We start from the raw sequence: 57,671 nt of genomic DNA, 5'->3' as shown, positions 1-57,671 counted from the left end.
AAAGAGTATGAGATGTATCTTGCAAAGCAATTCGAAGAGAGCCAAGACGGCGAGTTTGAAATCAACGATGATGAAAGCAAGAAGTGGGATTATCTAAAAAAAGACCACCAAAGCCTCGAAATCATAGAAGAAGAAAATGAGCCTAACTCAAACCTATAGCCCAAAAGTTATAGGTTATTAACAGATGTAAAGGATAAAAAATGGCTGATTTTACAAAGTATATCAAGTCAGAACAACAAGAAAATGCTACTCAACAAGAGAGAAAAAGCTGGAACCAGATGGATAACGCTGAAAAGAAAGAGAGCTTTGATAAATACATGAAATATAAGCTCTTTGAAGCCCACAAGACAGCAAAAGCAGACTGGCAAAAAGATATGAGTAAAGAAGAAGTCGATAGGACAATTCCATACAACGCAAAGACTGGAGCCACATACTCGAGAGAGACTAGTATGCTATTAAGAGCCGAAATGGATATAAAAGGTTATGACAAGCCTCAATTTGTGACAATGGAGCAAGGTAACGCAATGGGCGGAATACTAAAGCTAAAACACGATGAGAAAACAGGCGAAATCCTAACCACAAAAAATGGCTTACAAGCTAGAGTCGATGGTGTTAAAATGCTCTATATTGCAGACCATGAGATAAGACCAAAACTAGACAGAGATGGTAAAGAAATCATGGCTGTTGTAAAAGACAAAGACGGCAATATAAAGTATGACAAAGAGACAGGGGAAGCAATGACATATGTTGTAAAGGAAAAAATCCCAATTAATCCACGCCTAGAAACAAAAACTCTATATCATGTAAGTCAGTTTGATGGACTAGACGAGAGCAAGATCAAAGAAAGAGATCTAACAGCAATCCAGCACTATAGAGAGCAAGCAAAAAATCAAGATTTTGAAGTAAAAATAGATTACAACAAGACCTTGGGAATAAGCGGAAATTTAGAGAAACAACTAAACAACCTAACGCTAGCTCAAATTAAAGGTGTAGATTATTTTAACCCAGCTAAAAAGATCGACATGACCAAAGAAAAAGCTCAAACCAAAGAGCAAAACAAGGGCATAGAGAGATAAATAGGTCATAAACGAAACTTAGGACAAATAGGGAGCAAAGCTCCCTATTGTTTGTAAAAAGGGAAAAAGATGTTAAGCGATTTTATAAATTTTTTAGGGCTGAGCGACAAAAAGAACAATAGCAAAATTCAAACAAATGTGGGCAACCCTACCACAAAAGAAAATACGGAAAATTTTATCATAGAAATGCAAAGTCCATACTTTGAAGAAGAAATCGCAACAGAAACAATTATAAAAAATAATAAAAAAATAGAAATAAAAAAAATAAAGACTAAAAATCCATTAGGTAATGGGAGAGCACTAATATCAATAAAAACATATATGAAAGAAATAACAAAGGCGTAAAATGGCACAAACAGAAGTAGCAAAAGATATATTAACCGATAGTAATTGGATTAATAAAGTACAAGCCGTTATGCAAGAAAACGTAATGAGCTTATTTGAAAAATTTTATAATGGATCGCATGATTTAGTATATTCAACTGCATCGGAAACTATAATAATTCTTATAGTGGTGTTTTGGCTATTAGGTAGAGTGAAAAATGGCTACCCAACAAGAGATGAGATCTTCGGAGCCATAAAATATTTAATATTGCTATGCTTCATATTTGCAACTCTTAGCTCCTTTAACGCCTATATGGGCGTTTTATACATTCTGACAATCCCAGAGAACGCGATAACCGCAATAGTTAGCTCAATTTTTGAAAATAAAGACTTTGGATCGATTGTGACAGAGTCGGCAAACAGGATCGATAATCTAAGAGAAATGATGTGGAGCTACGGAACAAAAGAGTATTTACAATCGCAAGAGTGGTCATTTCTAGGCATTAGCTTTAATGGTGTGATGGATTATTTATCGGCAGGCGTAATAACAGCAATTCGCATGATACCTTTTTGGATTTTTTATTTAGCATTTTTTATACTTTTAATAGGAATTACAATAGTGATTTTCTTTAGTAAATTTATGGCATTTTTAATACTTAGCACCTTGCCTTTAGTCATACCATTTTTAATAATGCCAAAATTTTTACCATATTTATGGAGCTGGTATAAGCTCTATTTATCATACGCAATTATTGCACCATTAGCGTTTATAGCCCTAAATTTAGCAATGAACCCAATTTTAGAACTAGAGAAGTACCAAGATTATATAGGCGAACTATTTACTAAACAATTCGAATACCTAATTACAGGATCGATAACCTGCATAACAGCATTGTTTTTATTAAGGAAAATTCCAAGTTGGATCAACGCAGTGCTTGGTACACAGATGGAAAATGGAAGTGGCGGTGTAACTGGTGGAATAGTGGCTGGTGCAGTAGCAGGCAAGACCATATTAAGCGGATTAGCTAGAAAAGCTGGTGGCGGAAGTTTTATAGGCGGAGCAGTAAGTGGATTTGGATCAGCTACAGGAGCTGGAGTAGCAGGACAAATAGCTAGTGCAAGTATAGGAGCAGGTGCAAATTTGATAAAAGATATCGGCGCAGGCTCAAAAGCAATAGGGCAAGGTGTAGGAAAAGCATATGAAAAGTATAAAACATTTCGTGGCGGATATGTAGCCCCATAAAAAGGAGTAAAACATGCAAAATACAATAATCATAATTGAAAGTCCAAACAAGGTCAATAAGATAGAGCAAATAACTGGAGCAAAAGTTTATGCTACAAAAGGGCATTTTAAAGAGCTTACAAATCAAATAGTAGTTGATTTTAAGAACTATGAGCCAATATTTGATTTCAAAGAAGATGCCAAAAACAGAATAAATGCAATATTTAATGATTGCAAAGGAAAAGATGTCGTAATTGCGACAGACCCTGATAGAGAGGGATACGGAATAGGCTATATGGTTTATCAAACTATTAAAAATATAGCAAAAAGCGTTAAACGTGCAGAATTTCACGAGATCACAGAGAGTGGAATAAAAAAGGGGCTAGATAGTGCTGTGCCATTTGCAAACTCAAATTTAAAAGAATTTGATAGCTTCAAGGCAAGAGCGGTTGGCGATAAGCTAGTGGGCTTTATCATGTCGCCAACATATATCAACAAGCTAAATGATAAAAACAATAGCGTAGGTAGGGTGCAAACCCCAGCTCTTGCTCTAATTGTAAAGCGAGAATTGGAAATAAAAGAATTTCTAGAAAATAAGGCAAACGCAAAGATCGATTATAAAATAAAAGTAAAGCTTAAAACAAAAGACGGCATAGAATTTAATGCGGTAAATGACAATATATTTACAGACAAAGATGAAGCAAACGCCAAAATATCTGAATTAGCTGATAGCCTAGCAAAAGTATATAAAATTGATGTTAAGCAGGCACAACAAAAGCCTAAAGCACCTTTTAGAACATCGCAACTACAAGAGTACGCAAATAAAAGATTGGGCTTTAGCCCTGACAAGACGATGAGCCTTGCTCAAAAATTATTTGAGAAAGGCTTAATTACTTATCATAGAACCGATAGTAACAGCTTATCAAACGAATTTATAGATGAAGTAGGCGTTAAATTTGGCAATGAAGAATGGTATGAGAAAAAAGAATATAAAGCAGGAAGTCAAAGCCAAGCAGAAGCACATGAAGCAATACGTATCTCACACATACATGATTTTAACCAAATAGAAGAAATAGCAAAAAAAGAAAGCCTAACGGATGACGAAAAAAGCCTTTATGAGCTTATCTTTTTAAATTCGGTTCAAAGTCAAGCCAAAAATGCGATTAACGAAAATACTATATATGATATAGATATAAAGACGCTAAGCTTCAAGGCAAAAACGAGCAAATGTATCTATAAAGGATTTAAAAATGCTATCGTAGCCACAACTGAAGATGAAGACGACAAAGATAAAGAAATTCAAGAGATAACATTAAATCTAGCTCAAGGAGATGAGCTCCAAATATTAGAATTTAATCTACAGGAAGTAAAAAAGCAAGCGCCACAGCACTATAAAGAAAGTAATTTTATATCTCTTTTGGAAAAAGAAGGTATCGGACGTCCAAGCACGTATGCAACATTTCTACCAACACTTATTAAAAGAGAGTATGTAAGCATCGAAACAAAAGGCAAAAATAGCAATATCATAGCAACGCCAAAGGGTATAAATTTTATTGAAACTATAAAAACAAACAACGATGAGTGGATCACACAAAGCGAATTTACGAAACAAATGGAAAGTGTGCTAGATGAAATTAGCAATGGAAAGGTTGACTATTTAGACTTTATAAGACCACTCCATGAGAAAATGGGCTTCAAAGAGCTAAACGATAGCATACAAAAGCCACCAAGCGAGAAACAACTCGAGTGGGCTAAAAATATAGCACATAGTTTAAATATGCAATTGCCAGACGGCATCGAAAAAGACTGGAAGATTTGCTCTAATTTTATTGATAAAAATAAAGACAAAGTCATAGTACCACCAAGCGAGAAACAAATAGAATTGGCTAAAAAGCTATCTAAAGACAAAGGAATGGCACTGCCAAAAGATTACGAAAAAAATCTACAAATTTGTAAAGATTTTATAAACAAAGCAATAAAGAAAAAATAATAAAACAATAAAAAGGAGAAAACATGCATACATATGTGTCAGTAATAGGAAATTTAACAAGGGATGTTGAGCTCAGATACACACCATCAGGGCTAGCCATAGGCAACACGGCTATCGCATCAACATACAAGTACACTATTAACAATGAGAAAAAAGAAGAAATCTGCTTTATAGATATCACTTTTATGGGTAAGACCGCAGAGATCGCAAATCAATATCTCAAAAAGGGGTCAAAAGTTTTCGTAGATGGTAGATTGAAATTCGACCAATGGACAGACAATAATGGACAAAATAGGAGCAAACATAGCATTGTCGTTGATAAAATGGTAATGCTTGATGGCAAAAAGCAGGAAATTAACGAAAAGGAAACGCCAAACGAGCGAGAAGAACAAGCTGAAAAAACCGAGTATGTGCAAGGGGAATGAGCAGTAAAATGCAAAATTTAACCCAAAGCGAAAGAGCTCAAAGCTGGTTATCAGATAAAGATAAAAGAGCCAATATCTACTTCATGAGTGCAAAATATGACGTAGATGATGAGTTTTATACGAGTTTCGATGAGATAAGAGCCGAAATACAAGATTATAGAACACATTTTAAAGGCAAAGTAGTAGTATGCCCTTGCAACGACGGCAAGAAAAGCGACTTTTATAGATACTTTGCCTTAAATTTTAAATCCCTAGAGCTAAAAAAGCTAATTACAACGACGTACAATATTAAAGACCCAAAATCAAAGGGGATGAAAATAGAGATCAGCGAGAGCGGAATAAATGAGACGATGTTGCAAGGGGACGGTGATTTTAGAAGCGAAGAAGTAAGAAATATTATGGCAAGTGGCGATATAATAGTTACAAATCCACCTTTCTCCCTTTTTCGCGACCTAATAGAAATTGTAGAAGAACAGAACAAGAAATTTTTAATAGTTGGCGGAACCTACTCAATTACGTATAAAAAGATATTTGAGCTATACAAAAAGGGTAAAATTTGGCTAGGCAATCACCAAGTAAATATCTTCACACGACCAGACGGCAGTAAGAAGCGTTTTAGCAACATATCATGGTTTACAAATTTAAAAAGTATAAAACACCAAAATGGTATAAGATTAACCCAAAAGTATAAGGGCAATGAAAATAAATACCCAGAGTACGATAATTACAAGATCATAGAAGTCAAAAATTGCAAGGACATACCAATTGACTATGACGGAGTAATTGGTATACCGCTAACATTTTTTTTAAGGCACAACCCAGCACAATTTAAAATTTTAGGCTGTGACTTTGAAATTAAAGACAAATACCCTGAGCTAGTTAAGCATACCTACAAAGAAAACAACACAAAATCAGCGGTTCTAAAAGGGCAAGAACTTTTTACAAGGATCATCATACAAAGAAAAGGCGGATTAAAGCCTAGAGCAAGAATATTTAATCAATTTTAGGTAGCAAAAGGACAAAAGTGCATGAAGAAGAAAAACAAGCTACAGCTTTTCAATACCCCAGCAAAGCGGTTTATGTGGGTTTTTGCATTTATAAATTTATTTGGGATCGGCATAAATACTATTTTATATCTTTTAAAAAAACCAAATAAAATAGAGACCCTACTCAATGCAGATGCCTTTTTTATAGCTCTCGCTATTATGTGCTATATAATTTTTAACGTAATGCTATATTTTATTATCAAGATAAATTTTATTATTTCAGAAAGAAAAGAATAATTTTTATAAAATACTATTGTTTTATTTATAAAAAAATATTCAATATATAATTTTTATTCTTTAGATATTTATTTAAAATACTATTTAATAATTTAATATTTTATTATTTATTAAGTTTAAAAGTATATAATCATTTAAAAATCTAAGGCAAAGGAATAAAAATGATTGTTTCTATATGTAATGAAAAAGGCGGAAGCGGTAAAAGCACCCTAGCTACTAATATAGCGATAAACCAAGGTATTGTAAAAGGCGAACCACTATTATTGGTCGATACAGACCCACAGAAGTCAATAGCCACATTTTTAAATATACGAAACGAAGAAAATCACCCAAAAGCATTTGACTTTGCATATAAATACGGCGAAGAACTAAAAGTATTCCTGCAGGACAACAAAACAAAAAGGGATATAGTAATCGATACAGGCGGACGAGATAGTCGAGAAATGAGAATAGCGATAGCACTAAGCGATATTGTTATAATTCCGACAATTCCAAGCCAGTTTGACGTAAGCGTCCTTGATAAAATGGTAAACATAATCAAGATGGCAAAGGAGCAAAACACTAATCTGCAAACATATATTGTGATCAATAGAGCGTCCACAAATCCATTTTTAGCCAAAAAAGTAGAAAGTCTCAAGAATTTTATAAAAGAAATTCAAGAAGACTATATAAAACTAGCAGAAACAATTATATTTGAAAGAGAGCGATATAAAATTGCGACCCAGCTAGGACTGAGCGTAGTTGAAATGAACGACGGCAACAAAACTGAACAAGAAATCAAAAATTTATGCAGTGAGATATTTTAAAGAAATGAAGATAATAGTAGCATCGCCAAAAGCGATGTGTAAATTTAAAAAGGGGAAAGAAGAAAAGCATTTTTTATATTTTACTTATAATTTTCACTGAAAAAAATATTTTTTATATTATTTAAATTTTATATATTTTTTAATCATTTATTAGTTTATTTTTGCTTATTTTATTATTTTTTAAGCAAATTTTCACTATAATAAACTAAATTCAATAAGGAAAGGATACAAAATGGAAAAAAACACAAGAGATGAACTAATAAAAGTTGGTGCTTACATAGAGTCAAAGAATGGCGTAGAGTTTAGTGTAAGAATTAGTAAGATAGAAGGCTCAAATGTAACCGTTAGTTGGAGAAATGATTACTACGAAGAAAACTCTCAGGTAATTCCTAAGTCTATCATTAAAGTAGATGGCGATGGCGAATTAAGTGTTCCAAATTGGACAATAAGAAGGTAGTCAGCGGATTGTTAAAATATAGCAAGAAGCAGATATGCGAAGAGATATTTTAAAAAGATAGTAAAGGTAGCGACTATGCGCCGATCGGTGAACCAAAATGTAAAAAAGATAGCGACCGACAGGAGATAAAATGACGATAGAGACGATAAAAGAAATTTTGGGCTGGCTTGATCAACACAGCTGGTATATAATATCCATATTTATACCGATAGGCTTATTTTGTATATTTTATAGCTCCAAGCAAATAGAAAAGGCGAATAAAGAACTTATAGAAAATTTAAAGAAGCTACTTAATGACGAAGAGTTTAATTTTTTGATCGACGATAAAAACAGGACAAAGTACTTACGCAAATTTAACGACATAATCAAAACAGAGATGTCGATAACAGAAGATAAATATATAGCTATTTTGGCAGATTTTCGCGATACGATAAAGGTCGATTTTCAAGAAAAGCTAAGGCTTGACGAGATAAGGAAGCAAATATTATGAAGCCTTTAAGAGAATATAAAAATTTATAATTTTTATCGCTTTTTTGGTATAAATTTAGGAAATTTATTATTTTTAGTTTTGTGAAAAATTAAAAATAATGCTATCTTAATTTTTAATATTTTATTTTTTATTAAGATTAAGAGATTAGAATTTTAAAAAAATAAAAGGGAAAAAGAGATGGATTTTAAAAGAATAAGCAATTCTACTGACAAATTAGATGAATTTATAGCTGGAGCAGATAGTCAAAAGGAGCAATCTACAAAAAAAGGCAAGGTATCGGTTGGAACTAAATTTTCTAAAGAACTAGGCATAAAAATACGCAAGAAATATCCAACATATACGCTAGCAAAATTTATAGAATTAGCATTAACAACACCTATACCATATATAAAAGATGAAGTGCTTGTAACGATCTATGACCAAGCAAAATGGCACAATACGAGCATGAGCGAATTTGTAAGATTTAAAATGGGATTAATAGAAGCCCCACAGCCAAATGACGCAAAAGAGAAAGAGCACCAGCAAAACTATATAGTATTTGTAAGTGAAGCAAAGAAAGAAAAGATAAGACAAATCGCAGAAAGCCTAGAAATAAGTATTTTAACCTATTCAGACATTAAAATTCTAGCAACATACGAGCTAAAAGATATTTTCACATTTGATGAACTAATGCAATTTAAGGCGGAAGCGAACAACTTTGACCTAGATCTGGAAGAGTACATAGCCATGAGAATAAGAGGTTGATAAGCCAAGAAACAAAAATGACTAAAAAAATTAAAAATAACCTTATAAAAATCCATAAAATTTTAGTAAGAATGTTTAAAAATAAAAATAACGATAGCGATAGTAAAAGGCAAAATTTACCTACCCCAAAAGCTGAGCAAATAAATTTTGACGTTCAAAAGCTAGAGCTAGATTATTAGGATAAGTAAGAGTGATCGTAGCTCTAAGCAAAATCAAGCATCCTCATTTAACATAAACCTAAAAGAGTAGCCGATAACGTTCTTTTTAGAGCCTTCAGCAATTTTCTTCTCGAGAACAATCTTTTTAAAGTAGTTTTCGTTTAACTCTTCTATGGCAGGATTTATTACACGGCGATCCAAATCTCTCGTTTCGTATTTTTCAGGAACGCTCATAAATCTTTCGAAATCAGGTCTATTAAAATTTACACACTTAAAGCCATCTTTATCGGATCTGATATTTTGATATTGTAGTAAGAGGCGATAAAGAGACTTTGCAAATTTACTTCGAATTGAAATAAAATCGTGTAAATTTATTCTCATAAATTTTAGAGTACCAAATAAAATATCGAGAGCTTCTGTATTTAATTTAAATTTTAAAATTTGCGTATTTCTAAAAGCTTTAATAGAAATGAAAAAAACTCCAGCCGTCATAATTTCATCATTATTTGTAATCTCTAAACTTTTGTAGATTGCCGATCCGTTTTCGCCTAAAACCTTTTTACAAAACTCAAGCACCTCGTTATTAAAACGAGTTTTATTTAGACCTTCAGCAAAGAATTGTGATATCTTAGAATACGGCATTTCAATATAATTTCTGCTATCCGAATACCCCAATTGCTTTGCATACCAGCAAATAGTAAAGAAAATATCATAATCCCTAGATGTAAAATTTACTGGAAACAATATAGAATTCATTTTATTACGGAAAACGAGCGTTCCATTGCTTTCTATATGAGCGACTCTTGTGGTTTTAAGCACGAAATTACCTTTCTCAAAATAGAAAGACATTTCACACATTTTTTTTACCTCAAAGTTCAATTTTAGAATCTCGATAGTAAAATACGTTCAATTTATTACAGCTTAAAATTTATAAGGTAGAAATTAATGTATGACAACGAAGCTAAATTCTCTCTTTGGTGTGATTTTATAGAGAGAAATTTTTTACAAAGCGAATTTAACTCTTTATTGGAAAATAATGTTATAAACGGTGCTACAAGCAACCCAGCTATTTTTAAAACAGCATTTGCTTCACCTGCTTATAAAAAGATAATAGAAACTAGCAATAAACGCCACCCAAAAGATCTTTATGAAATTTTGGCTACTCAAGATATAAAAATTGCCGCATGTAAAATGTTAAGAAATTATGCAAATGGCAATGATGGCTTTGTAAGTATTGAGGTTGATCCAAATTTAAGTGACGATACAGCCGCAACGATAGAAGAAGGTATCAGGCTTCATAATCTAATATCAATGCCAAATGTTATGATAAAAATTCCAGCTACAAAAGATGGTTATGAGGCGATGAGCGCGCTTATGGCAAGGGGAATTAGTGTAAATGCTACGCTTATATTCTCGCCAGATCAGGCTAAAAACTGCCTTGAAGCTTTTAAAGAAGGTAGTAAGGCTTATACAAGTCGCTTTATAGATACTACTATACCAAAAGGTGTGATAAGCGTTTTCGTAAGTAGATTTGATAGAAAGCTTGATGAAGTTATGGCTGCAAAGAGCTTGCCAACTGGACAAATCGGCATAATGAATGCTGCAAATATATACCACCTGATCGAAGATTTTGGACTAGAAAATGTAAGAACACTTTTTGCAAGTACAGGTGTAAAAGGTGGCGGTTTAAGAGGGGATTATTATGTTAGAGAGCTAATGTATAAAAATTCTATAAATACAGCACCTATCGAAACGATCAAAGAATTTATAAAAGAAAAAGCAGAGGTAAAAAATGTACCTAGTAAAGAAAATATCTCAAGCTTTTTCCAGATTATAAAAAATAATGAGATAGATATAAATGTCGTTTATAAAGATTTATTAAGCGATGGCTTAAAGCAGTTTGTATCAGCATTTGATGATATTATGAAATCACTTTAGACAAAGAAGCCCAAGCTAATACATAAACAGCAAAAGTGGTCATTCTTAAATAAGCTTTATGTGAAATTTATAAAGCATTGGATAAAATCAGCACCTATTTTTTATGAAAGGAAAACGATGTTAGAAGGAATCGTTAGAGAGAGTATCGGTAAGAAGTCTGCAAAGGCTTTGAGAAGAGATGGTTATCTAATCGCCAACATTTATGGCAAGGGATTAGAGAATGTTGCAGCTGCTTTTAAAGTAAATGACTTTATTAAAGAAGCACGCAAAAAAGAGAGTCTTGCTTTTGATGTAAAAGTAGGCGGAAAAGTTTATAATGTCGTTATTGTTGATTACCAAAGAGATGTTGTTACAAGCGATCTTAAACACGTAGATCTAAAAGTAGCACTTCCAGGCGTTTTATCAAAATATATGATCCCAGTTAAGCCAGTTGGAACACCTATTGGTCTTAAAAATAAGGGCGTTTTGATCCAATCAAAAAGACGTCTTTGCGTAAAATGCACAGCTGAAAATTTACCAAATTCATTTGACGTTGATGTAAGCAAACTTGACATCGACGATACTATTTTGGTTCGTGACATCACAGCTCCTAAAGGCGTTACTATTGTAGACGCTGACCGTGTTGCGGTACTTGGGGTTATTAAAGCTAAATAAAAAGGGCTTTTGTGACACTAATAGCGGGGCTGGGAAATCCTGGCTCCAAATATGAAAACACTAGACATAATATAGGCTTTATGCTTATAGATCTCCTAAAAGACTCAAATTACAAAGATGTTAGCTCAGCCAAATTCCAAGGCGAGGTTTTTAAATTTAACGACATTATCTTGCTAAAACCAACAACCTTTATGAACCTCTCAGGACAAAGTGTAAAAGCGGTAAAAGACTTTTATAAACCAGATAGAATAATCGTAATACACGATGACCTTGATCTTAGTTTTGGTGCAGTTAAATTTAAAAAAGGCGGCAGTAGTGGCGGGCATAACGGCATAAAATCAATCGATGGATTAATAGGCAACGACTACGAAAGGGTGCGTATTGGCATTGGACACCTTGGTGATGCTAAAAATTTTGTCCTTGGAGAGTTTAGTGATGAAGAAAAAAAGGCTTTAGATGAAATTTTGGCCTACACAAAAAATGCAGTTTGCGAGCTACTAAAGAGCGACATCAACGAAATCTCGCAAAAATTTACGATAAAAAAAGGTCTTATCAAATGAAACTATACGCCAGATACGTTGGCTGGGTCTATATAAAATCTTTTCTTATCGTATTTTTAGCGCTTGAACTATTTTATGTTGGTATCGATCTACTTACAAATTTAAAAGATCTGCCTCCATCTGCAAACCTTCAGCTACTCTACGTTGGCCTTACTGCATTAAGTGCTATTGGCTACGTTTTGCCACTTTCGCTCATTTTTGCACTCATTATTTTACATGTAAATATGGTCAGATCAAATGAGCTAATCAGCTTTTATGCGCTTGGTATTAGTAAAAATAACTTAATTTTTCCACCATTTTTTATTGCACTTTTTGTAACTATTCTTTATGTTGGTTTAAATTTTACTCCATTTGCCTATGCGCACGACTATCAAAAAAGCATCGCTAAAAATACGGCTTTCTCAAAAAGCACGACTGATTCATTTTTAAAATTTGAAGGCAAATTTATCTACATAAAGGAGCTAAATTCTGTTAATCAAATATCAAATGATGTTAGAATTTTTGAGATAAATGGCACAAATTTACTCTCAACTACATTTGCAAATCATGCCAATTTTAAAGACAATGAGTGGATTTTAAAAGATGTTAATCAAACCCTTTTGCCGCAAATTTTAGAGCTTGGTGAAGCTGGTTTTAATAAAATACAAAGCGATAGCTTAGATGCACTAAAGGGCTTTAAACCAAAGAGTATTGAAAGCGCTGCTAGTGTTGAAAACTCAAAATTTAATATCCCAGATGCGATAAATTTTATAAAGACATTTAAAAATGAAGGTATTGGCCTTGATAGCGCAAAAACAGCTTTTTACAACCTTGCTATCGCACCATTTTTTGCACCATTTTTGTTGCTCATTTTTTACTACCATTTGCCTGTAACTGGTAGATTTTTTAATCTTGCACTTTCGACTTTTATCTTTGTTGTGATAACTCTTGTCGTTTGGGGGTTGCTCTTTATTCTTGCAAAATTTGCACAAACTTCTGTGATCTTGCCAGAGATTGGTATAGTTTTGCCAGTCATTTTACTTTTTGTATACGCCATTTATCTCATAAAATCGCATCGTTAAGCCAAATTTTGGCAAGCTTTTTGTAAAATCAAGCCATTTTAATAAAGGCTATTTTATGGATTTTAAAGAGCTTGCAAATAGATACAAAACCCCACTTTACATTTATGATTTTAACTACATTAAAGAGCGCTACGAGGCGCTAAAAAACGCATTTTACGCTAGAAAATCTCTCATTTGCTATGCGGTGAAAGCAAACTCAAATCTAAGTGTTTTAAAATTTCTAGCTGATCTTGGAGCTGGATTTGATTGTGTTAGCATCGGCGAGGTCAGAAGAGTACTTTTAGCAGGTGCAAAGAGATATCAGATCATTTTTAGTGGCGTTGGTAAGAGCGATGAAGAGTTAAAAGAGGCTTTAAAAAATGAAATTTTGCTCATAAATGTCGAGAGTTTTGCTGAACTTTTAAGACTTGAAAAGATCGCAAAAGAGCTAAACTTAAAGGCAAGAATTAGCATTAGGGTAAATCCAGGTGTCGATGCAAAAACTCACCCTTACATTTCGACAGGACTAAATGAAAATAAATTTGGCGTTGATGCCGAAACAGCCAAAAAAATGTACATTCATGCTAAAGCTTCAGACTCTCTTGAGCCAACTGGTATACATTTTCACATCGGATCTCAGCTAACATCACTTAGCCCGATAATCGATGCTGCAAATATCGTTAGTGAGCTTTTAAGAGAGCTAAGAGCACTTGAAATTGATATCAAATTTTTCGATGTTGGTGGCGGACTTGGCATCATTTATAACGATGAAAAAGAGATAAATTTATACGACTATGCTCAAGGAATTTTAGCTGCACTAAAAGGCCAAGACGTGACTATAGTATGCGAGCCAGGGCGCTTTATCGTAGGTAATGCCGGCTACTTTGTCGCAAGCGTTTTATATGAGAAATTTAACGGCAAAAAGAGATTTGTCATCACTGATGGCGCGATGAATGATCTTATTAGACCAAGCCTTTATGGTGCTCATCATGAAATTTTTGTTTGTGGGAAGGATAAAAATTTAGGCCCATGCGATGTGGTCGGTCCAGTTTGTGAAAGCGGCGACTTTTTGGCAAAAGATATAGAGCTACCAGAGTGTGAAAGTGGCGATGTTATCGTGGTTAAAGGGGCTGGAGCTTATGGTTTTAGCATGAGTTCAAACTACAATACAAGAAACAGAGCCGCTGAAGTTTGCGTGCTTGATGGCAAAGATAGACTCATAAGAAGACGTGAGAGCTTTGAAGATGTCGTGGCACTTGAGAGAGAATTTTTGGAGAGCGCTGATGCAAGAGCTAAATGAGCTTAGAAAAGAGATCGATGCGATCGATGATCTCATCTTAAATAAACTAAATGAAAGGATGATTTTAGTTGAACAAATCGGCAAGCTAAAACAAACTAGTGGGACGCCTATATATCGTCCTGAGCGCGAGCGAGCTATCATAAACCGCTTAACTAGTCTTAGCAAAGACAAAGCCTTAAATAAAGCTGCGATCGAGGCCATTTATCTTGAAATTTTTGCTGTAAGTAGAAATTTAGAGATGCCTCAAAAGATCGTATATCTAGGGCCTGAAGGCACTTACACGCATCAGGCGGCTCAGAGTAGATTTGGTGCGATGAGTTCATATTTGCCACTTGCGACCATCGAGGCGGTTTTTACAAAACTAGCTCAAAAAGAGGCAAAATACGGCGTTGTGCCTATTGAAAATAATACCGAAGGCGCTGTTGGCGCTACGCTTGATTGTTTGAGTAAATTCAGTGATATAAAAATAGTTGCTGAGCTTTATGTGGATATCCATCACAGCTTTGTTAGCATAAATGAAAATTTAAAAGAGATAAAGCGAATTTATTCACATCCGCAAGGGTATAATCAATGCCGTAAATTTTTAGAAGATCATATGCTAAACGAAATTGAATTTGTTCCAGCAAAATCAACCGCAGCAGCTGCATATATGGCATCAATGGATAGAAACTCAGCTGCCATTTGCTCAAAGATCGCAGCAAAAATTTATAACGTACCGATCGTTTATGAGACAATTGAAGACAATATGGCAAATAGAACGAGATTTTTGATTTTAAGCGATTTTAAAAATGCAAGAGTTGAAAACTCAAAAACTTCGATCCTTGCAAAGACTGATCATAGTCCAGGACGTCTTGCTGATCTGCTTTCTATCTTTAAAAATGAAAATATCAATATCACAAAACTTGAGTCACGCCCTATTAAGCAACGCGAGTTTAAATCGATGTTTTATCTTGATTTTGAAGGGCATATCGACGATGAGAAGGTGCAAAATGCCTTTGAGCTCGCAAAAGAGAGTGGCGCTGAGATAACATGGCTTGGAAGCTATTTAAACGGAGATGAGTAATGAAGTTTAATGATTTTTTAGATGATTTAGTTAATTACGAGGCTGGAAAGCCGATCGAGCTTGTGGTTAGAGAGTTTGGCATCGAGGCAAAAGATGTGATAAAGCTAGCTAGTAACGAAAACCCTTTTGGCACGAGCAAACGCGTAGAGGAGGCGCTAAAAGAGGTCGCTAAAAAAGCGCATCTCTATCCAGACGATAGCTACTTTGAGTTAAAAGAGGGGCTGGCTAAGAAATTTGGCGTAACTAGCAAAAATTTAATCATCGGCTCTGGAAGTGATCAGATCATAGAGTATGCACTCCACGCAAAGGCAAATAAGCAAAGTGGCGTTTTGATGGCTGGCGTGACATTTGCGATGTATGAAATTTATGCAAAACAAACTGGGGCTAAAATTTACCGCACAAAGAGTGTGGAGCATAATTTGAACGAGTTTTTAGAAATTTATAATGCACATAAAGATGAAATTTCTGTCATCTTTCTTTGCTTGCCAAATAATCCACTTGGTGAGTGTTTGGACGCAGATGAGGTCTTTAAATTTATAAAAAGTGTTGATGAAAACACGCTTATTGTGCTTGATTGTGCTTACAATGAATTTGCAAAATTTAAAGATAGCAAAAAAGAGATAAAACCAAGCGAGGTGGTAAAATTTAAAAATGCCATCTATCTTGGAACATTTTCTAAAGCTTATGCACTTGGTGGTATGCGCGTGGGATACGGCATGGCAAATGAAGAGATCATAAGCGCTCTCTCAAAACTAAGAGCTCCGTTTAACATCACAACCCCAAGCTTAAGAGCTGCGATCGTGGCACTTGGTGATGATGAGTTTGTGCAAAAAACTATGCAAAATAACTTTGAGCAAATGAAGAGATATGAGGAGTTTGCAAAGCAAAATGGCATCGAATTTATCCCAAGCTACACAAATTTCATAACTTTTAAATTTAACGAGCCAAAATCAAGCCAGATATGCGAAAAGATGCTAAAAAAAGGTATAATTTTACGAGATTTAAAAAGCTACGCCTTAAATGCGGTGAGAATCACCATCGGTCAGGCATGGCAAAACGATAGGGTTTTTGAAGAGTTAAAGCAAATTTTAAAGTAGGGATATGGATTTTAAGGCATTACTTCATCAAATAAGTCAAATTTATCAAAAGCTTTCATTAAAGCAAAAAATCGTTGCAGCTAGCTCGATCGTCTTGGTTGTGGCATTTTTGGTATTTTTAACACTTTATAAAAGCAAAAATGAAAATTTTGCAGGCTATAGCGTCCTCTTTGAAAACATCAGCCCAAGCGACTCAGCCTTAATAGTCGATCAGCTAAACAAAGATGGCATTAAATATAAATTGGCAAACGAAGGCACTATTCTTGTGCCAACGAGTGATGTTTATAAAGAGCGCATCGCTGTTGCAACGCTTGGAATACCAAAAGAGAGTAAAATTGGCTTTGAAATTTTTGATAAGCAAGAATTTGGTGCGACTGATGCTGAGCAGAGAGTAAAATTTCAAAGAGCTCTTGAGGGCGAACTAGCCAGAACGATCGAGAGCCTCTCATCTATCCAAAAAGCAACCGTAAGAATAGCCATACCAAAAGAGAGCGTTTTTACTGAGCGTCAAGCACTTCCAACAGCGTCTATCGTTGTTGAGCTAAAGCCAGGCGTTAGCCTAAATGCGAAGCAAATTTTTGGTATTAAAAACCTTGTCGCTGCCTCTGTTACAAACTTAAGCATAGAAAATGTAAAAATCGTAAATCAAGATGGAGTCGCACTTGGCGATGAAGATGGTGAGTTTGATAGTGACGCTATAGCCCAGCAGATACGCTATAAACGTGAGTTTGAAAATAACTATGAGCAAAAGATCGTAAATGTACTAGCTCCTATCGTGGGCGGAGTAGATAAGGTCGTAGCAAAGGTAAATATTGACTTTGACTTTGACAAAAAAGATACAAAAAGCGAAGTTTATGACCCAAATAACGTCGTAAGAAGTGAAAGCAATATCGAAGAAAAGCGCCAAGGCTCAGCACCAAATGAAGTAGGTGGCGTCCCAGGTGCGGTTAGTAACATTGGCCCTGTTCAAGGGCTAGATGACAGCACTTTAAAAGAGCAGTACAACAAAAGCTCGCAGCAGACAAACTACGAAATTTCAAAGAAAGTAACAAATGTCAAAGGGCAGTTTGCTAGCATAAATAGAGTGAGTGCAGCTGTCGTTATAGACGGACTTTATCAGAGTAAAAAAGATAGCGACGGCAAGCCAACTGGCGAGCTTGAATTTGCCCCACTTACCAAAGAGCAAAGAGAGTCAATCACAAATTTAATCAAACAATCAATCGGCTATAACCAAAATAGGGGCGATGAAGTAAGCTTAGATAACTTTGAGTTTAAAACTGGCAAAGATATAAGCACTAGCGAGAAGATGGATGGCTTTGTGAATAACTATGTAGTGCCATTTATGCCGCTACTAAAATATATTTTTGCAGCATTGTTGCTCTACATCTTCTACAAAAAAGTCATTGTGCCATTTATGCAAAAGATGCTTGAAGAGACAAAAGAAGAAGAGGAGCAAGTTCAAGATGGCCTTGAAGATATTGAGGTAGATGCTGAAGATACGCTTGAGAAATTTAAAGCTGCTCGCAAAAAGGTCGAAGAGCAACTAGGACTTAGTGGCGAGTTTAATGAAGATGAATTAAAATACGATGTTTTACTTGAGAAAATGAGAGCGGTCATCACAGAAAGAAATGAAGAGATAGCAATGCTGCTTCAAGATATGGTAAAAAATGACAGCGACTTTAATATGCGTAAGGAAATTTGATGTCAATAAAGCTAAATGACAAGCAAAAAATGATTTATGATGATCTATCGATGCCTGAAAAGATTGCCATTTTGCTGATTCAGCTTGGCGAAGAGGCAACCGCTCTTATATTTTCTCACATGGATGTTGATGTCATCACTGAAATTTCAGGCTATATCGCAACAGCAAAAAACATTGACAAGCAAGTCGCAAGTGCCGTACTAGAAGAATTTTACGCATTAATGCAGTCAAATCAATATATGAGAAGTGGTGGTTTGGAGTACGCAAAAGAAATTCTTTACCGCACATTTGGTCCAGAGGCAGCTCAGAAAATTTTAGACAAGCTTGCAAAAAGCATGGAAAACTCAAAAAGCTTTGGCTATCTTGATAAGATAAAACCACAACAGCTTGCAGACTTTATCATAAAAGAGCACCCTCAAACCATAGCGCTAATACTAGCTCACATGGACTCAACAAGTGCTGCTGAAACGCTTGGCTTTTTCTCAGATGAGTTAAGAAGCGAAGTTGTCATTAGAATGGCAAATCTTGGTGATATTAGCCCATCGGTAATTAAACGTGTTTCAACCGTGCTTGAGGGCAAGCTTGAAAGTCTTACATCATATAAAGTCGAAGTTGGTGGTCCAAGAGCTGTGGCAGAAGTGCTTAATAGGCTTGGGCAAAAAGCCAGCAAAAGCACGATCGAACGCATTGAACAAAGTGATGATAAACTTGCAACAACGATTAAAGAGCTTATGTTTACCTTTGAAGATATTATCAACCTTAATGCAACTGCGATTAGAGAAATTCTTAAAAATGTCGATAAAAAAGACCTTATGGTTGCATTCAAAGGCTCAAGCGATGGCATAAAGGATAAATTTTTATCAAATATGTCTCAGCGTGCAGCAGAAGCCTTTAAAGAGGAGATGCAATATCTTGGTGCGGTGCGTGTAAAAGATGTTGAAGAGGCTCAAAGACGTATAGTAGAGACAGTGCAAACTCTAGCTGATCAAGGTGTATTCCAAGTCGGCGAAGCAGATGAGATGATAGAATGAAAAGCAGCGTAATAACCAGTGAGACTTCTCCGGCTCACTTTATAGAAAATTACAGATTTAAAGTACTTGGAGTCGGAGAGCGAGCCACAGATAGTGCTCCTGTATTGATAGAAGAAAATAATCTTAGTGAAGAGCTAAGCGAGCAAAATTTTGGGCAAAAGGGTGAAAATTTTATTCCTCAAGCTAGCCACCAAATGCAAGTAAACTCACAAAACCACTTTGCTTCTCAGGCTCAAAGTCCACAAATACAGCAAGGAGGCGAGTCGAGCTTTGTTGAAGAGTTACTTAAAAAAACAGATGAGCTAAGTAGCAACATCATCAAACTTCAAATGCAAATAGAAAATCAAGAGAGCGAATTTGCTAAACGCCTTGAGTCTGAAATTTCTCGTGCAAAAGAGGATGGCAAAAATGAGGGTATCGCCCAAGCAAATGCGGCAAATGAAGCAAGGATAAATGAGTTAGAGGCTAGATTTAGCACTTCAGCTGCAAAACTTGAAGAGCAATATATTAAATTTGATGAGTTTTTAAAGAAGATCGAAGAAGAGCTTGGGCAAACTGCTATAAAAATCGCAAAAGAAGTAATTGATAAAGAAATTTCAACCTCTTCAAATCAGATCGCTCATCATCTAGCAAGCTCTCTTATAAAAGAGCTAAGTAATGTTAAAAATATAGAAATTCGCGTAAACCCAGAAGATAGCGAATATATAAAAGAGCAATTTAGCAAGAATGAACACGTCAAAATAAGTGCTGATGATGCTATAAGCAAAGGCGGTGTGGTTATTATAAGTGATGGTGGCAATATTGATGCGACTATGCAAACAAGGCTAGAAAAACTAAAAATGCTGGTAAATAATGAATAAAGACGTTAAAAGTTTAGATATTGATGAACTAAACGCACTTTGTCATGACATCAGGGATAAAATTTTAGCTACTGTTAGCAAAAATGGCGGTCACCTTAGCTCAAACATCGGTGCAGTTGAGATCATTGTGGCGATGCATAAAATTTTTGATGTGACAAAAGATCCATTTATTTACGATGTAAGCCACCAAAGCTACGCACACAAGCTACTAACTGGACGCTGGGAGAGCTTTGATACGCTTAGGAAATTTAATGGTATCAGTGGTTATACAAAGCCAAGTGAGAGTAAATTTGACTACTTTGTAGCAGGGCATAGCTCGACATCCATTTCGCTTGCAGTTGGTGCTGCAAAGGCGATAAAACTTAAAAACGAAGATCGTATCCCAGTGGCTGTCATAGGGGATGGCTCACTAAGTGGCGGAATGGCGTACGAGGCGCTAAATGAGCTAGGGGATAGAAAATATCCTTGCGTCATCATCCTAAACGACAACGAGATGAGTATAAGCAAGCCTATAGGCGCGCTTAGCAAGTATCTCAGCCAGATGATGGCAGGGCAGTTTTATCAAAAATTTAAGGGTAGGGTTGAGAAATTTCTAAGTTATATGCCAGATTCGGCCGCCTATATGGCTAGACGTATTGAAGAGGGCATTAGACTCATTACTCCTGGTATGTTTTTTGAAGAGCTTGGACTTGAGTATATAGGTCCTGTCGATGGACACGACTTAGCCGCGCTTCTTAGTACATTCGAAACTGCCAAAAATATGAAAAAACCAGTCATAGTGCATGTACAGACGCTAAAGGGCAAAGGATATGAATTTGCTGAGGGGTGCTATGAGAATTGGCACGGAGTTGGGCCATTTGATCTAAAAAGTGGCGAATTTATAAAAAGACAGTCAAACAAGTCAGCCACTGCAATCTTTAGTGAACAGCTTTTAAAAATGGCAAGAGAGCATAGCGATATCGTTGGTGTGACGGCTGCGATGCCAACAGGTACTGGTATGGATGCCTTGATACAAGAATTTCCAGATCGTTTTTGGGACGTGGCGATAGCTGAGCAACATGCAGTTACATCGATGTCAGCCATGGCAAAAGAGGGGTTTAAACCATTTGTTGCAATATACTCGACATTCATGCAAAGAGCCTATGATCAGATTATTCACGACGCTTCTATTTTAAATTTAAACATCACATTTGCGATGGATAGGGCTGGCATTGTGGGCGAGGATGGCGAAACGCATCAGGGCGCCTTTGATATTAGCTTTTTAAACGCTGTGCCAAATATGGTTCTCTTTGCCCCAAGGTGCGAAGAGAGTATGAAAAATGTTATGGAATTTGCCTACTCTTACAAGGGCGTAAGCGCATTTAGATACCCGCGCGGAGCATTTATCTTAAGAGATGAATTTAATGCCAAACCACTTGAGTTTGGCAAGGGTGAAATTGTAGCCGATGCAGAGTCTGATGTTGCATTTTTGGGCTATGGCAACGCCGTTGGCAGGGCAAATTTGGTTAGAAATTTACTAGCTGACAAGCTTGATGTGGTATTAGTTGACCTTGTCTTTGCAAAACCACTTGATAGCGAGCTTTTACTAGGTCTTGCAAAACGCACTAAAAAGTGGTATATCTTTAGTGATAGTGCCAAAAAAGGTGGCGTTGGTGAGATAATAAGTGCATTTTTACAAGAAAACAAAATATCAAATATAAGTGTCATTAGTTTTGAGTATGAAGATAAATTTATCCCTCATGGTTCAACTACTGAGGTCGAAAAGTACCTTGGTATAAGTGCCGAGCAGATCACCAAAAATTTACTAGAGAATAATTAATATCATTTAATAAAGTAACGTTTAATATTATTTTTGCTAGCATAAGCCAAAATAAAAACAAGGAAAAGCATTATGCAATACGTATCATTATTAAAGCAATCTGGGCTAAAAGTCACGCCACAACGCCTTAGCGTTTTAAGAATTCTTGATCGCCACACGCATCCAACGATTGATGAGCTTTATGATGAAATTTTAAAGGAGAGTCCATCGGTTTCTCTTGCGACAGTTTATAAAAATTTAAATACTTTAAAAGACGAAGGTCTTGTAGTCGAAGTAAATATCGTCAATCAAAAAGCTAGATACGATATCTACGAATATCCACATATTCATGTTGTCTGTGAAAGCTGTGGAAGCGTCGAGGACGTGAGCTACGATGATGCTGAGCTTGGCAAATACCAAGAGGCACTAGAAAAGAAGATCGGAAATATAATAGAGCGTTTAAATATCGTAGCTAGCGTAAAAAGCTGTAAACACTGTAAATAAAATTTATGTTGCTATTTAGCAACATAAATTCCATCTTTTTTCTTATAAAAATACTTTTAAAATAAGCCTAAATTTAGCATTTTTCTCATTGTTTTAAGCACTAACTTGCTAAAATGAACAAAAAATTTTGGAGAAAAATGTGAGTTTGGAGATAGAGCGTAAATTTTTACTCAAAAATTCTCAAATTCTAGATTTTTTAAAAGAAGCTGGAGTAGTCTTTAAGCATCTTGAAATTTCTCAATTTTATACCAAGATAACGCGAAATGAAGAGATCCGCTTTCGAAGCGAAGAGGATAAATTTGTAAAAACTGTAAAGATTGGCAAAGATCTAATCAGAGAAGAAAATGAAGAATTTTGCGAAAAGGTGGAGTTTAAAAAGGCTCTTAAAAACCGCATCGGTAGCGTCATCTTAAAAGATAGATATATTTTTAAACTAAATAACAATCCTTGCAATATCGATATTTTTAAAAATGAACTAAACGGGCTTTATACATTTGAAATCGAATTTAGCGATGAAAATGAGGCCGTCTTTTTCAAGCTACCACCGTTTTTAGAAAATTTTTGCCTAAGTGACGTAACTTGTGACAAAAGATATAAAAACAAATTTCTTGCCATCCATGCTAATGAAAATGAACAAATTGACTACAAAAGAGCCTATAAGGTCATAAAAGAAAAAGAATTTTTGCCAAATTTTGCTGCAAATCTAAAAAGTGGTGAGGCGCTAAGAGTCCTTTTTGTTAGTATTTTTAAAGTAATAAAAAGGCTAAAAAGCCAGTATTTGATAGATAAAGATGAAGAGGTCTTGCATGAGCTTCGCGTAAATTTAAGAAAGGTTAGATCGATCCTTAAAATTTTTAGTGGCGTTTTTGATGAGAAAGTGACACTTTTTTTTGGCGAGAATTTTAAAATGCTTGCAAACTCGACAAACAAAAAGCGAGATTTGGATGTATTTTTGAGCTTTTTAAACGAGCAAAAACATGCAAATGAGCCTATATATTTTGTAAAAAAGGCTCTAGATTTAGAGTATGAAAATGTAAAAAGCTATCTTAGCGATGAAGAAAATTACGCATTTTTAAAAGAGTGGGAGATATTTTTAAACGAAGGTGAATTTTATAAATCAAAACTCTTTGATGTAAGCCTTTCGCGCCTTGGTTCGTTTAAGCTTAGAATGCTTTTGGTTTTTGCTCAAAAAAGGCTAAAAAGCCTTAATCAAGACTGCCCAAATGAGAGCTTTCATGATCTTAGGATAGAGCTTAAAAAGATGAGATATACGTATGAGTTTTTATGTGAAATTTTTTATTTTGAAGGGCTTAAAAAGTATGAAGAGAAGCTAAAACAGATGCAAGAAATTTTTGGTAGTCTTCAAGACTATGACGTCTGGCTCGGTATCCTTAAAAGACTTCCAGAAACGCCAGATAAAGAGAGGCTCGAGAGTAAAATTTACAAGCAAATTTATAAAAGTAGAGAAGAGATACTAAAAAAGCGTCTTAAATTTATAAAAGCAACTCGCAAAATTTCAAGAAATTTAAAAATTTACTACATATAAAAGGGCAAATTTATGCAAAAACAAGAAAAAATCGTTGATATGTTTAACCAGATCGCTCCGACTTATGACGTCGCAAACAGAGTGCTAAGCCTTGGTGTGGATGTGAGTTGGAGGAAATTTGCCTGCAGATATATGCTAGAAATTTTTAAAGAAAGAAGCATAAATATCGTGGATGTGGCTTGCGGCACTGGCGATATGATGGGGCTTTGGAATGAAATTTCAAAAGAATTTGGCGTGCAGATAAAAAGCCTTACTGGCATCGATCCCTCAAGTGGTATGCTAAAGGAGGCTAGGGCGAAATTTCCAAATTTTAAATTTATAGAGGCCTACGCTGATAATACAACGCTTGCAAGCGGTGAGGTTCAAATTTTAAGCATAAGCTACGGCATAAGAAACGTGGTCGAGCGAAAGGCTGCGCTTAGGGAGTTTAACAGGGTTTTGGCTGATGGCGGCTACGTAGTCGTGCTTGAATTTACCAAACGCCAGAAAAAGGGCTTTATAACTGCGCTAAGAGATTTTTACCTAAGTAAAATTTTGCCAAGTATCGGGGGTTTTATCTCAAAAAATAAAGAGGCGTACGAGTATCTGCCAAGCTCGATCGAAAATTTCCTCGATGCAAAGAGTTTTTGCGATGAGCTAGTTGATGCTGGCTTTGAGATAGAGCTTTGCAAGGGCTTTAGCATGGATATCTCGACACTATTTATCGCTAAAAAGGTAAGAGAAATCAATGCTTAGCGTATCTGAGCTAAACGAAAAAGTAAAGGCGCTGCTTGAAGCGACACTTGACTATGTCGAGGTAAGTGGAGAAATTTCGCGCCTTACTAAGCACGCCTCTGGACACTGGTACTTCACGCTAAAGGATGAGAAGTCAAGCATCTCAGCTGTGATGTATCGCATGAACAACCAAAAAGTGAAATTCCTGCCAAAAGATGGGTTAAAAGTAAAAATTTATGGCAAAGTGACTATTTACTCGCCAAGTGGGTCCTATCAGCTAGTGGCAAGTGCGATGCTGCCTGATGGCGAGGGCGAGCTTGAGCTTGCGTTTAGGCAGCTTAAAGAAAAGCTCGAAAATGAGGGGCTTTTTGACATTGCTGCAAAAAAAGAGATACCAAATTTACCTAAAAAAATAGCCCTTGTCACAAGCGCTACTTCGGCGGCGCTTCAGGATATGTTAAAGGTCGTGACGAGCCGTTGGAAATTAAGCGAAATTTATATTTTTGATGCTTTAACTCAAGGTGAAAATGCCCCAAGCTCGCTTATAAAAGCCTTGCGCAGAGCCGATAAATACGGCGTAGATGTGATTGTTTTAGCTAGAGGAGGTGGCAGCAAAGAGGATCTTTGGTGCTTTAACGACGAGGGCTTAGCTCGTGAAATTTACGCTACAAAGACGCCAGTCATAAGCGCTATCGGACACGAGATCGACTACGTTATAAGCGACTTTGTAGCAGACCGCAGATCGCTTACGCCAAGTGCAGCTATGCTTGATCTGCTGCCTGATGAAGAGGCATTTTTTCAGTATCTTGACAGGTCCAGCGATGATCTTGATAGCGCTTTAAGCTTAAAGATCACCAAAAAGCAAAATTTGCTAAATGTTCTTCTTTCTAAATTTTCATCAAATGCTCTAAAAGCTAGGATCGAGCTAAAATTTAGCGAGGTGACAAACAAGCAAAATGCCCTAACAAACGCCGTGCAAAGAAAAATTTTAGTCCTTGGCTCAGCATTTAACTCACTAGAGAAGGCTTATGAGATGAGGGAGCTCTTTTTTGAGAGTACAAAAAGGCTTATCGAGGTTAGAAAAGACGGCAAGAGAGTTGATCTTAGGGATTTAAAAATAGACGATGAGATCGAGCTTATCTCGCAAAATACACATAAAAAAGCAATTATCAAGGAGTAAAAATGAGTAGAAAAATCAACTTTAGCGCAGGCCCAAGCGCGATACCACTAAGCGTTTTAGAGCATGCAAAGGCCGAATTTACCGACTACAGAGGCGAGGGCTACTCGATCATGGAGATCAGCCACAGAAGCAAGACCTTTGAGGAGATCCACTTTGGCGCGATGGAGAAGATAAGAAAGCTTTACGGCATCGGTGATGAGTATGAAATTTTATTTTTGCAAGGCGGCGCACACTTGCAATTTAGCATGATACCGATGAATTTATATCAAGGTGGCAGGGCTGAGTACGCAAACACTGGTGTTTGGACAAATAAAGCCATCAAAGAGGCAAAAGTGCTTGGCGTAAATGTGAATGTCGTAGCAAGCAGCGAAGATGAAAATTTCTCTTACATTCCTGAGTTTAAATTTAGCGATGACGCCGACTACGCCTACATCTGCTCAAATAATACGATTTATGGCACACAGTATAAGGCTATGCCAAAGACAAAATCGCCCCTAGTTGTTGATGCTTCGAGCGATTTTTTCGCTAGACCGCTTGATTTTAGCAGTATTGGATTGCTTTATGGCGGCGCTCAGAAAAATGCAGGCCCAAGTGGCGTGACTATCGTCATTTTAAGAAAAGACTTGGTTGATCGCGTGAGCAGCCAAAATGTCCCTATATTTTTGCGCTACAAAACGCACGTAGAGGCAAACTCGCTTTACAACACACCACCAACTTTTGGAATTTATCTTTTAAATTTAACCATGCAGCACCTACTAGATCTTGGCGGACTTGCAGAGGTTGAGAAGATAAATGCCAAAAAAGCAAGCACGCTTTACGACATTATAGATAGCTCAAATGGCTTTTACGTGGGTCACGCTAAAAAATCAAGCAGATCAGATATGAACGTGAGCTTTACGATACCAAAAGATCACGCACTTGAGCCAGTTTTTGTAGAAGAAGCGCTAAAAGAGGGCATGCTAGGGCTAAAAGGTCACAGACATCTTGGCGGCATAAGAGCTTCTATCTACAATGCCGTTAGCCAAAGCGACGTTGAAAAACTTGTCGAGTTTATGAGAGAATTTGCAAGAAAACATAGCTAATGAATAAAACAAAGAAAGCTTACGATGAAATTCCTTATTTCTCGGCCGCATTTAGCGACTGCTCGCCAGTTAGGATAGAGGCGGTTGCTAAATTTCTGGGGCTTAAAGCAGCTAGTCTAAAAGAGGCTAGGGTGCTTGAGCTTGGCTCATCATATGGCGGCAATATCTTGCCATTTGCAATTTCACATAAAAATGCAAAAGTCGTTGGTATCGACATCTCAAGCCATCAAGTGACCGAAGGTAACAAGGTGGCAAAGCAGATAGGTTTAGAAAATTTTACTCTGCTTGAGCGAAATTTTTTGCACATGAACGAAAGCGATATAAAAGAGCTTGGGAAATTTGACTATATTATCGCTCATGGCGTTTATAGCTGGGTGAGCCCAAATATAAGAGATGCGCTGCTTGCCACGATAAAGGCGCTACTTAGCAAGGATGGCATCGCTTATGTTTCGTATAATACCTATCCTGGCTGGAAGAGCCTTGATATTTTAAGAGATTTTATGCTTTTTGTAAGCTCAGGTAACGACAGCAAAGAAGCACTTGCTCGCGTAAAAAGCGAGTTAAATTTCTTACAGGATTATTTGAAATTTAGCCTGCAAAACCAAAGTGATGTCGTATACAAAGATAGCATGAAGCTGCTTTTAACACAGCTAAATTTCTTACAAAGCATCATTGCAAAAGGCAATGATTATTATATATTGCATGATTTTTTGGAGGCTAGCAATGAGCCAACTTACTTTCATAAATTTGCTAAACATATCGATAAGCATGGACTTTGCTACGTCATAGACGCTTCGCTAAATGATATCTTTGCAAGCTCAACTGGAATTTACCGCTTTGACGCACATATCGAGCAAAATTACAACTCTCGCATCAAAAAAGAGCAACTAAACGATTTTTTATTTAATAGATCATTTAGAAAAAGCCTCATCGCTCACAAGGAGAGGCTTGGCGGTGCTGAGGACTTTGATGCGGTACTTGGAGAGAGCGAGCTTGATAGGATTTATTTTGCATATTTTAGCGAGCAGCCAAGGACAAAAACGCAAGAAATTTTAAGCAAAAGCTATCCACAAAGCTTAAATTTAAGCGAAGTAAAAACGGCACTTGGCGAGAATGCAAATGAAGCTTTTGTGGGACTGCTTGAAATTTTAAACGATCAAAATACTAAAATTTCTTCCTCAAAACTCAAAGCACTCACATATGAGCCTAGTAAAACCAAACTAAAGCCTAGAGCTGCTGCGTATCTTAAGTATTTTTTAAATGCTAGCTCACCAGTTATCTCTTTGGCAAATGAGCTAAATGGCAAGCTAAGCTTAAGCCATGAAGAGATCAAAATCGCCTTAAAATTTGATGGCAAAGCTAGTTTAAAAGATATCGCAAAGAGCGTAAATTTAAGTAAAGACGAACTAGATAAGCTTGCTTTTAAATTAAGCGAAGCCTACTTTTTTGAGGAAATTTAAAAAAAGAGCGTGGCAAATTTAGCCATGCTCTTACTCAAAAAACATATCTTTTAATATCAAACATATCATCGCTATGTAAAAGACCAAAAACCATTTTTTAAGTGTTTTTTTGTCGGTATTTTGCGTTTTTTTGGTGCCAAAGTATGCGCCTATTAGCGAGCCAAGACCTAAAAATGCGCCCTCAGCATATGAGATATGACCATTTAGTGAGAGTGAGATGAAGCCAGCGATGGCTGCAAACATAACGAAAAATACGCCCATTGAGACCGCTTTTTTCAGTTCGTAATGTAAAAAGCCTACCAAGATAGGCGCTATAAAGACGCCTCCGCCGATGCCAATGCTAATGGCAAAAACACCAACAAAAACACCAACTAAAAATAGCAAAAAGACCGAGTTATTGGCATTTGAGCCGTCGCTGTTTGGCGAAAAGTATAGCTTTATAAGTGAAAAGATAAAGGTCGCTAGAAGCATAGACTCAAGTAAGAGTGCTGGTGCGTGAGAGACGATGATACCGCTAAAGCTTGCCCCCACAAGACCGCCAAGCCCCAAAAATACGCCACGGTTTAGCTTTAAAAGCCCAGCTTTGTAGTTTAGATACGAGCCAAAAGTTGCACTAAAGATCATTTGCATGACGCTTATGCCAATAGCGGTTTTTATGTCATATCCAAAGGCGACCATGATAGGAACGACGACCGTGCCGCCACCGATGCCAAAAAAGCCAGCGATGTATCCAACACCGATACCAATTATAAAAAGTTCAACAAAAAGCATAAATTTCCTTTTACGAGTGCCAAATTTTAGCTAAGCGGTGTTAAAAAAATAGTAAAAAGGTGAAATTTGGGCATAAATTTAGAAATTTGATAAAAATTTTAAAAACTAAAAGCGAACTTTTTTTATAATCATCAAAAATTTAAAGGAAAAAAATGCTCTTAGAACAACCACTGTTTTATTATGAAGTGATTAGAGAAAAATTTAAAAATAGCTATTTGGCTGAGGATAAGACGCAAACGATTATAGGCATTGATTGCGAATACATCGATGAAAAGGATATGGATTTTTATGGACTTAGAAGTTATTTTGATACAAATCGTAATAAATCTTTAGCTCCATTTGCAGGTCTATTTGGTGTTTTTGCTTATGATGGTGTGAGATATTTTGAATATATCGGAGAAGAGAAAGCTAAAAAGTACGAATTTCCAAAATTTATCTATGCCGATGCAAAAGCCTATCTGCACTTTGACAAGATGAGTAAGATTTATACATTTTATGGAGATAAGAAAAAATATTATGACTTTTTACTTGATGCGAAAGTTGAAAACAAAAGCAAAGAGCAGAGTAAATTTAGTATAAAAACTGATCTTGGTAAAGAAAAGAAACACTTTGAGGATATGGTTGAGTTAGCAAAAGAGTATATAAGAAGTGGCGATGTCTTTCAGGTGGTGCTTGGTGAATTGCTTGAAATTTCAACAAATATGAGCAGTTTGGAATTTTATAAAAAGCTCTCACTTACAAATCCAAGCCCATATATGTTTCATTTTCCTACACCTTATGGTGATGTGGTTGGCTCTTCGCCAGAGCTTGTTTTTGAGATGAAAAGCGAGCAAATTTTTGTAGCTCCGATCGCAGGCACAAGGCCTAGAGGAAGCGATGCAAATGCAGATGCGGTACTTGAAAATGAGCTTTTAAGTGACGAAAAGGAGCTGGCTGAACATAAAATGCTAATTGATCTTGCCAGAAATGACATCGGCAGGGTTTCAGAACCAAAAAGTGTAGCTGTAAGAAATGCGATGCATATCCAAAAGTATGAAAAAGTAATTCATATCGTAAGCGATGTCTATGGCAAGTGCGCCAAAGGGCTTGATCTTTTTGACGTCTTAGCTAGTATCTTTCCGGCTGGCACACTAAGTGGAGCCCCAAAAATAAGAGCTATGCAGATAATCAATGAGCTTGAAATTTCTGCGCGAAATATCTATGGCGGTGGCATTGGATTTTTACATTTTAATGGCGATGCTCAGGTTGCTATTCTTATTCGATCAGCCATCTTTGTGTCAGGTGAAAATGGCTTTAGTAATGTATTTGTGGAGGCTGGAGCTGGTATAGTTTATGACTCAAAAAGCGAAAGAGAATACGCTGAAATTTGTCATAAGCGAGCAAGCGTGCTAAATGTATTTAAAAATAACGCAAAAGAGTTTTAGGCGTTAAACTTAATAAATTCATAGGAGCTTTTAGCGTAGCTAGTGCCCATAGAATCGATTTGCTCTCTTACGGTAGCTGAAAGCTCTGCTTTTGTGATATTTTTGGCTAGCACTTTCACAAAAGGAAATTCACTTCTTTCTTGTGTGCCAAATATCAGCACTCTTGTATCAATCTTTTGGCTTTGTCTTATCTTATCAACAACTCTTGTTAGCTCTTCATAGTTGAAGCCTTTTACGTTTTCATCTATAAGAACGATACCGTAAGTTTTGGTTTTTATCTTTGTTAATAGCTCATCAAAGCTATTTGTGGTTTCAAGTGTGTTGTAAAATTCCCCTAAAGCTGAGCTAAATATTTTATTTTCCATTGGCGATTTCTTAAATAAAATAATATTTTCGCTTTTTGCCAGATAGTTTTCATCTATTGCAATCTCGCCAAAATTTGGCAAAAATTTTCTAAAAATTTGAGCCAGTTCGTCGCTATTTATTGGCGTTTTTATATAGGCATTGAAGTATTCTTTGACACTCTCTCCATCTATATTTGAAGTATTTGAAAGCATTAGTATAATTGGAATTTTCGCATTTTGTATGGCTGTTTTTATAAGATCAAGATTTTTTTGAAGGCTATTTTTTTCAGCTTCGAAAAATTTTGAGCCAACAAATATAAGGTCAAAATCGCCTTGCTTTATGGCTTGTTTTAGATCTTTTTTATTGCAAACCCCAACAACTTCACAGTTAAATTTACTAAAGCCACTTGCTGTTATATCTATGTAAATTTCGTTAGTATCGCAGATTAAAATTTTTGGTTTATCGTTTAAATTTTTATTCATAATATCAGCTTCGCCTAAGCAAAGTAGCCTTGTGATGCTTAATGGAGTTAATGGATCTTTTAAAATGAGCGGATTTTTAATATCTTGACCTTGCTTATTGGTATTTCTTAAAAATATAGCATCATAATTTTTTGTAATAGATGGACTAGTACTTGTTAGCATATCCACTTTGAGCCCAAGGTCTTTTGTGGTCTGCTCAAAAGCTTCGTTGTAAGCGATATTTACGTCTTGCAAGAATGCTAATTTATGATTGCATTTTATATCAAAGTCTTTATAGTTTGATGTTGTTTTAAAAATGACTACAAATTTAAACTCATTTCCGATACTTGGAAACGAGTTAATCTCTAGCTTACTTTCTAAATTTTTTAAATAAATTTGAGCGATTTTTAGATAAAACTCGCTCTCATCATTATTTAAGCTATTCTCATCATCTGAAAATATATCTGAAATTTGCTTTTCGCTCATGGCAGCTGAGCTATTTTTTATGCTAAAGCTTACAGAACAAAGTCCACTTCTATCAAACTCTTTTTGAACTTTTTTGATAGTGATGATAATATTTTGATGTCTTAAAGACATTGATAAAGATGCCAAAAAGATAGAGTTAAATGCGGTTTTTAATGAATTTAGATTTCCTTCTAGTTCATTTGTAAGGCTTGGATCAAGGTAGCTTATAAAATTTATCTTTTTGCTTTGCGAATAGACGATATTTGCTTGCAAAATTTCTTCAAAGCTTTTTTGAGGATCAAATATCTCGGTTTTATTGCATTCGCTATATTTTTTAACATTTGAGATATTTTTAGCATTGTTATAAAGCGAAGTCATGATATTTGCATTTTTTTCTATCGTGTCTATAAATGCTTGCTTTTTGCTATTATTTGTTTCTATTTTTAAAGCCGCAGTCGATGTAAAAATTTCTTTATTAATGGACTCTAACTTCTTGCTCACTGATAAAATATATCTATCTTTTATCTGAAAAAAGCTGCTATCTTTTATATAGGTTTCTTTTAGATCTTCATAAGTTTTTATGAGCTTTGATATCGCATTATCCGCACTTGTCTCTTTTGATGATAGGATATAGTTTGATATGTATTTTGACTTATCGATAAGCACCTTTAAAAATTTCAACCTAGCAGAAATGCTAAGCAAAGATAAAATGAGCAAGCCACAAAGCAAAAACTCAAAAAAGGTCTTTATACCATAGCTTATTTTCTCGCTCTCGGTAAGTTCTAGTAGCTCATTTTTTATGTTTATGGCACTATCTAATAAAAGTATAAATTTATCATCTTCATACTGTTTGATTAAGATAATATCTTCGATATTTAGTTTTTCAGAAAATGCGATCTTGGCTTTAGCTTCTCTTATTTTTTTAGCTTGATAGTTGGCTTCAAACTGGTTAAAGTCTTTGTAAATATTCTCTTTTAGCTCACTTTTTGGAAGCATATCAAGATTTGGCGCGTTGTCTTTTACGGAATATATATTTTCTCTCACATTATTGTTTATTGAAAATAAAGGGCCATTTATAAAGATATTTTTTACGTAGTATTTAGTGTTGTTTGCTAAAGAGAGTTGATTGTAAATTTTACTTAAAGTTGTGGCATAAGCTTTTATTATAAGCGGAAAGTCTCGGTCTAAATCTTGTTTAAAATCGCTATCTATTTCTCCATTTATATTTTGGAAAAATTCGTAAAATAGTTCATCAAATTTATCATTTTGGTTGAGATTTGCTAGCAATTCTTTTAATTTATTTACATTTCGTATCTCGGTGCGATCGTCTTTTCTTATAGAATTTATAAATTTTTGTGTATTTTTTAAGGTGCTATCTCGCAACTTTCTTATATCTTCTTGGCTTTTGCCTATTAGCGTATCGTGCTCTTGTATTACAGATCTTATAGTTTGAAATACTAAGGATTGTTTATATAGTTTTTCATTTAGATCTTTTAGATCTGTAAATTTTTTATAGCTTTCATTTCCACTATATGCGCAAAAGATCGCTGAAATTATTATTGGCGCTAACAATATATAAAATTTATTATTTTTCATGGATACTCTTTTTGCTATATTTTTTGACGATATTTTCTATCTCAATTAGTCTTTTGGTAAAAAGAGACATCTCTTTCATTTTTCCATTTTGATTGTTATCTAAAAAAGCGTTAAGCTCATTTGCAAGGTTATTAAGCTTTAAATTTAATGCAGCTTCCCTTATCTCATCTACGTATTTTTTGAGCATTATCTCGTCTTTTGCGATTATGGCTGATTGGATCTGGATAAGAATTTCTCTTGCGTTATGCAAAAAGATATTTAAGTAGGATGCAAAATCTTTTTTATTTAAATTTAGTATTTTAAGCGATGTTTCAAACCAGGAATCATCGATAAGTGATTGTGTCTGTGTGTCAAAAAGATACCATGCGTTTAGTTTAAAAACAGGCAGTCTTAATGTAGGTTTTACTTTTACTGCTGCTATTAGATTTTGGTTGTTTATTATGTCTTGCTTCTCTAAAAGCACGATAAAAAATTTTTCACCATTTTTTAAAATGGCATTTTGCAATCTCGCTTCTAGTAAGATAGCACCACCATCTTTTCTTTTTAAATTTACTCTAGCGCTGTTGTCTTTTGTATTTTGTAAAAATTCTAAGAAGCTGTAGTTTGTACTTTCTTGGCTTGTTATGACTAGCTCGCTTATATCTTTGTATCGCAACAAAAAGTCATCTAAACTATCAAAACCCAATAGCTCAAGTGAATCTTGCGTTATCGCAGATATTTTTAAATTTTCATCATATATTATCACTTCAAATTTCCTTCTTTGAGCACTGCAAGCTTTTCTGCTACGCTTTTGTTTGTTATTTTTGCCACTTCGTCTAAATTCGCTTCGTTGATTTTATCAAAACTTCCGTAAAAGCTGATTAATTTCGCGATACTTCCTTCAGATACGCCAGCTTGCTTTAGAATTGATCTTTGCATATCATTTTTCTGCCTTGTTTTTCTGTGAAAGCTGATGACAAATCTATGGCTTTCGTCACGCATTTTTTGGAAAAACTGAAGCTTTTTATCGCTCGTGCTTAGGCTAAAGCTGCCATTTTTTGTGTAAATTTTATCCTTTGCCTCGCCCTTTGCGCGGTGAGCTTTGGCGTCTATTTTTTCTTTTGAGATAGCGATTACATCGACGTTTGCGCCACTGCTTGCTAAAATTTCGCAGGCTAAGTTTAAAAGCACTTCGCCCCCATCAATAACCCAAAGATCAGGCGGGCTAAGCTTGTCAAACCTAAGTGCTCTGGCTGTCAAACTCTCTTTCATCTGATCGTAGTCGTTTTTAGAGCTTAGGTGCATATGGCGGTAGTTTTGCTTTGCCCACTCGCCATGCTCATAGCGCACCATCGCTCCGACACTTGCCTCGCCAAAAAGGTGTGAGTTGTCGTAAGCCTCGACCACGTAAGGCGTGTGAGCTAGGTCAAAGTACTCTTTTATCTCGTTTAATAGCACGTTATCGTGCGTTTTTAGATATTTTTCGATGCTAACTTCAGCGTTTTTGGTAGCGATCTCACAAATTTTACGCTTATCGCCTATTTTTGGGCATGTGATGCTAAATTTACGTCCAAATCTCTCGTTTAAAATTTCCTCCACCAGCTCACTATCTTCAAAGCTCTCATGCACATAAATTTTGGTGCTAATTATCGGTTGTTCAGCTATGAAGCTTTTTAAAATAGCCTGCTTATAGGCCTCGTTTATCTCATCTTTTTGAGCATTTTTAGCCTGCGCGATGTCAGTTTTTACTCCAGTTATCTTGCCACTTTGCACGCTAAATCTCACCGCACAGATCATATCGTGCACGCAAGCGACCGAGTATGCCTCAAAGTCCTCAAGCTTGGCAAGATCGACCTCGACCTTTGTTTGCATATTTTTAAGCGTTTGCATCTTATCTCTAGTCGCGGCTGCTTGCTCGTAGTCTTCGGCCTTGGCGTAGTTTAGCATGAGCTCTTCAAGGCGAGCGATGAGTAAATTTGGATTTTGTAAGGCCGCGATAGCTTCGTTTACGATCTTAGCGTAGTTTTCTTTTGAAATTTTGCCTTCACACGGGGCATAGCAGCGTTTTAGCTGATAAAAAAGGCAGGCTTTTTTGCTTTTGATGCAGGATTTTTTCTGAACGAGGTTGAAATTTAGATAAAGTGCCTCAAGCAGCTCGCTAGCTCCACTAAAATATGGCCCAAAATAGCGGATATTCGAGCCTTTTACCACCTTTCTAGTGATCTCAAATCTTGGAAAATCATCATTTAAATTTATAAAAATATAAGGGTAGGTCTTGTCGTCACGAAGCAAGATGTTGTATTTTGGCTTAAGCTGCTTGATGAAAGAATTTTCAAGTATTAGAGCGTCTGCTTCGCTTGGCGTGACGATGTATTCAAGATGCACCGCCTCGCTTATCATCTTTGAAATTCTAGGGCTTAGTTTTTCAGCCGGAGCTAGGCTTGGGGTAAATTTAAAGTAGCTTTTGACCCTATTTTTTAAAATTTTGGCCTTGCCAACGTATAAGAGTCTATTTTGCGCGTCAAAATACTGGTATACGCCAGGCTCGTTTGGAAGCGTTCTTATCTCGTCTATTAGCATCTTGCCTGCTCATTTTTGTTGAGCAAAATTTCTCTTAGCTCTTCAAATTTTTGGTGTATTTGCTCGTCTTTTGCTAAATTTTTAAACTCGCCTTTACTAACTGGCGCATAAAAGATGGTACTTTGCTCTTTTTGATTAAAAAATTTTAAAAATTTGCTCACGACAAATCTTATATTTTCTTCTTTTTTGTTCTTTGTATAGTTGATTTCGTTAAGAGGCTTTGGAGTAAGAATGCTGTTAAAAACGCTATTTTTATTAAAATTGCAAAAGGTTTTTAATAACCTTTTTATATCATTTATACTACTATCACGCCTAAGCTCTAAAAGCCCGGTGGGATGAGTAAGAACAAAGGTCAAAACACCTTCTCTAACGTAGCAAAAAGCTATATAAAATCGTTTTGCTTTCCCCATAAGCTCTAAAAGCTGTTGGCACTCATTTGCCATGCTTAATTTTTCTTTATACAAAGGATTTTCATGAATAGTATTTATCAAAAATTTAGCGTTTTTCATGGGCTTATCTTATCATTTTTTATTTTAATTTTTACTCTTTTTGCATTTAGCGGTTGTGGCTATAAAGATGATCCATTTTATGGAAATGCTCCAGTAAAAGAAAAGAAAACTGACAAGATAAACAAAATCTAGTAAAATTTTCTTATTTAAATAAAAATGTAATGTAAGCTTAATAATTTTAACTAACCTAATTTTTAGGCTCATTTAAGTAATATACCAAGATTTTTTATTCTACAAGGAGAGTATAATGAGGTTTTTTGGACTTCTAGGCTTATTTTTCGCGATGGCTTTTGGTGCTGATGGAGAAACCGCAGCTATTGACTTAACTACTACATGGGCAGGAATTTTATCGCTTATAATTTTTGTTGTTGGATATTTTTTCATAGCAGCAGAAGAAAATTTCCATATCGACAAAGCAAAACCTGCTATTTTTATCGGTACATTTATGTTTCTACTTATCGGTGTTTATATGCTTATAAATGGCATGGATGTGCATTCGCTTGAACATGAGGTAAATCACCTGATTTTAGAGATCGCTCAGATCGTATTTTTCTTGATGGTAGCGATGACTTTTATCGAAGCACTTATAGAAAGAGACGTATTTAACGCACTTAAATATAATCTCGTATCAAAAGGCTATACTTATAGAAAACTATTTTGGCTAACTGGTGTTTTGGCATTTTTCATAAGCCCAGTGGCTGATAACCTAACAACAGCGCTTATTCTTTCAACCGTTCTTCTAACAATAGATAGAAATAATACAAATTTTCTAGTGGCTGGCGCAATAAACATTGTCGTTGCAGCAAACGCAGGTGGAGCATGGAGTCCATTTGGCGATATCACTACGCTTATGGCTTGGGCTGCTGGAAAAGCGCCGTTTGTCGATTTTTTCGCACTTTTCCCAGCATCTATCATAGGTTGGTTTGTAACGGCATTTTTACTTTCTCGTGTAGTGCCAAGTACTGCACCACATTTTGATGTGGCAAATGAGCCAAAAGTGGTTATGAAAAAAGGCGGTAAAGCGGTTATTTTTATAGGCGCATTTACTATCTTTTGTGCAGTTATGATGCATCAGCTTTTCCACTTGCCAGCGATGTGGGGCATGATGTTTGGCTTTTCACTACTTAGTCTTTATACTTACTATTTCAAAAAAGCTCACAAAAATGAAGAGCCAATGCATGTATTTCACTATATGTCAAAGATCGAAAACAACACACTATTTTTCTTCTTTGGAATTTTAGCTGCAGTTGGCGCTCTTCATTTTGCTGGATTTTTAAATTACGCTGTATCACTTTATTATAAATTTGGCTCAACTGCTGTAAATATCGGCGTTGGATTCCTTTCAGCGATCGTTGATAATGTCCCTGTTATGTCAGCTGTTTTGAAAGCAAATCCAGCAATGGGAGCTGATGCAGGCGAGGCAATGAGTCAGTGGCTACTAGTGACACTAACTGCTGGTATCGGCGGTTCGATGATCAGCTTTGGTTCAGCAGCTGGTGTTGGAGTAATGGGTAAATTAAAAGGAATTTATACCTTTGGTGCACATATGAAATACGCTTGGATGGTGGTTCTAGGATATATCGTATCGATCATTGTTTGGTATGTGCAGTTTGAAATTTTTCATATCTATTTTTAAAAGGTTATAAATGAACAATACGATTATAGTTTTGGATTTTGGTTCGCAATACACTCAGCTAATAGCTAGAAGGCTAAGAGAAGAGGGCGTCTACACTGAAATTTTGCCATTTAATGCAAAGCTTAGTGAGATAAAGGCGAAAGAGCCAAAGGGTATCATTTTAAGTGGCGGTCCAGCTAGTGTTTATGCTAAAGATGCTTATTTTTGCGATAACGGCGTCTTTGAGTTAAACATTCCTATACTTGGCGTTTGCTACGGTATGCAACTGCTTGCTCACACGCATGGGGCTGAGGTTTTAGCAGCTGATCAAAAAGAGTATGGCAAGGCTGAGCTTAATGTTATTAAAGAGCATGAGCTATTTAAAGATACACCTTCAAAACAAATCGTATGGATGAGTCATAGTGACTATGTAAAGGACTTGCCAGAGGGCTTTGAAGTGATCGCTATTAGTGAAAATTCGCCTTATTGTGCTTTTGGCGATGATAAACGAAAATTTTATGCGATCCAGTTTCACGCAGAGGTACAACACAGCGAGTATGGCACACAAATTTTAAAGAATTTTGCTAAATATATCTGCGGCTGCGAGAGCACATGGAATATGGGAAGCTTCGCTAAAAATAAGATAGAAGAGATAAGAAAAACAGTAGGCACTCACAAGGTACTTTGTGCAGTTAGCGGTGGTGTGGACAGCTCCGTGACTGCGGCACTTTTAGCGGCTGCTGTGCCTGAAAATTTGATCCTTGTCTTTGTTGATAACGGACTTCTTAGAACAAACGAAAGAGAGCAGGTTGAAGCTACATTTAGAACAAAGCTTGGTGTTGAGCTAGTTAGCATAGACGCGAGCGAGATCTTCCTTGGCCGCTTAGCTGGCGTGATAGATCCTGAGAAAAAACGCAAGATCATAGGTGAGACCTTTATAGAAATTTTTGAAAAAGAGGCTAAAAAACATGGCGATGTGAAATTTTTAGCTCAAGGCACTCTTTATACTGATATCATCGAAAGCTCAGTCGTTGGCTCAAGCAAGACGATAAAGAGCCACCACAACGTTGGAGGCTTGCCTGATTGGATGACATTTGAGCTAATAGAGCCACTAAGAGAAATTTTTAAAGATGAGGTTAGAAAGCTAGGCCTTGAGCTTGGACTAAGCCGAGATCTAGTCTTTCGCCATCCTTTCCCAGGACCGGGCCTTGCTATTCGCATAATGGGTGAGGTAAATAAGCCAAGCTTAGAACTACTTCGTAAAGCTGATGTGATCTTGCGTGATGAGCTAAAGAGCACTGGCTGGTATAACAAAACTTGGCAGGCGTTCTGCGTACTTTTAAATGTAAATTCTGTTGGTGTTATGGGTGATAACCGCACTTATGAAAACGCTGTTTGCGTGCGTGTGGTCGATGCGAGCGATGGCATGACTGCAAGCTTCTCACGCCTGCCGTACGATCTGCTAGAAAACGTAAGCCGCCGCATTATAAACGAGGTAAATGGCATCAACCGCGTAGTTTACGACATCTCGAGCAAGCCACCTGCAACTATTGAGTGGGAGTAAAATTTGGTCAGGCTTAAATTTTGAACTATTTAACAAATAAGTATGAGTATGAAAGCATTCAAACGTATTGCTTTCATATTGTTTTTGATATAAACGATGAAGGACGGGTATATCAAAAAATAGATGAGTGGAATGAGGAAATTTTTAATGAAATTCCATTCTTTGCACTTGGTAAAAAAAGAGCTTTAGAGATTTCATCGGAATTTGGTCCTAGAAAAGCTACTAGGGACGGCATGGAGTTGCTTTATAAAGTTAAAGAGATTAAAGAAGCTAACGAATATTTCATATCGGCAGATAAGGATGCAGAAGATAGATATTTAAAGCGTGGCGAATTTGGAGAGCTTATACTATATTATTTACTGGAAAGACAATTTAATAAACCACAACTTATATCCAAAATATATTTTAAAGATAGTCCAAACGGAATGGTTCATGGTTTTGATGCGGTTCATTATGACAAAGAGAAGAATGAACTCTGGTTAGGTGAGAGTAAATTTTATAAAAGCCTATCAAATGCATTACAGGATCTGGCTAATGATTTATTTGAGCATTTTAATGTTAATTTTTTTGATTCTGAATTTGCAATCATCAATAATAGATTAAGCGATTATTATGATGATAAAGAAGTGAGTGATGAAATAAGAGAATTAATTAAATCTAGTACTTTTATACAAAGACTATCAAATATAAATGCTTGCTTTTTTGCACTATTTGATAGTAAAATTTTAGACAATTTTAAATTTAACGATTCAGGAAATACGCATAACGATTTTAAAGATATATTGGAGAAATTTGCAAAAGATACTAGAAAAAAATTTGATCAAAAAATTAAAGATTTTGGCAATAGAGATAGACTTAAAATAAATTTATTTTTATTTCCGGTAGAAAGTAAATTTGGGCTAGTAAAGCAGCTACACGAAAAATTAAAAAAAGAGCAGAATTAATGTTTGAAATTTTAGATTTGTCAGATTTAAATAAGAGTTTTAAAATAGCCAAAGAAATTTCGGACAATGAAGATATGGATAGCCTGATCTTGGTCTTAGAAAACTGGAAGTACGTTAATGAAAATATAAGACCTGTTTTTATTGATTTAATTGAAAGTTTTGGTTTTTATCCATATTTAAAAGATAAAAATGAATTGCTTAATACTGCTGCATTAGTTAGGTGCGAGTACCACAAATCTAAATTTATAAGCGATTTTGAAAATAATAGAGTAGCGTTTCACTACTGGCAGAAGGTATTAGAGGAAAAAATCTCAAATAGACAAAATTTACTTATCTCCGCACCTACTAGTTTTGGTAAAAGCTTACTAATACAAGAATTTGTAGCAAGAAAAAAATATAGCAATATATTAATTATTCAGCCGACATTGGCACTAATTGATGAAACTAGAAAAAAGCTCCAAAATTATCAAGATTTTTATAATATCGTGGTTAATACAAGCCAGGATATAAATGAAACAAACAACTTGTTTATTTTAACCAGTGAGCGAGTTTTAGATATTTTACCCAAAATTAACAATATAGATTTATTTATAGTTGATGAATTTTATAAAATATCAAACCATAAACACGACGATAGAGTCAGCCAATTAAACATTGCATTTTACAAAGTAATGTTTAGAAATCCGCAATTAATATTATTGACTCCATCGGTAGATAACGTTGATAATGATTTTATTAAAAAATATAGTCTAAATTTCTTTAAAACGGAGTATTCATTAGTAAGACAAGAATTGGAAAAAATAAGCTGTAGTTCCAAGGAAGAAAGGAAAATGAAGCTGTTTGAGCTATTAAATAGTTTAAGTGAGCCTACTATAGTTTATGTTAAATCCCCTGCTCAAGCAGAAGAATTGTCAAATGAATTTATTAGAGATAATAAAAAAGGCACAGAAAATACTTTCCCAATTTTTGAATGGATTGATGAAAACGTTTCCGTAAAATGGAATTTAAAAAAATACTTACAAAAAGGTATAGGTTTACATAACGGTCAATATCCTAGGCATATTGTTAATGCTCAACTCGACTATTTTAATAACAATAAAATAAATATATTATTTGCAACTACCTCATTAATAGAGGGTGTAAACACTGTCGCAAAAAACATTATCATATATGATATGCGCAAAGGCACAAGCAAGCTGACTTATTTTGATTTTAATAATATCAAGGGGCGTGCCGGAAGAATGATGAAATACTATACTGGAAAAGTATATTGTTTTGATGATCCTCCAAGGCAAGAGATGGAAAATATAGATGTGCCCATAGTTACTCAAGATGATAGTCTGCAGAGTGAAATTTTAATTAATCTAAATAATGAAGATATAAAAGACCAAAAGAGAAGAATATATGAAGAATTAATTAAAGATTTACCTGCAGATTTATTGCAAATTTTTAAATCGAACTATTATAGTATTGAAAAGCAAAAGCACCTTTATAATTGCTTAAAGGGTAGAAAAAAGATATTGAATCAATTGAGCTGGGATGCACCAGTTCCTACTTATAAAACATTATCTCGTACATTATATGTGGTAGATTATTTATTGGAAGGCAATAAGGGAGATAGTTATAAATTCTTAGCTCAAAAATGCCATCAAATAATCCAGAGTGGAAATTTGCACTCTATTATAAGTAATGAGATTAAGTATCAGCATACGCTAGATGCCAATCGAGGTAAGAATGAAGAGAGTATCATTAACTTATCGGTTTCAAAAGTATTTGGTTTTATCAGAAATCAAGCCAAATTCGAAATACCTAAAAGGCTTAGTGTATTAGAAAGTATTGTAAATTATCTCAATGGCAAACAAGCCGCTAATTATTCTGCATTTATTTCTATTCTGGAACATGAAGGGGTGGATAATAAGTTAAGTATACTTTTAGATTTTGGAGTTCCCGCCTCCACGTTAAAAAAGTTTAAAGATATGCCCAATAACAATATTATTGAATATGTGAAAAAGAATTTTGAAAAAATAGATTTAAGTAGTTATGAAGTTGACATACTAAAGAAATTATGATTTGTTTTTTTATTATTGGCTTTTCAAAAATAGATAATTCTTATCAACAAATCTTCCAAAAATTTTCACTACAATGACGTGTAAATTTACGAAAGGAAGAAAAATGAGTAAAATTTACAATCTAAACGCCGATACGAAAGTCGTCGCAAAAAGTGTTGTTAGTAAGAGAATTTTTGATTGCGAGAATGCTCATGTCGATGTATTTGCTTTTGATACGGGCGAGGAGCTAGATCATGAGATGCTGTTTTGTGACAGTCTCGCATGGGTTGTGGAGGGCGGTGCTAGCCTATACTACGGCGAAAAGCAGATGCATATAGGTGGCGAGCAAGCTTGCCTGATAGAGAAAAAAGTGTGGCGCAAGCTAGTTTTTAATGAACCAACGAAATATATTTCAATTGATTTTAAGGAGGATTTAATGATAGATCATTTACCTAAGGCAGCTATTTTTAGCTTAGTTGATGCAGTCGAATACGAAAAAGGCAAAATCGTGAGCAAAACGCTTGTAAAGAACGAAAACGGCTCAATGTCATTACTTAGTTTTGACACAAACCAAGAGCTCTCAACTCACGCAGCTCCAGGCGATGCGCTACTTATTGCACTTGATGGCGAGATGAAGCTAACTATTGGTGATGAACATTTTGATATCAAAAAAGGCGATACCATCGTACTACCAGGCAAAATACCACACGGATTAAAGATAAAAGATAAATTTAAAATGCTCTTAATCGTCACTAAAGACAAAATGTAATACTAAGCCCTATTTTTAGGGCTTTTTCTCTATAATAACAATAGTAAATTTATACTTAATAAAGCAAAAAGTAAAACCATAATATAATCGCTCCAAAAAAAGAAAAACTATGAAAAAAGAAAATTCCAAGCTATTTTTATTGCTATTTTTAGGCGCTCTCTCTGCCTTTGGACCATTTGTTACAGATCTTTATTTGCCAGCACTTCCGGCTATTACCGAGTGGTTTAAAACAAGTGTTACAGCTACGCAATTAACGATCACGACATCAATGGCAGGCTTAGCCATAGGTCAGCTAATAGTTGGCCCAATAAGTGATAAATTTGGCCGAAAACTGCCCCTTACCATCTCGCTCATCGTCTATACGATAAGCACTATTTTTATATTTTTTGCACAAAATATCCAGTTTTTTATCTTTATGAGAATTATTCAAGGGCTTGCAAGTGCCGGCAGCTTAGTCATCTCAAGAGCCGTTGTGAGCGACCTTTATAAGGGTCATGAAATGACTAAATTTTTTAGTCTTATGATGGTTGTAAATGGTCTTGCTCCGATACTCTCGCCAATTGGTGGCAGCTTGCTACTTAAATTTACCGACTGGCGCGGCATCTTTATGGCGCTAACCATCATTGGTATTTTGCTTTTTATCGCAAATTTTTATTTCAAAGAGAGCTTAAGTCAGTCAAATCGCTTAAAAATGCCTTTGCTAGTGACTTATAGTGTTTTTGGCAAAATTTTAAGAAAGAAAAAATTTATGCTTTTTGTAAGCATTCAGACATTTGCGATGGGTGCGATGTTTGCCTATATAGCGTCATCTTCGTTTATCTTTCAAGAATTTTATTCTCTAAGCCCAGTAAGCTATAGCTTTTGTTTTGCTTCAAATGGTTTAGGGCTTGTTATAGGAGCAAGGCTTGCTAGTCTTTTAAATGAGCGAAAAGCACTAAAAACTGGGCTTTTTGGTACCTTGTTTGCTAGCGTTTTTATTGCTTTCATGCTTTGTTTTAAATTTGAAGTGATCGGCGTCATTATCGCATTTTTCTTATTGCTTCTTTTTACAGGATTTGTCTTACCAACTGCTTCATCGCTAGCTATGAACGAAGGCAGAGAATACGCTGGCTCAGCCTCAGCGATACTTGGATTTTGCCCATTTTTCTTAGGCGGCGTCGTCTCTCCGCTAGTTGGGCTTGGTGATATATTTTATTCGACTTCTATTGTTATTTTAGTTTGCACATTACTTGCTTTGATATCATTTTTTAGGTTAAAAAGAGGTGCGTAAAATTTATCTTATTTCAAATACAAAAATGACTGATGAGGGCGTTGTAAATTTAAGCGTTAGCAAGATCGAGTTTTTAAAATTTGAACTAAAATTAAGTGACTATGATGTGCTGGTAGCTACTTCTAAAAATGTTTTTAATGCATTAAAATTTAACAATATAAAAGCTATAAATTTGTCAGTCTTTGCCATCGCAAATAGTTGTGCGGCAGCCGCAAGAGAGTTTGGATTTAGTGAAATTTATACCGGAAAGAACGCTCACGGAGATGACTTTGCAAGAGAAATTTTGCCACTTTTAAAAGGTAAAAAGGTTCTTTATCTAAAAGGTAAAGATAGCGCTTCAAATTTCTTAGAAATTTTACAAGATGGCGGAGTAAATATAAAGGCGATTGTCGCCTATGAAAATGTCTTAAATCCTTGCAAAATGGAGCTAAAACCACCAAAAAATAGTATCTTGATCTTTGCTTCTCCACTAAATGTCAAAAATTTTCTTAATAATTTTGGTTGGGATGAGAGTTATCAAGTGATAAGCATTGGAAAGGTCACTGCAAAAGAGCTAAAATTTACCGAGCCAATAGTGAGCCAAAGTCAAGATATAAACGCCTGTATCGCGCTTGCCAAAACATTACTTTAAGCAAAGAATTTATATAATTTTATTGCCTGAGTGAAGCGAGTCAGCATTTTACGGGGTCCAACACTTTTTTGTTAGCGAAAAGGTATGGATGCCTTGTGATGTGGCTTCGTTTGAGTCTGAAAAGGCGAGAAGTTGCAACCGTTTGGTATCCATCTATTTGCAAGATTGGCTTTGTTTATGGGCCACTCTTCTATGCGACGCCCACTCGGGTTTTTAAATTTACGGAGATGAAATGAATATTCTCATAATAGGAAGTGGCGGCCGCGAATACGCCATTGCTCTAAAACTAAAAAAAGAAAAAAATATAAATTTATACTTTGCACCGGGAAATGGTGCGACCTCACGCCTTGGCGAGAATTTAAAGATAAAAGACTTTTATGAGCTTGCAAAATTTGCTAAACAAAATGATATTGCCCTAACTATCGTAGGGCCTGAAGCACCGCTTAGTGAAGGCGTAGTGGATATCTTTAAAAAAGAGGGCTTGCTTATATTTGGACCAAGCAAGGCAGCTGCTAGACTTGAGGCTAGCAAGGCGTATATGAAGGATTTTTTAGCTAGAAATAATATAAAAACCGCAAGATATTTAAACACAGATGATAAAGAAAAAGCATTTAAATTTATTGATACCTTAAGCGCGCCGATGGTCGTAAAAGCTGACGGACTTTGCGCTGGAAAAGGCGTTATAATCGCAAATTCTAAAGAGGAAGCCAAAGAGGCAGTTAGTGACATGCTAAGCGGAGCTAGCTTTGGTGATGCTGGTAAATTTGTGGTAGTTGAAGAGTTTTTGGACGGCTTTGAACTAAGCTTTTTTGCCATTTGCGATGGCGAAAATTTTGTAAGCTTGCCAGTGGCACAAGACCACAAACGCCTACTTGACAACGATGAAGGTCCAAATACTGGTGGCATGGGTGCTTATGCTCCAAGTCCACTTGCTTCAAAAGAGCTGATAAAAAGGGTCGAAGAAGAGGTTGTAAAGCCAACTTTAAAAGGAATGAAAAACGAGGGCAGTCCGTTTTGTGGAGTACTTTTTGTGGGACTGATGATCGTGAAAAATGAGCCTTATGTGCTTGAGTTTAACGTCAGATTTGGCGATCCTGAGTGCGAAGTATTGATGCCATTAATTGACGGAAATCTAAGCGAAATTTTACTAAATGCTGCAAAGGGCGAGCTAAAGCCTATTAGCTTAAAAGATGAATTTGCAGTTGGTGTCGTAATGGCTAGTAAGGACTATCCGTATAAAAGTAGTCCAAAAGCTAAAATTTCAGTTTTAAATGATGTAAAAGATGTTCACATCGCTTATGCTGGTGTTAGCGAGCAAAATGGAGAAATTTATGCAGATGGTGGCAGAGTATTAGTCTGCGTGGCCACTGCGAAGAGCATAAAAGAGGCACGTGATAGAGCTTATGAGCTTTGCGAAAATGTAAAATTTGATGGAGCACATTATAGAAAAGATATTGCCTGGCAGGCATTAAAATGAGTATGCAGATAATTGAAAAACTTGAAAAAGAAGAAATTTCGCTAGCGCCATTTTCAAAAAGAGTGCTAGCCTATTCAATTGATGAATGCATCGTTTCTTTTTTGTTTTTGATCATTTACTGGGATGCCTTTTTGTCGGTTATGAGCTATGATGAAGCCAGAAATTTGACTTTAAATTTCTTTTGGCAAATAGTCGCACTAAAGATTATTTATCATACATTTTTTGTTTGGTATTATGGCGCGAGCCTTGGACAAATGCTAACAAAGACGATGTGCATTAATGTAGAAATTTTAGATAGACCAAATTTTATTTCAAGCTTGGTAAGAGCGATTTTTAGGTTGGTTAGTGAAGCTTGTTTTTATCTTGGTTTTGCATGGGCATTTGCAAATCCAGCTAGGCAAACTTGGCAAGACAAAATAGCAAAAACAGTGGTGATAAATGCGTAAAATTTTATTTTTAGTTCCGGTTTGTATTTTAAATCTAAGTGCAGCTGTGCAAGATGTGCAGCTTTTGGCTGATGATGTAAAGCAAGATAAAGGCATCGTAACAGCAAACAAAAACGTCGTTGTATATTCACAAGATTACCTTGTGACAGCTGATTGTGCAGTTTATGATCAAAATAATTCGGTTATCGAGCTATTTGGTAACGTCAACATGATGAAGGGCAAGAGTGAAGTCTCTCGCTCAAACTATGCAAAGCTAAATTTAAAAAATAATGACGCTGCTTTTGAATCGCTTTTTATGATGAATAAAGACATGGAAGTGTGGATGAGAAGCGATGAGAGCAGCTCTGACAGTGAGTACTATAGAGTAAAAAAAGCGATGGTTTCAAGCTGTAATGTCCAAGATCCTGACTGGAGCATCACCTCAAGCTCAGCTATGCTAAATAAACAAAGCAAATTTTTACATCTTTTTAACCCAGTCTTTCGTATAGCTAATGTGCCAGTTTTTTATTTGCCATATTTTGGTTTTTCAACAGATACCACAAGAAGAACAGGTCTTTTACCGCCTGATCTTGGATACGGAAAATCTGAAGGCTTTTATTACAAGCAGCCGATTTATTTTGCGCCTTATAATGAGTGGGACTTCGAGCTTGATCCGCAGATAAGAACAAACAGAGGTGCTGGAATTTATGGTGCGTTTAGATTTACTGAGTCGCCTGATTCAAGGGGCGAAATCAGCTTTGGCTCATTTACTGATAAAAACAGCTACCAAGCCAAGCAAAAAGGAGAGACTTCAAATAAGGCCGAACTAAAAAATAAAACACATAAAGGCATTGGACTAAAATACGAAAGAGATAAGCTTATAAGATACCTTAGCGAAGCGGATTTACAAGAGGGAATTTGGATAGACGCAACGAAGCTAAATGATATAGATTATTTAAATTTAAAGGGCAGGGATGATGATTATGATTCGCTTGTAACTTCTAAATTTAACTACTTCATCGCAAATGACGATCATTATTTTGGTGCTTATGCAAAATACTACATAGACACTGAAAAGATTGGCTCAAAAAATGAGAACAAAGACACGCTTCAAGAGCTTCCATCGCTTCAGTATCATAAATTTACAGATAATATTGTCTTGCCAAATATCTTATATTCACTCGATCTTCAGTCACATAGATATGATAGAAAAATAGGAGTTAGAGCGACTCAGTATGAATTTACGCTTCCAGCTTCAGTGCATGTGCCACTGCTTGATGATAGCTTAACGTTTTCATTTTACGAGTATCTATACGCTTCAAGAATAAATTACGAGAATAAGATAAATTCATTTGATGATAAAAGAGAAGATAAACATACAAATTTTGTAAATAATTACCACAAATTTACCCTTCACACTGACCTTGCAAAAGCGTATGAAAGCTTTTATCACACTCTAAATTTTGGGGCCGAATACCTACTGCCAGGCTATAGAAAAGGAAATTTGGATGATGAGTTTATCTATGATAAAAATCTAAATGAATATGAAAATTTCTTGACTCAAGAGCAGAGTAAGGAAGAAATTTCTGGTTATCTGACTCAGTATTTCTTTAACTCTAATGGTAGAAAGATTATAAAACATAGTATTTCTCAAGGATATTACACAAAAGAAGATGAATATTCGAATTTAAAAAATGCTATCTATCTATATCCATTTGAAAATTTAAGCCTTTATAATAAGCTTGAGTATTCACACAAGAGTAAAGAGCTTAAAAAGATACAAAGTGGATTTTCATACACAAATGATTTATTTTGGCTAAATATGCTTCACACCATGAAGAAAAATGATAGCAAAATAAAAAATAGTGCAACAAAAGATAGCTATTTTACAAGTGGTCTTGGAGTAAAATTGCCTCATCAATACAGCCTTATTGGCGGCTGGCAATATGATATCGAGCGAAGTTACACAAAAAGTTGGAGAGTTGGCGTGCTTCATCAAAGAAAATGCTGGAATTACGGGATAATTTATCAACAAGATGTCGAGCCAACTACAACAATAAACGGCTCAGCATCAACTAGAAAAAATGGTATTTATTTCACGATAAATTTCTATCCAATGGGCGGTTTGCACTATGACTTTTCGCAAAGCAGTACAAAATCGAGTGCCAACTAAATGATAACGGCTAAATTTAAGGATCAATTAGAAGCAGCTAGCAAGCTAATTGAAATTTTGCCAAAAAAAGAGCTCGTAGATAAAAAGACGATAGTTGTTTGTATGTCGCTTGAGTCAGTTATACTCACAGATGCGGTTTGTAGAAGTTTAAATTTAAGCTACGAGATGCTCTTTAGCGAGCCAATACCTGCGCCAAATAATAGCGAATGCGACGTTGCAATAGTTAGCGAAACAGAAGATATAGTGTTAAATGATAAACTTATAAAAGCCTTTAATATAAGCTATGACTACATTTACGGCGAAGCACATAGAAAATATGAAGAGAAAATTTTAAAAAACGTTTATAAATACCGAAAAGGAAATTTGATAGGAGAGCTAAAAGATAAAAATATTTTACTAATCGATGAGGGGTGCGAGACTGGTATGACGGCACTCATTTGCATAAAGACATTGCTTGATGTGAAGGTAAAATCCATCTCATACGCAACGCCAGTGATTGCTACTGATGTCTTTACAAATTTAAATGATATGGTTGATGAAATTTACACGATAAACAAGATCGTTGATTTTATTGATGTGGATTCGTATTACGAGAAAAAGATCGAAGCTACGAGTGAGCGTATCATGTCAATATTAGAAGAGAGCCCTTATTATTTGCCGTTACAAAAACAACAAGGAGATAAAAATAATGCAATATAGTATAGAAGTCAATAATCAGGTTGAAATTTTTGACCTTAATAAAGTAGCAAAACAAGCTAGCGGAGCAGTGCTTTTGAGGGTAAAAAATACCGTAGTTTTAGCAACTGTTGCAAGAGAGGACACACAAGTTGAGGAGGATTTTTTACCTCTAACGGTGCAGTACATCGAAAAAGCTTACGCCGCTGGTAAAATTCCAGGTGGTTACGTTAAGCGCGAGACAAAGCCAGGCGACTTTGAAACGCTAACAGCTCGCATCATCGATAGATCTCTTAGACCGCTCTTTCCAAAAGGTTACGCATATCCAACTCAAATAGTTGTAATGGTACTTTCAGCCGATCCTGAGGTTGATTTACAAGTTGTAAGTCTAAATGCAGCCTCAGTTGCACTATATCTTAGCGACATCCCTGTAAATCGCCCAGTTTGTGGTGTTAGAGTTGGTTATATAGATGAAAAATTTGTGATCAACCCAAGCAACTCTGAACTAAAACAGAGTGCGATCGATCTTTATGTAGCTGGAACAAAAGATGAGCTTTTGATGATCGAAATGAGAAGCTTACCTCAGCAAACTACGCAGCTTATCCCGATGGTTGCAATCGAGCCGATGATAGATCCAAGCTTAAGTGACAGTATGGCTCAAAAACAGCTAATGAATGAATTTAGCGAAGATATGATAGTTGAGGCGATTGATTTTGCTGGTAAAGCGATATTAAGAGCTAGCAGTGCTTATGAAGAAGCTTTCAAAGAGCATAAAAAAGAGGACGCTGCACTTGATCTAAAACCTGAGATAGAAAATGAAAATATCGCTATTTATATTGATAAATTTTATAAAGCTGAAGTCAAAAATGCTATCAATCAAATGGCAAAAAGCGAGCGTGCGAGCGAACTTAGCAAGATCGCGAAACAAATTTCAAGCGATGAGGTAGCACAAAAAGAGGGTTGGGACGAGGCTGTTATCACAAATGTCCTTGGTAAATATAAAAAGAAAATCGTAAGAGAGCAGATAATAAATGAAGGCGTAAGAGCTGATGGGCGTGGTCTTGAAGAGGTTAGGCCTATTAGTATCGAAACAAATGTGCTTCCAAATGCCCATGGTTCATGCCTCTTTACAAGAGGACAGACGCAAGCCCTAGTTGTCACTACTCTTGGCACTGACAGTGACGCTCAAATGTATGACATCCTAACTGAAAAAGTACCTTTTGTAGAGAAATTTATGTTTAACTACAATTTCCCAGGCTTTAGCGTAGGCGAGGCAAGTCCACTAAAAGCTCCTGGTAGACGCGAGCTTGGACATGGAAATTTAGCCAAACGTGCCCTTGCACCAAGTATCGATCTAGCTTCGCCATACACAATAAGAGTCGTTTCAGAAATTTTAGAGAGCAACGGCTCAAGCTCGATGGCTAGCGTTTGCGGTGGCTCTCTCGCACTTAGAGCAGCTGGCGTAAATACTTTAAAACTTGTCGCAGGTGTCGCTATGGGACTAATATTTGAAGGCGATAAACACGCAGTGCTAACAGATATCATGGGACTTGAAGATCATGACGGCGATATGGACTTTAAAGTAGCAGGCACAAGCGATGGTATCACGGCACTTCAGATGGATATTAAGCTTGGTGGCATTAGTTTAGAAGTGCTAAAAGAGGCGCTTTATCAAGCAAAACGTGGTAGAGAGCATATCTTATCTTTGATGACAGAAGCGGATAAAAATATAGAAATAAATGAAGATGTGCTTCCAAAGCTTGAACTATTTAGTGTCGATCCAAGCAAGATCGTAGACATCATCGGACAAGCTGGAAAAACCATAAAAGAGATCATTGAGAAATTTGAAGTCTCAATCGATCTTGATAGAGAAAAAGGCGAGGTAAAAATCGCAGGTGGAGCAAAGAAAAATGTCGATGCCGCAAAGGACTACATCATCTCTATCACTTCAAAAGACAATGGACGTTCATTTGGCAAAAAGCCGTTTAAACACGACAAAGAGCGTTCAAAACCAAATTTTAATATCGGTGATGAGTTTTTGGGAACTGTAAAGAGTGTTGTTGATTTTGGTGTATTTATCGAGCTAAAAGATGGCATTGATGGCTTGCTTCACATCTCAAAGATAAAAACCCCATTAAACGTAGGCGATCAGGTCAAAGTAAGTGTGAGCGAGCAAAAAGGAAATAAAATTTCGCTCTCTTTGGTTGAATAAATTTTAAAGGACAGATTATGAAATACAAAAAGTTGCTTTTTCCAATAGGAGCTGGAGACGATATCGAGCCAAGAATTTATGGTGCCCTAAAGGTTGCTCAGTGGTTTAACACACATATGGAAATTATGACTTGCCAGCTTGATCCAAGCGTAGTTTATAATATGAAAATGACGCTTCGTGGAGGAGTGCTTTTTGAGGAATTTCTAAAATCAGCTAAATCTGAACTAGCTGTCGAGCATGAAGAGAATGAAAAAATTTTCAATAAAATTTGTGCTGAGCTTGGCATAAAAGTAACTAGTGAAATCATTGAAGATGTTTGCACTGCAAATTTTACTATTCATAGTGGCAAAAGAAGCGCGATAGTGGAGCAAGAGAGTAAATTTTGCGATCTAGTGGTGGCTGCTGTGCCACTTGATGGAAAGATCACTGGCACATTTGAGTCAGCTGTTTTAAAAAGTGGTAAAAATGCGATTGTAATCCCTAGAAAAATGCGTGAGTTTAAAGCCGATAATATCCTTGTAAGCTGGACTGGTACGACGCAAAGCTCAAGGGCATTAACAGGCTCGATCGATCTTTTAAAAAAGGCAAAAAAGGTTCAGTGCATTACCTCAAAAGCAAGCCTTGGCGATAATGCTGAACTAAATCTTAAAAAGCTTGAAGAGTACTTCAAAATTCATGGCATATCAGCCACTTTTGAAGTGATTGCTACTACGATGATACCTGGTGAAGCGCTTTTAAAAGCAGCTATTGATAGAAATGCTGATCTTATCGTTGCTAGCAGATATGGTGAAAATGGTCTTATGGAAATGGTGCTTGGCGGAACATCAAGATTTTTCTTAGAACACACAAATATCCCAGTTTATTTATAATGGATTGCGGCTTAGTCCGCGATCTAATTCTTTTTCACTTTATAGATTTTAAAATTCCATTCACTCGCAAGGATTGACTACTAAATTTTAGCTTCACTGACCGCTTAACTCAACTTTTAGAGCCGAAATTACTCGTTCATGAAATTTTAAAATTTACAAGACCTTAATAGCATAGTGCGTCAGATGACAGCGCGCTTCGTTTCTGGCCACAAACTACAAATTCTATAAATTTTAAAGCTCCCATTAAGATTTCATCAAGCACCTTATTAGCCAAAATTTTGTAAAATCCACTCATTAAAAAAGGATAAAAAATGAGTGAAAATTCTAGCTTTACACACCTACATTTACACACTGAATACTCCCTACTAGACGGAGCAAACAAGATAAAAGAGCTAGCTCACGTACTTCATGATAGAGGCGACACAGCAGCCGCGATTACTGATCACGGCAATATGTTTGGAGCGATAGATTTTTACAAGGCGATGAAAAAAGAGGGGATAAAACCGCTAATTGGCATCGAAGCTTACGTGCATAACGGCGAGCAGCTTGATGACAAGAGTACTAAACAGCGCTTTCACCTTATACTAATCGCCAAAAACGAGACTGGCTATAAAAATTTAATGTATCTTAGTTCTATGAGCTACATCGAGGGCTTTTACTACTATCCTCGTATCAATAAAAAAATTTTAAAAGAGCACAGCGAGGGCTTGGTTTGTAGCTCTGCTTGCTTGCAAGGCGAGGTGAGTTGGCATCTAAATTTAAGCGATCGTAACGTCAAATTTGGCGCAAAGGGCTACGAGAGAGCAAAAGAGGTCGCGCTTGAGTATAAAGAAATTTTTGGAGATGACTTTTACCTTGAGATCATGCGTCACGGCATCGGCGATCAAAAACGCATTGATGATGATATTTTGCGCATCGCCAAAGAGACTGGCATAAAGGTTATCGCTACAAACGATACCCACTACACTTTTAAAGAGCGAGCCGACGCTCATGAGGTTTTTATGTGTATCGCGATGAACAAAACTTTAGATGATCCAAACCGACTTCGCCACAGCGTCCATGAGTTTTTTGTAAAAAGCAAAGAGCAGATGAGTGAGCTATTTTTAGATATCCCTGAAGTGATAGAAAATACCCAAGAGATCGTGGATAAGTGCAACCTTGAGATCAAGCTTGGCAACCCAACTCCGCCAAATTTTAAATTTACACTTGAGTATGCTAAAGAGAGAAATTTAACACTTCCAGAGCCTGAAAATAGATATAGCTTTAAAAACGATGCTGTTTTTTTTGAGTATGAATGTAGAAAAGGGCTTGAAGAGAGGCTAAAATTTGTCCCTGAAAATTTACATGACGAATACAAAAAGCGCCTTGAGATAGAGATTGGCATCATAAATAAAATGAATTTTCCAGGCTACATGATGATCGTTTGGGACTTCATAAATGAGGCTAAAAGTAGAGGCGTGCCAGTTGGCCCAGGACGTGGTTCTGCGGCTGGTAGCTTGGTTGCTTACTCGCTAAAGATCACTGACCTTGATCCAATCCCATACAACCTACTTTTTGAGAGGTTTCTAAACCCAGAGCGTGTTAGCATGCCGGATATCGACGTAGATTTTTGTCAAAGTAGGCGTGGTGAGATCATCGACTATGTTACGCAAAAATACGGAAAATTTAACGTTGCTGGCGTTATTACCTTTGGTAAATTGCTTGCAAAAGGTGTCATTAGAGACGTTGCTAGAGTTTGTGATATGCCTTACGCCGAAGCCGATGCGATGGCAAAGCTAATACCTGATGAACTTGGTATTACGCTAAAAGATGCTTATGAAAAAGAGCCAAAGATAGCTGAGCTAATAAGTCAAAATCCAAAGGCAGCTAAAATTTGGAAATTTGCACTTGATCTTGAGGGGCTAAATAGAAACGCCGGCCAGCACGCAGCAGGTGTCGTTATCTCAAATGAGGAACTGTGGAACAAAACTCCGCTATTTCGTCAGCCAAATAGCCCAGAAGATCGATATGTTACGCAGTATAGCCTTAAATATCTTGAGGATGTGGATTTAATAAAATTTGACTTTCTTGGACTAAAAACACTAACGGTTATCGATAATGCCATAAAGCTGGTAAAACAACGAACTGGCAAGGACATCATTTGGGAGCAGATCGATAAAAACGATTCTAATGTTTATAAAATGATACAAAGCGGCCAAGCGATAGGAATTTTCCAAATCGAGGGTGAGGGCATGAGAAAGCTAGGAACTAGCTTGCGCCCAGACTGCTTTGAGGATATCGTCGCGATGCTAGCACTCTACCGCCCAGGACCGATGGAAAGTGGTATGCTTGATGACTTCGTCAAAAGAAAACATGGCGAGGCCGAGATAACCTACTCATTTAAAGAGCTTGAGTCAATCCTTGCGCCAACATATGGCGTAATCGTCTATCAAGAACAAGTTATGCAAATCGTTCAAGCCATAGGCGGCTTTAGCCTTGGCGGGGCGGACCTTGTACGCCGTGCGATGGGTAAAAAGATCAAAGAAGAGATGGATAGGCTAAAGGGTGAGTTTGTAAAAGGTGCTGAGGCAAAAGGGCTAAATGGACAAAAAGCAGACGATCTTTTCGAGCTAATTGTAAAATTTGCAGGATATGGCTTTAATAAATCTCACTCCGCAGCTTACGCCTACGTCACATTTCAGACGGCTTATCTTAAGGCCTATTACCCGGCTGAATTTATGGCCGCGCTTCTTACAAGTGAAGAGAGTAATGTCGATAAGATCGTTCGCTATATCGATGAGATAAAGCGTATAAATATCGATACTTTGCCGCCATCTATCAACAAATCAACTAAAGAATTTAGCGTCGTTAAAAATGGCGATCATGACGGCATTATCTTTGGGCTTGGTGCGATTAAAGGCGTTGGTGGAGCGGCTATTGAAAACATTATCACTGAGCGTGAAGCAAATGGCGAGTTTAAGAGTATGGACGACTTTGTCTCAAGGATCGATCCATTCAAAGTAAATAAAAAGGTCTTTGAAAGCCTTATAAAAGCTGGTTGCTTTGATGAGTTTGGCTTTAGTCGTAAGATGCTTATGCAAAATGTAGAAAATATCATAGAAGCTTGCAAAAGTGCTGCTCAGATCCGTAAAAATGCAGTTGAGAGCTTGTTTGGCGAAGATGAGAGTATGAACGATGTGAAGATAAATTTTGTCACGATAAATGATGAATTTGACATCAAACAAATTTTAAAATTTGAGCAAGAGAGCGTTGGTATCTACCTCTCAGGCCACCCGCTTGATGATTATAAAGACGAGATCAACAAGATAAAATACACTCTAAGTTCAGAATTTGAGAGCTTGCCACAAAGTGCTGAAATTTTAGTCGTTGGTAAGATCGAAGACTTTAGCACAAGGATAACCAAAAGTGGCAAGAAAATGGGCACTATAAATGTGCTTGATTTTCATGGAAATATCGAGATCGCAGTCTTTGAAAGAGAGCTTGGCAACATCGAAGATATAGTAAAAGATGAAGCAAAACGCGACCTGCCTTATGCTTTTAGGATAAATATCACAAAAGATGATCAATTTGTAAGGACAAATTTAAACGAGGTTTATAGCCTAGAAGATGCACAAAATTTAGACTTTAAGACAAGAAAGCTAAAACAAAACTCTAAATTTTCTAAAAATGAAGAAGCTAGCACGCCTCAAAGAGCAAGAGAATATGCTGAGCTAGAGGTGCTTTTATGCCTTAGTGAGCTTAGCAAAGATAAGATCACTAACCTTTATAATCTTGGCTATAACGAACATATAAAAAGTGGCACAAACAACGATAAGCGTCTTGTTATTAAGATAAAAAATGAAAGTACGGCTCAAATTTTTGTCTATAAGACAAAATTTGTTGTAAATGATAGCTTTAAAGAAAAAGCACTTCAAGCAATAGCTTGCTAAGGCCCGGAAAGCAATGTTTTTAGATAAGCTCGGCGTAGATAAAAGTAACTGGAGCGAGCTTTTTAGCGCATGTGTTGGCAAAGCGACATTACTTCAAAAACGTGCATTTAAGCTACTTGTTGAAGGTAGCAACTGGCAGGTTGATTTTGATAGTGGCAAAATTTACTTTAATGGGCGTGAGTTTGACATGCAGTTTATCGGCTCTGAAAGCTTCTCGTCAAATACGTGGCTTTGGGGTTATGAAAATATAAATGGCTTTGATGAGCGGTTACTTGAGCTTGCAAATAAAGCACGTGAGTTTGGCGAAAAATTTGGGCTTAGTGCATTTAGCACGCCACAATTTGAGCTAGATGAAAATTTCAATGGTCACACGATTAGTATGGTTCTTTGCGCCGCTTTTGATGAACAAAATTATTATAGGATAGAGTACGAGGGC

The 57,671-nt window shown here is 36.1% G+C and carries 53 protein-coding genes (2 of these 53 cut by a window edge); 47 read left to right on the top strand and 6 right to left on the bottom strand.

The features are described from left to right. From CVT18_RS09110 to CVT18_RS09050, 13 genes are all read left to right on the top strand, one after another. A protein-coding gene (locus CVT18_RS09110; protein ID WP_021092004.1) for a hypothetical protein crosses the window boundary here: on the top strand, positions 1 to 159 show its 3' portion. The gene continues 39 nt to the left of window position 1, outside the view; 159 of the gene's 198 nt are visible here — the last part of the coding sequence; its start codon lies off the left edge, out of view; it ends in the stop codon at positions 157 to 159. A 41-nt stretch (positions 160 to 200) separates the two neighbouring features. Further along, positions 201 to 1,076, top strand: coding sequence for an ArdC-like ssDNA-binding domain-containing protein (locus CVT18_RS09105; RefSeq protein ID WP_107824474.1), 876 nt, complete (start codon positions 201 to 203; stop codon positions 1,074 to 1,076). Positions 1,077 to 1,145: 69 nt separating this feature from the next. Next, positions 1,146 to 1,421 carry a hypothetical protein gene (locus tag CVT18_RS09100; protein ID WP_021091977.1) on the top strand — a complete coding sequence of 92 codons (276 nt, stop codon included), beginning with the start codon at positions 1,146 to 1,148 and terminating at the stop codon, positions 1,419 to 1,421. Position 1,422: 1 nt separating this feature from the next. Continuing rightward, positions 1,423 to 2,643 carry a type IV secretion system protein gene (locus CVT18_RS09095; protein WP_021091994.1) on the top strand — a complete coding sequence of 407 codons (1,221 nt, stop codon included), beginning with the start codon at positions 1,423 to 1,425 and terminating at the stop codon, positions 2,641 to 2,643. A gap of 13 nt (positions 2,644 to 2,656) precedes the next feature. Then, the gene (locus CVT18_RS09090) at positions 2,657 to 4,612 is read left to right on the top strand and encodes a type IA DNA topoisomerase (RefSeq protein WP_107824473.1); all 1,956 of its coding nucleotides are present in this window, start codon (positions 2,657 to 2,659) and stop codon (positions 4,610 to 4,612) included. 23 nt (positions 4,613 to 4,635) lie between these two features. Then, positions 4,636 to 5,037: a single-stranded DNA-binding protein gene (gene ssb / locus CVT18_RS09085; RefSeq protein ID WP_103576019.1), complete on the top strand. Its 402-nt coding sequence runs from the start codon at positions 4,636 to 4,638 to the stop codon at positions 5,035 to 5,037. 8 nt (positions 5,038 to 5,045) lie between these two features. Next, complete coding sequence (locus CVT18_RS09080) at positions 5,046 to 6,044, top strand: adenine-specific methyltransferase EcoRI family protein (protein ID WP_107824478.1); 999 nt, start codon at positions 5,046 to 5,048, stop codon at positions 6,042 to 6,044. Between the two features lie 17 nt (positions 6,045 to 6,061). Beyond that, entirely contained in the window at positions 6,062 to 6,193 is a 132-nt protein-coding gene (locus CVT18_RS10690) for a hypothetical protein (protein ID WP_258030323.1), read from the top strand. 288 nt (positions 6,194 to 6,481) lie between these two features. Continuing rightward, the gene (locus CVT18_RS09070) at positions 6,482 to 7,126 is read left to right on the top strand and encodes an AAA family ATPase (protein WP_021092016.1); all 645 of its coding nucleotides are present in this window, start codon (positions 6,482 to 6,484) and stop codon (positions 7,124 to 7,126) included. Between the two features lie 232 nt (positions 7,127 to 7,358). Continuing rightward, positions 7,359 to 7,583, top strand: coding sequence for a hypothetical protein (locus CVT18_RS09065; RefSeq protein WP_103560437.1), 225 nt, complete (start codon positions 7,359 to 7,361; stop codon positions 7,581 to 7,583). A gap of 130 nt (positions 7,584 to 7,713) precedes the next feature. After that, the gene (locus CVT18_RS09060; protein ID WP_021092013.1) at positions 7,714 to 8,073 is read left to right on the top strand and encodes a hypothetical protein; all 360 of its coding nucleotides are present in this window, start codon (positions 7,714 to 7,716) and stop codon (positions 8,071 to 8,073) included. A gap of 177 nt (positions 8,074 to 8,250) precedes the next feature. Beyond that, on the top strand, positions 8,251 to 8,817 hold the full coding sequence (locus CVT18_RS09055; protein WP_103560436.1) for a hypothetical protein: 567 nt from the start codon (positions 8,251 to 8,253) through the stop codon (positions 8,815 to 8,817). A 17-nt stretch (positions 8,818 to 8,834) separates the two neighbouring features. Continuing rightward, entirely contained in the window at positions 8,835 to 8,996 is a 162-nt protein-coding gene (locus CVT18_RS09050; RefSeq protein ID WP_159070981.1) for a hypothetical protein, read from the top strand. 33 nt (positions 8,997 to 9,029) lie between these two features. Here the strand turns inward: CVT18_RS09050 and CVT18_RS09045 are convergent, their stop codons facing one another. Further along, complete coding sequence (locus tag CVT18_RS09045; RefSeq protein WP_223154259.1) at positions 9,030 to 9,794, bottom strand: replication initiation protein; 765 nt, start codon at positions 9,792 to 9,794, stop codon at positions 9,030 to 9,032. A gap of 126 nt (positions 9,795 to 9,920) precedes the next feature. Between CVT18_RS09045 and CVT18_RS09040 the strand changes: the two genes are divergently transcribed. From CVT18_RS09040 to CVT18_RS08960, 17 genes are all read left to right on the top strand, one after another. Beyond that, complete coding sequence (locus CVT18_RS09040; protein WP_107824472.1) at positions 9,921 to 10,913, top strand: transaldolase; 993 nt, start codon at positions 9,921 to 9,923, stop codon at positions 10,911 to 10,913. A gap of 117 nt (positions 10,914 to 11,030) precedes the next feature. Further along, the gene (locus CVT18_RS09035; protein WP_021091684.1) at positions 11,031 to 11,567 is read left to right on the top strand and encodes a 50S ribosomal protein L25/general stress protein Ctc; all 537 of its coding nucleotides are present in this window, start codon (positions 11,031 to 11,033) and stop codon (positions 11,565 to 11,567) included. Positions 11,568 to 11,578: 11 nt separating this feature from the next. Further along, complete coding sequence (pth, locus tag CVT18_RS09030; protein WP_103629434.1) at positions 11,579 to 12,127, top strand: aminoacyl-tRNA hydrolase; 549 nt, start codon at positions 11,579 to 11,581, stop codon at positions 12,125 to 12,127. After that, complete coding sequence (locus tag CVT18_RS09025) at positions 12,124 to 13,188, top strand: LptF/LptG family permease (RefSeq protein ID WP_103629435.1); 1,065 nt, start codon at positions 12,124 to 12,126, stop codon at positions 13,186 to 13,188. The genes pth and CVT18_RS09025 overlap by 4 nt, the downstream gene beginning before the upstream one ends. 55 nt (positions 13,189 to 13,243) lie before the next feature. After that, entirely contained in the window at positions 13,244 to 14,467 is a 1,224-nt protein-coding gene (gene lysA / locus CVT18_RS09020) for a diaminopimelate decarboxylase (protein WP_103629436.1), read from the top strand. Next, entirely contained in the window at positions 14,451 to 15,530 is a 1,080-nt protein-coding gene (gene pheA / locus CVT18_RS09015; RefSeq protein ID WP_103618790.1) for a prephenate dehydratase, read from the top strand. The genes lysA and pheA overlap by 17 nt, the downstream gene beginning before the upstream one ends. Beyond that, positions 15,530 to 16,627 carry a histidinol-phosphate transaminase gene (gene hisC / locus CVT18_RS09010; RefSeq protein WP_103629437.1) on the top strand — a complete coding sequence of 366 codons (1,098 nt, stop codon included), beginning with the start codon at positions 15,530 to 15,532 and terminating at the stop codon, positions 16,625 to 16,627. Before pheA ends, hisC begins: the two co-directional genes overlap by 1 nt. 4 nt (positions 16,628 to 16,631) lie before the next feature. Then, positions 16,632 to 18,329: a flagellar basal-body MS-ring/collar protein FliF gene (gene fliF, locus CVT18_RS09005; RefSeq protein ID WP_103629438.1), complete on the top strand. Its 1,698-nt coding sequence runs from the start codon at positions 16,632 to 16,634 to the stop codon at positions 18,327 to 18,329. Then, a complete protein-coding gene (gene fliG, locus CVT18_RS09000) occupies positions 18,329 to 19,360 on the top strand; it encodes a flagellar motor switch protein FliG (RefSeq protein ID WP_107824471.1) in 1,032 nt (343 codons plus the stop codon). Before fliF ends, fliG begins: the two co-directional genes overlap by 1 nt. Beyond that, complete coding sequence (gene fliH / locus CVT18_RS08995) at positions 19,357 to 20,220, top strand: flagellar assembly protein FliH (protein WP_107824470.1); 864 nt, start codon at positions 19,357 to 19,359, stop codon at positions 20,218 to 20,220. Before fliG ends, fliH begins: the two co-directional genes overlap by 4 nt. Beyond that, positions 20,213 to 22,039: a 1-deoxy-D-xylulose-5-phosphate synthase gene (gene dxs, locus CVT18_RS08990; protein WP_103629440.1), complete on the top strand. Its 1,827-nt coding sequence runs from the start codon at positions 20,213 to 20,215 to the stop codon at positions 22,037 to 22,039. The genes fliH and dxs overlap by 8 nt, the downstream gene beginning before the upstream one ends. Positions 22,040 to 22,111: 72 nt before the next feature. Continuing rightward, complete coding sequence (locus CVT18_RS08985; protein ID WP_054197019.1) at positions 22,112 to 22,522, top strand: Fur family transcriptional regulator; 411 nt, start codon at positions 22,112 to 22,114, stop codon at positions 22,520 to 22,522. Between the two features lie 139 nt (positions 22,523 to 22,661). Next, positions 22,662 to 24,068 (top strand): CHAD domain-containing protein, encoded by a 1,407-nt coding sequence (locus CVT18_RS08980; protein ID WP_234410323.1) that lies wholly within the window; start codon positions 22,662 to 22,664, stop codon positions 24,066 to 24,068. Between the two features lie 12 nt (positions 24,069 to 24,080). Further along, positions 24,081 to 24,803 (top strand): bifunctional demethylmenaquinone methyltransferase/2-methoxy-6-polyprenyl-1,4-benzoquinol methylase UbiE, encoded by a 723-nt coding sequence (ubiE, locus tag CVT18_RS08975; protein ID WP_107824469.1) that lies wholly within the window; start codon positions 24,081 to 24,083, stop codon positions 24,801 to 24,803. Then, positions 24,796 to 25,962, top strand: coding sequence for an exodeoxyribonuclease VII large subunit (xseA, locus tag CVT18_RS08970; RefSeq protein WP_107824468.1), 1,167 nt, complete (start codon positions 24,796 to 24,798; stop codon positions 25,960 to 25,962). The genes ubiE and xseA overlap by 8 nt, the downstream gene beginning before the upstream one ends. A gap of 2 nt (positions 25,963 to 25,964) precedes the next feature. Continuing rightward, positions 25,965 to 27,044: a phosphoserine transaminase gene (serC, locus tag CVT18_RS08965; RefSeq protein ID WP_107824467.1), complete on the top strand. Its 1,080-nt coding sequence runs from the start codon at positions 25,965 to 25,967 to the stop codon at positions 27,042 to 27,044. Beyond that, entirely contained in the window at positions 27,044 to 28,504 is a 1,461-nt protein-coding gene (locus CVT18_RS08960) for a class I SAM-dependent methyltransferase (RefSeq protein ID WP_107824466.1), read from the top strand. The genes serC and CVT18_RS08960 overlap by 1 nt, the downstream gene beginning before the upstream one ends. A 30-nt stretch (positions 28,505 to 28,534) precedes the next feature. Here CVT18_RS08960 and CVT18_RS08955 read toward each other — a convergent pair whose 3' ends face one another. Then, a complete protein-coding gene (locus tag CVT18_RS08955; RefSeq protein ID WP_107824465.1) occupies positions 28,535 to 29,275 on the bottom strand; it encodes a sulfite exporter TauE/SafE family protein in 741 nt (246 codons plus the stop codon). 152 nt (positions 29,276 to 29,427) lie between these two features. Between CVT18_RS08955 and CVT18_RS08950 the strand changes: the two genes are divergently transcribed. Further along, the gene (locus CVT18_RS08950; RefSeq protein ID WP_107824464.1) at positions 29,428 to 30,699 is read left to right on the top strand and encodes an anthranilate synthase component I family protein; all 1,272 of its coding nucleotides are present in this window, start codon (positions 29,428 to 29,430) and stop codon (positions 30,697 to 30,699) included. Here CVT18_RS08950 and CVT18_RS08945 read toward each other — a convergent pair. The 4 genes from CVT18_RS08945 to CVT18_RS08930 are packed head-to-tail and all read right to left on the bottom strand — an operon-like array spanning position 30,696 to position 36,568. Then, the gene (locus CVT18_RS08945; protein ID WP_107824463.1) at positions 30,696 to 33,566 is read right to left on the bottom strand and encodes a response regulator; all 2,871 of its coding nucleotides are present in this window, start codon (positions 33,564 to 33,566) and stop codon (positions 30,696 to 30,698) included. The two genes, CVT18_RS08950 and CVT18_RS08945, sit on opposite strands and share 4 nt — an antisense overlap. After that, positions 33,556 to 34,311, bottom strand: a complete 756-nt coding sequence (locus CVT18_RS08940) for a hypothetical protein (RefSeq protein ID WP_087586232.1) — start codon at positions 34,309 to 34,311, stop codon at positions 33,556 to 33,558. Before CVT18_RS08940 ends, CVT18_RS08945 begins: the two co-directional genes overlap by 11 nt. Next, positions 34,308 to 36,125: an excinuclease ABC subunit UvrC gene (gene uvrC / locus CVT18_RS08935; protein ID WP_103629447.1), complete on the bottom strand. Its 1,818-nt coding sequence runs from the start codon at positions 36,123 to 36,125 to the stop codon at positions 34,308 to 34,310. Before uvrC ends, CVT18_RS08940 begins: the two co-directional genes overlap by 4 nt. Further along, positions 36,119 to 36,568, bottom strand: coding sequence for a hypothetical protein (locus CVT18_RS08930; RefSeq protein ID WP_103629453.1), 450 nt, complete (start codon positions 36,566 to 36,568; stop codon positions 36,119 to 36,121). Before CVT18_RS08930 ends, uvrC begins: the two co-directional genes overlap by 7 nt. Before the next feature lie 30 nt (positions 36,569 to 36,598). Here CVT18_RS08930 and CVT18_RS10340 point away from each other — a divergent pair, with 30 nt between their 5' ends. The 16 genes from CVT18_RS10340 to CVT18_RS08850 form a co-directional block, all read left to right on the top strand. After that, entirely contained in the window at positions 36,599 to 36,766 is a 168-nt protein-coding gene (locus CVT18_RS10340) for a hypothetical protein (RefSeq protein WP_167496277.1), read from the top strand. Between the two features lie 115 nt (positions 36,767 to 36,881). Continuing rightward, positions 36,882 to 38,270, top strand: a complete 1,389-nt coding sequence (gene nhaD / locus CVT18_RS08925; RefSeq protein WP_103629448.1) for a sodium:proton antiporter NhaD — start codon at positions 36,882 to 36,884, stop codon at positions 38,268 to 38,270. Between the two features lie 10 nt (positions 38,271 to 38,280). Further along, positions 38,281 to 39,813, top strand: a complete 1,533-nt coding sequence (guaA, locus tag CVT18_RS08920) for a glutamine-hydrolyzing GMP synthase (protein WP_103629449.1) — start codon at positions 38,281 to 38,283, stop codon at positions 39,811 to 39,813. 20 nt (positions 39,814 to 39,833) lie between these two features. Then, positions 39,834 to 40,757: a DUF1837 domain-containing protein gene (locus tag CVT18_RS08915; RefSeq protein ID WP_107824462.1), complete on the top strand. Its 924-nt coding sequence runs from the start codon at positions 39,834 to 39,836 to the stop codon at positions 40,755 to 40,757. Beyond that, positions 40,757 to 42,826 carry a DEAD/DEAH box helicase gene (locus CVT18_RS08910; RefSeq protein ID WP_103629454.1) on the top strand — a complete coding sequence of 690 codons (2,070 nt, stop codon included), beginning with the start codon at positions 40,757 to 40,759 and terminating at the stop codon, positions 42,824 to 42,826. The genes CVT18_RS08915 and CVT18_RS08910 overlap by 1 nt, the downstream gene beginning before the upstream one ends. 103 nt (positions 42,827 to 42,929) lie before the next feature. Next, positions 42,930 to 43,574: a cupin domain-containing protein gene (locus CVT18_RS08905; protein ID WP_103629455.1), complete on the top strand. Its 645-nt coding sequence runs from the start codon at positions 42,930 to 42,932 to the stop codon at positions 43,572 to 43,574. A gap of 109 nt (positions 43,575 to 43,683) precedes the next feature. Beyond that, positions 43,684 to 44,844 carry a multidrug effflux MFS transporter gene (locus CVT18_RS08900; protein ID WP_103629456.1) on the top strand — a complete coding sequence of 387 codons (1,161 nt, stop codon included), beginning with the start codon at positions 43,684 to 43,686 and terminating at the stop codon, positions 44,842 to 44,844. Next, the gene (locus CVT18_RS08895) at positions 44,837 to 45,475 is read left to right on the top strand and encodes a uroporphyrinogen-III synthase (RefSeq protein WP_107824461.1); all 639 of its coding nucleotides are present in this window, start codon (positions 44,837 to 44,839) and stop codon (positions 45,473 to 45,475) included. Before CVT18_RS08900 ends, CVT18_RS08895 begins: the two co-directional genes overlap by 8 nt. 232 nt (positions 45,476 to 45,707) lie before the next feature. Then, the gene (purD, locus tag CVT18_RS08890) at positions 45,708 to 46,952 is read left to right on the top strand and encodes a phosphoribosylamine--glycine ligase (RefSeq protein WP_103577466.1); all 1,245 of its coding nucleotides are present in this window, start codon (positions 45,708 to 45,710) and stop codon (positions 46,950 to 46,952) included. Beyond that, entirely contained in the window at positions 46,949 to 47,398 is a 450-nt protein-coding gene (locus tag CVT18_RS08885) for an RDD family protein (protein WP_103629458.1), read from the top strand. The genes purD and CVT18_RS08885 overlap by 4 nt, the downstream gene beginning before the upstream one ends. Beyond that, complete coding sequence (locus CVT18_RS08880) at positions 47,391 to 49,550, top strand: LPS-assembly protein LptD (protein WP_087586241.1); 2,160 nt, start codon at positions 47,391 to 47,393, stop codon at positions 49,548 to 49,550. The genes CVT18_RS08885 and CVT18_RS08880 overlap by 8 nt, the downstream gene beginning before the upstream one ends. Then, entirely contained in the window at positions 49,551 to 50,249 is a 699-nt protein-coding gene (locus CVT18_RS08875) for a hypothetical protein (RefSeq protein WP_021091548.1), read from the top strand. It begins immediately after the preceding gene. Then, the gene (locus CVT18_RS08870) at positions 50,239 to 52,437 is read left to right on the top strand and encodes a polyribonucleotide nucleotidyltransferase (RefSeq protein WP_103629459.1); all 2,199 of its coding nucleotides are present in this window, start codon (positions 50,239 to 50,241) and stop codon (positions 52,435 to 52,437) included. Before CVT18_RS08875 ends, CVT18_RS08870 begins: the two co-directional genes overlap by 11 nt. A 17-nt stretch (positions 52,438 to 52,454) precedes the next feature. Next, a complete protein-coding gene (locus CVT18_RS08865) occupies positions 52,455 to 53,306 on the top strand; it encodes a universal stress protein (protein ID WP_021091781.1) in 852 nt (283 codons plus the stop codon). Positions 53,307 to 53,617: 311 nt separating this feature from the next. Further along, entirely contained in the window at positions 53,618 to 57,235 is a 3,618-nt protein-coding gene (gene dnaE, locus CVT18_RS08855) for a DNA polymerase III subunit alpha (RefSeq protein WP_103629460.1), read from the top strand. A gap of 13 nt (positions 57,236 to 57,248) precedes the next feature. After that, on the top strand, positions 57,249 to 57,671 hold the 5' portion of the coding sequence (locus CVT18_RS08850) for a DUF6882 domain-containing protein (RefSeq protein WP_107824460.1). It continues 252 nt past the right edge of the window; only the first 423 of its 675 coding nucleotides appear in the window; it begins with the start codon at positions 57,249 to 57,251; its stop codon lies beyond the right edge, outside the window.

This window comes from Campylobacter concisus, assembly GCF_003048405.1.
In the GTDB taxonomy this organism is placed as follows: Bacteria; Campylobacterota; Campylobacteria; order Campylobacterales; family Campylobacteraceae; genus Campylobacter_A; species Campylobacter_A concisus_Q.
Note: the sequence above shows the minus strand (reverse complement) of the source record. Positions and strands in the feature narration are given on the sequence as shown.

Bases quoted from the DNA above. Each gene is read 5' to 3' on its own strand.
- hisC (WP_103629437.1), top strand. From the start codon at position 15,530: ATGAAGTTTAATGATTTTTTAGATGATTTAGTTAATTACGAGGCTGGA.
- CVT18_RS08870 (WP_103629459.1), top strand. From the start codon at position 50,239: ATGCAATATAGTATAGAAGTCAATAATCAGGTTGAAATTTTTGACCTT.
- CVT18_RS09090 (WP_107824473.1), top strand. From the start codon at position 2,657: ATGCAAAATACAATAATCATAATTGAAAGTCCAAACAAGGTCAATAAG.
- CVT18_RS09055 (WP_103560436.1), top strand. From the start codon at position 8,251: ATGGATTTTAAAAGAATAAGCAATTCTACTGACAAATTAGATGAATTT.
- CVT18_RS09105 (WP_107824474.1), top strand. From the start codon at position 201: ATGGCTGATTTTACAAAGTATATCAAGTCAGAACAACAAGAAAATGCT.
- uvrC (WP_103629447.1), bottom strand. From the start codon at position 36,125: ATGCTAATAGACGAGATAAGAACGCTTCCAAACGAGCCTGGCGTATAC.
- CVT18_RS08910 (WP_103629454.1), top strand. From the start codon at position 40,757: ATGTTTGAAATTTTAGATTTGTCAGATTTAAATAAGAGTTTTAAAATA.
- CVT18_RS09025 (WP_103629435.1), top strand. From the start codon at position 12,124: ATGAAACTATACGCCAGATACGTTGGCTGGGTCTATATAAAATCTTTT.
- pheA (WP_103618790.1), top strand. From the start codon at position 14,451: ATGCAAGAGCTAAATGAGCTTAGAAAAGAGATCGATGCGATCGATGAT.
- fliG (WP_107824471.1), top strand. From the start codon at position 18,329: ATGTCAATAAAGCTAAATGACAAGCAAAAAATGATTTATGATGATCTA.
- dxs (WP_103629440.1), top strand. From the start codon at position 20,213: ATGAATAAAGACGTTAAAAGTTTAGATATTGATGAACTAAACGCACTT.
- CVT18_RS09035 (WP_021091684.1), top strand. From the start codon at position 11,031: ATGTTAGAAGGAATCGTTAGAGAGAGTATCGGTAAGAAGTCTGCAAAG.
- guaA (WP_103629449.1), top strand. From the start codon at position 38,281: ATGAACAATACGATTATAGTTTTGGATTTTGGTTCGCAATACACTCAG.
- CVT18_RS08945 (WP_107824463.1), bottom strand. From the start codon at position 33,566: ATGAAAAATAATAAATTTTATATATTGTTAGCGCCAATAATAATTTCA.
- CVT18_RS08880 (WP_087586241.1), top strand. From the start codon at position 47,391: ATGCGTAAAATTTTATTTTTAGTTCCGGTTTGTATTTTAAATCTAAGT.
- serC (WP_107824467.1), top strand. From the start codon at position 25,965: ATGAGTAGAAAAATCAACTTTAGCGCAGGCCCAAGCGCGATACCACTA.
- purD (WP_103577466.1), top strand. From the start codon at position 45,708: ATGAATATTCTCATAATAGGAAGTGGCGGCCGCGAATACGCCATTGCT.
- fliF (WP_103629438.1), top strand. From the start codon at position 16,632: ATGGATTTTAAGGCATTACTTCATCAAATAAGTCAAATTTATCAAAAG.
- CVT18_RS08905 (WP_103629455.1), top strand. From the start codon at position 42,930: ATGAGTAAAATTTACAATCTAAACGCCGATACGAAAGTCGTCGCAAAA.
- CVT18_RS09060 (WP_021092013.1), top strand. From the start codon at position 7,714: ATGACGATAGAGACGATAAAAGAAATTTTGGGCTGGCTTGATCAACAC.
- ubiE (WP_107824469.1), top strand. From the start codon at position 24,081: ATGCAAAAACAAGAAAAAATCGTTGATATGTTTAACCAGATCGCTCCG.
- CVT18_RS09065 (WP_103560437.1), top strand. From the start codon at position 7,359: ATGGAAAAAAACACAAGAGATGAACTAATAAAAGTTGGTGCTTACATA.
- CVT18_RS08930 (WP_103629453.1), bottom strand. From the start codon at position 36,568: ATGGCAAATGAGTGCCAACAGCTTTTAGAGCTTATGGGGAAAGCAAAA.
- CVT18_RS09040 (WP_107824472.1), top strand. From the start codon at position 9,921: ATGTATGACAACGAAGCTAAATTCTCTCTTTGGTGTGATTTTATAGAG.
- CVT18_RS09100 (WP_021091977.1), top strand. From the start codon at position 1,146: ATGTTAAGCGATTTTATAAATTTTTTAGGGCTGAGCGACAAAAAGAAC.
- dnaE (WP_103629460.1), top strand. From the start codon at position 53,618: ATGAGTGAAAATTCTAGCTTTACACACCTACATTTACACACTGAATAC.
- CVT18_RS08900 (WP_103629456.1), top strand. From the start codon at position 43,684: ATGAAAAAAGAAAATTCCAAGCTATTTTTATTGCTATTTTTAGGCGCT.
- CVT18_RS09070 (WP_021092016.1), top strand. From the start codon at position 6,482: ATGATTGTTTCTATATGTAATGAAAAAGGCGGAAGCGGTAAAAGCACC.
- CVT18_RS08950 (WP_107824464.1), top strand. From the start codon at position 29,428: ATGCTCTTAGAACAACCACTGTTTTATTATGAAGTGATTAGAGAAAAA.
- CVT18_RS09050 (WP_159070981.1), top strand. From the start codon at position 8,835: ATGACTAAAAAAATTAAAAATAACCTTATAAAAATCCATAAAATTTTA.
- CVT18_RS08960 (WP_107824466.1), top strand. From the start codon at position 27,044: ATGAATAAAACAAAGAAAGCTTACGATGAAATTCCTTATTTCTCGGCC.
- CVT18_RS09080 (WP_107824478.1), top strand. From the start codon at position 5,046: ATGCAAAATTTAACCCAAAGCGAAAGAGCTCAAAGCTGGTTATCAGAT.
- ssb (WP_103576019.1), top strand. From the start codon at position 4,636: ATGCATACATATGTGTCAGTAATAGGAAATTTAACAAGGGATGTTGAG.
- CVT18_RS09095 (WP_021091994.1), top strand. From the start codon at position 1,423: ATGGCACAAACAGAAGTAGCAAAAGATATATTAACCGATAGTAATTGG.
- xseA (WP_107824468.1), top strand. From the start codon at position 24,796: ATGCTTAGCGTATCTGAGCTAAACGAAAAAGTAAAGGCGCTGCTTGAA.
- CVT18_RS08865 (WP_021091781.1), top strand. From the start codon at position 52,455: ATGAAATACAAAAAGTTGCTTTTTCCAATAGGAGCTGGAGACGATATC.
- CVT18_RS08955 (WP_107824465.1), bottom strand. From the start codon at position 29,275: ATGCTTTTTGTTGAACTTTTTATAATTGGTATCGGTGTTGGATACATC.
- lysA (WP_103629436.1), top strand. From the start codon at position 13,244: ATGGATTTTAAAGAGCTTGCAAATAGATACAAAACCCCACTTTACATT.
- CVT18_RS08885 (WP_103629458.1), top strand. From the start codon at position 46,949: ATGAGTATGCAGATAATTGAAAAACTTGAAAAAGAAGAAATTTCGCTA.
- fliH (WP_107824470.1), top strand. From the start codon at position 19,357: ATGAAAAGCAGCGTAATAACCAGTGAGACTTCTCCGGCTCACTTTATA.
- CVT18_RS08985 (WP_054197019.1), top strand. From the start codon at position 22,112: ATGCAATACGTATCATTATTAAAGCAATCTGGGCTAAAAGTCACGCCA.
- nhaD (WP_103629448.1), top strand. From the start codon at position 36,882: ATGAGGTTTTTTGGACTTCTAGGCTTATTTTTCGCGATGGCTTTTGGT.
- CVT18_RS08875 (WP_021091548.1), top strand. From the start codon at position 49,551: ATGATAACGGCTAAATTTAAGGATCAATTAGAAGCAGCTAGCAAGCTA.
- CVT18_RS10340 (WP_167496277.1), top strand. From the start codon at position 36,599: ATGAATAGTATTTATCAAAAATTTAGCGTTTTTCATGGGCTTATCTTA.